Here is a 56,625-nt window from a genome sequence, read left to right as displayed (position 1 = left end):
CAGGGGTGAACTCCTTTGCGACGCGAGCGAAGTACGCGTCCAGCCGTGCACGTTCCGAGGTCTCCACACGACCTCCTTCTCAGGGATTCGGGCATGGTTTCTTGGGTCACTCACTCCACGGGGCGGTGGAGGGGCCGGAAGCGGAGGGTGTACGTGCAGCCCGTGTCCGGGAAGGTGGCGGAGAGAGGGAGGCCCGCCTTGAGGTACGCGCGGGCGGCGCGGTGTTCCTCTCGGTCCTCGGCCCATACGCGTAACTCCGTGGGGCAGTCGGGTTCACGCGGGGCCGGTTGCGCCCAGGGGGCTCGCGCGGGGTCCGGGTCTAGGTGGTCCGCGATGCGGAGTGCCTGGCTGCGGAGCCAACGGAGGGCCAGTACCGGGGAGATGGTCTGGAAGGTGCCGAGGATGTGGTGGGCGGTTTCGCCGGTGCCGTAGACCGGACCTTCGGCGTGGACTTCGGAGCAGTAGCTCATCCCGTGCCCTCGCACCACATCACCCAGGGGCGTTCGATGACTTCGGCGTAGCTGGTGTGGTCGGGGTGGGCGCGGAGGTGCGTGAAGGCCCAGGTCTGGGGTTCGGTGGGGTCGGTGCTGGGGGGTGACTTGGCGTCGCATTCGGTGTCGTCGGTGATGAGGGTGAGGCAGCGGAGGGAGTACGTGAGGGGTGGGGCGTCGGGGTCCTGGTCGGGGCGTAACGTCCATCGGACGAAGCGGAATACGCGGCGGGTCGTCTTGGTCACAGGTACTCACCCCGACTCCGCGCATTGAGCCGGGCATTCTCGGCGCGTAATCGCTGCTCGGGACTCGCCGACCGCACGTCCTCCGGGTCAACGGTCCATTCCTTGCCGCCAGTTACAGGGCGCAGCGACCACAGCCCGCACCACTCACCGCGAAACTCGCCGACCGTGTCCGTACCCACGTCATGGACCAGAGCCCCGACGGCAGGAATTTCCGCGGATTCGGCACATCCCGGCATCTCCGCCTGGTCCAGAGGTCTCTGGGCTTTCATGGCTGGCCTCTCGCTTCCGCCTGTTGATCTCTTCACCTCTAAGCAACCGCACGGGCACGCTCCGCGATAGCTTGGAGTCCGGACCAGGACTTGAAAGCCTTGAAAGTTCGCGCGGGGAGTCGGAGCGATGAGCAAGCGGGAACCGAACGCGGGGTTGGCTCGGCTGATCGGCGAGGCGGGTTGGACGCACGCTCAACTGGCACGGCAGACGAACGCCGTTGGCACGGAGACAGGCACCCCGCTCCGCTACGACGAATCCGCCGTGACGCATTGGCTGAACGGGACGGTTCCCCGGGAACCCGCGCGGCGGTGCATCCTTGAGGCACTGCGACGGAAGCTGAACCGGCACGTCACCCACGCGGAAGCAGGATTTCCACCGGCCAAGCGCGAAGACTCGGCCACCACGGGTGACACGGTGGAAGGGTTGATCGAGCTGGGCAGGCAGGACATGGATCCGTCACGGCGCGGCGTTCTCGGTGCCGGGTTGTTCTCCGTCGCGCTCACGATTCCCGGTTGGCCGGATGTGCTGGGGCGGCTGGAGGCGTTCAAGAGCGGCCGGGCGACCCGTATAGGGATGCACGAGGTCCAGATGGTCATCGACATGACCACCAAGGTGTCCGAGCTGGACGACCAGTTCGGCGGACGCCACGCCCGCCCCATGGCCGCCGCTTTCCTGGTCAACACCGTCGCCGACTACCTGCACGCGGACGCCCCCGACGACGTACGCAAGGCGATGATGGCGGCGGCCTCCGACCTCAGCTACCTCACCGGATACATGGCCGTGGACGAGGGGCTGCACGGGCTCGCCCAGCGCTACTACGTCAAGGCTCTTGAGCTCGCGGGAGCGTCCGAAGACCACCTCACGTACTGCACCACGCTGCGCGGCATGAGCGTCCAGGCCGTTGACCTCGGGCACGGCGCGAAGGCGATGAACCTCGCGGACGCTGCCGCTGCCGCGTCCCCGGCGGCGGGACCCCGAATGCGGGCGTTCCTCGCCGGTCAGCAAGCGCACGCGGCGGCTCTCCTGGGCAACCGCACAGGCGCCCTACGGCACATCCGCGAGGCGGAAGCAGCCATGGACCGTGCGGAGAGCCGCAGCAAGCCCTTCGGGTCGTACGACCCGTCTTCGCTCAACTATCACATCTCCCAAGTCCGTTATGAGCTGGGCGACTTGGCCGGGTCCGTGGAAGCCATGGAGCAATCGGACCAACTGCGCTTCGGGGTCTACCGACGTGCCCGGGTCCGCCACCGCGCGACGCTGGCTGAGCGGCAACTACAGCTCGGCCACCTTGAGGCAGCCTGCGAGACCTGGACATCCGCGCTGGACGAATGGCCCCTGGTGCAGTCCGGCCGCGCCGACGACCGTATGCGGACCATGGTCGGACTGATCCGCCCGCACACCAAGAACGCCCACGCCCGAGCCCTGTACGAACAGGCGAGGGCCGTACTCCCGGCATCCATGCACTGAGGACGGCCCCGCCGGTGAACCCTCAGAATGCCCCCATGACGAACTTTGAGGTAGCTCCGGAGATCGTGAGGTTCTACACACAGTCCATCAACGAGGCCGACCGGCTCACCGCCACAGCCGACGGCCGGCTGGAGATGGTACGTACCCAGGAACTGCTGCGCCGCTACCTCCCCCCGCCACCCGCACGCATCCTCGACGTCGGCGGCGGACCAGGGGCTCACGCCCGTTGGCTTGTCGATGAGGGCTACACCGTGCACCTGGTCGACCCGCTCGCCCGGCACATCGAGCAGGCCGAGCAGACCGGTGCCACCGTGGAACTCGGCGACGCCCGGGAACTCACTGCCGCGGACGCCTCGCACGACGTGGTGCTCATGCTGGGGCCGCTGTACCACCTGATCGAACGCGCCGACCGCGACCACGCGCTGGCCGAGGCGCTGCGGGTGCTCAAGCCCGGCGGCCTACTGGCGGCCGCGGGCATCAACCGGTACTCCAGTCTGTTCGAACACGCCGCCTTCGCACACCTCCACAAGGAGGGCATGCGGAAGAGCGTCGGCGGCATTCTCGCCTCGCAGTTCCATGACGGGAAGAAGGCGTTCACCGCTGCCTACTTCCACAGCGGCGAGCAGTTGCGCGACGAAGCGGTCACCGCCGGTTTCGAGGGCGTCGAGGTGTTCGGTGTCGAGGGCCCTGCCTGGTCGATGCTTGCCGCTGCCGAGCGCAGCACCGGCGAAAGCTTCCGCGACACATCGCTGTTCGAATCGGCACTCGCCGCTGCCCGCTTGGCGGAGCCGTATCCCGAGCTGCTCGCGGCAAGCTCCCACCTGCTGGCCATCGGACGCAGGCCGGACGCTCACGGCACCTGAAACGGGGCGTGGGGAATCTGCGCCGGGATGCGGCGGGAGTTGGAAACGCCCAGGGTCAAGCGTCAAGGCCCTTCACGTACTCCTCGAACGGCACCGCCCGCTCCAGGGCGATTCGCTTCCACTGCCGGTACGGTGCCGGGTCGCCCTCGTATGCCTCGCGGTTGATCTGTGTGCCGTCCGGGCGGAAGTTGAGATGGGCGATGCGGGATGCGTCGAACATCCACCAGTCCCTGCCGGAAAGCGGCAAGCCGTAGTCGTCCCCGGTCACGTCCAGGACGCGAATGTCCTCACCGGCCGCGATGTTGCCGGGGATTCCCCAGGCGAATTGATACCGCTGGTATTCGGTGAGCGGTCGGCGTACGACACGTACCCGGCCGATACTCCTGCCCGACGCGACATATCCGCGCACCCGTTCATGCCAGCGGGCATTGTGCTCGGCGGGCTTGTCCTCGCCCCTCAGGAAGCGGGCGACGTTCTCCTGCTCGCTCGGCATGGTGTACGTGGGCTGCGCCTCGAAGCGCCAAGCCTCCCGCTCGAAGGCGTCGAAGAACCTACGCCAGTCCTCACCAGCCAAGAGCACGAACAGCCTCCCTCAGAATGTGCTCGGGGATCTCCACCAGGCCCTCGCCGTCACGGGTGGCGAAGGCGTCGGAGACGTCTCCCTGGACGACGAATGAACCGCTCTTCGTCCGGTAGACGTTGGGGCAATCGTCGTCGTCGCCGTCGGGTCCACCGACCGTGCCGGTCAGGCGGGTCAGTTCCTCACGTGCCATCGTGCGCCCCCCTACGGGGTTGTTCCTCGCCGTTACCAGGACGTTAGGGGAGCCAGTGGCGGCTGGTCCATGGCACTTCGCCGATATGCGTGTTGTCGGGTAGATGATCAAGCTGGAGGCTGAGACGCCGGGGGTGACGTGCTCCACTTCCCCGACCGGACCCCCACGACGGACGCGCGGTACGAGGGGTGTCAGGGCGATGAGTGGTGGGCGCCGGTCTGGCCCCGGCAATGTCCCGCCGCAGGGCCCCTTGAAATGACGTAATAGCGGAAGGGGGCTTTCCCCTTGGGATGATTTGGGAATTCCCTTCACCAGTCCAGCACACATCTCCCGCACCGCCGTCATCGAATACGCCCAACCACCCCTTTCCTATCGCGAGTTCGTATGATGCCCGCCATGGCAAGTCACGGGGATCTGATAGCGGGGCGTTACCGCCTCACGGCACCGCTCGGGCGCGGCGGAATGGGTACGGTCTGGCGGGCGGGTGACGAACTGCTCGGCCGGGACGTCGCGTTGAAGGAGTTGCATTTCGACCAGGGGCTCTCGCCCGTCGAAGCCGCGAGCCGGCGCGAACGCACACTGCGCGAGGCCCGGTCGGTCGCGCAGGTGAAGCACCCCGGCGTCCTCGTCCTGCACGACGTCGTCGAGCACGACGAGCGGCCCTGGCTCGTGATGGAGCTGATCGACGGCAACTCGCTCGCCGACCGGATCGCGGCGGACGGCCCGGTCCCGCCCGCCGAGGCGGCCCGTATCGGCCTCGCGCTGCTCGCCGCGCTGCGCGCCGCGCACTCGGTGGGAGTGCTGCACCGTGACCTCAAACCCGCGAACGTCCTCATGGAGTCCGGCACCGGGCGCGTCGTACTCTCCGACTTCGGGATCGCCCAGGTCGACGGGCAGACGACGCTGACCGAGACGGGCGCGTTCGTCGGCTCCCCGGAATACACCGCCCCGGAGCGGATGTCGGGGAAGCGGACGGGACCGGAATCCGACCTGTGGTCGCTCGGGGTGCTGCTCTGCGCCGCCGTCGCGGGTGAGTCGCCGTTCCGTCGCGATTCGTTGGCGGGGGTGCTGCACGCCGTGGTCATGGACGACATCGAGGTGCCCGAAGCTGCGGGCCCGCTGCTTCCCGTCGTGAACGGTCTCCTCGAACGGGATCCCAGGCGACGGCTCGATACGGATGAGGCGGAGCGGGCACTGCGCGGCTTCCTCGCGGAGGCGCGGATGCCCACCGTGGCCCACACACCGGTGGCCTACCCGGCAGGACCCCACACACCGGTGACCCACGAGCCGACGCACCACACACCGGCGACCCACGCACCGGCGACCCACCAGTCCGACGCGCCGCCCCCTCCCGGCGACCCCATCGTGCTCGGCACCCCCGCCCCCGCGCCGACCCCCCGCCCCCGTATCCGCACGGCACTCCTCGCCGGCGCCCTGGTCGTCGTCCTCGCCGCGGGCGGCACCGGCGCGTGGGTTCTGACCAGGGACGATCCCGGTACGGAGGCGACAGGGCCCGGCGGTCCCGCGAACGAGGTGCGGGAGAAGCAGGAGTCCGAGGACGTGAGCAAGAAGCCCTCCAAGACACCCTCCGAGAGTCCCGACACCTCCAAGAGCCCCGACGCCTCGAAGGGTCCCGGTAAGAAGGCTTCCGCCACCCCCGGACCGAGCGGCGACGGCACCGGCAAACCCACTCCCCCGGACGCCCCCGCCGGCTACCGGACCGTCTCCGACCCGACCGGCTTCACGATGGCCGCGCCCACCGGCTTCATCCGCTCCGCCGAACCGCCCCGCGTCTTCTACAACTCCGCCGACAACGCCTTCCGTATCGGCGTCCACCCCCAGCCACTGGACCCGAACGGCCCCCTCGCGGTGATGCAGCAGGCGCACAGGAACGGCCCGTCGGACTACCCCGGCTACCGGAACGGCTCGGTCCGCGCGACCACGCACAACGGATTCCCGGCTGCTGTCTGGGAGTTCACCTGGGACGGCGGCGCCGGGGACGGCGGGCCACGCCACACCTACGACCTGAGCTGGGACCAAGGCGGCAAAATGTACGACCTGTGGGTCTCCTCGCCGGCCGGACAGGCGGCGGCGGGTAAACGCCACTTCATCGAGGCACACAGGTCCTTCACGCCGACCGGCTCCTGACGCGAGGACGAACTCACCGGTGCTGTTAACGTGCCTGCTCGTGACTGCCAACAGCGTTGATTCCGCCGATGAGTTGTACGCCCGCATCGAGGCCGCCACCGCGGGCACCCCGTACCGGATGTGCCGTACGGAGGACGGATTCGACGTGACCGTGGACGTCCACCTCCCACAGTGGCAGCAACTGCTGACCCGGCAGCGGATCACCCAGGTGCACACCTACCGCATCGCGCTGCGCCCGGAGGAGAAGACCTTCACGCTGACGGATGTCGTCCGCACCGTCGAGTACGAAGTGGGCCTGGGCGGAGTGCGGCTGGGCAAGACCGTGTCCGTCGGCCGCACCCTCTCCATCACGTCGAACCGGAGCCTGGACGGCTCCGAGCAGTACACCTTCTCGTCCGCCGAAGGCCATCGGCTGATCCGGGGCGTGACCGAGGAGTTGGGCTGGCAGGAGGCCAAGCCCGCCGCCCTGAAGATCGCCGCCGCCGTCGGCATCTGCGCCGGTGCCGCCGCGCTCGCCACCCTCATCACCCTCGCCGTCGTCAACTGGCTCTGACGCACCCTCTATTGGTCATCAGGCAGCCTCGATCTCCCTCAGCCAGTGGGCTGTTGGGCCGAGGGTGAGCAAACCGGAGCCCGCGCCCGCGAGTTCGTCCCGGGCCGGGGCCAGTCGGGCGTGGACACGGGGCAGGGTCGGTTCGTCGGCCAGTTCCAGGGCGACCGCCGCCTCCAGGCAGCACAGGGCCTCGTACATGAGGTCCGGGGGCGGCTCGGGGAGTGCCCGTAGCGCGTGCCGGGCCGCGGTGCGGTGGCCCGTGCGCAGGGACGCGAAGGGCTCGGCCCAGGGGAGGTACGGGCCCCAGTCCTCGGTGATGTCCACGTGCCGGGCGGCCTCCATGGCGTCCCGGGGGCGGTCGTTCAGGCGCAGGCTCAGCAGGGCGAGGGGCGCGATGCCCCGGGTCAGGCCGGGCATGCCGGTGCCTTCGAGGTGGGTGACGGCGGTGCGGTACGCGGCCTGCGCGCGGGCGATCTCGCCGGTCGCCGCCAGCCGCAGTGCCCCGTACCACCGCGTGAACACCGGGGCCAGCGGCAGTTCGTGGCGTTCGGCGAGGCGGTCCACGGCGGTGGCATGGGTGTCGGCCGCCGTGAAGTCGGCCAGGGCGCAACGGGCTTGGAGCCGGACGAGGTGGCCGAGTACCTCGTAGGTGACGAGGCCGTGGCGGGCGGACAGGGCGATCAGTTCCGCGCCGATGGCATCGCGGTGCGGTGCGCGGCCCGCCCCCGTACAGCTCTGCATGAACACGCCGTTGAGGGCGAACGCCAGCAGGGCCGGGGCGTCCAGGCGGCGGGCGATCCGTTCGGCCTCGCGCGCGGCGGTGGGTGCGCGCGGGGAGCGGGTGCCGCGTGACTCGACGGCGACCGTGGCGAGCAGGCGGCAGCGCGCCGGGGCGTAGGGGTCGCCGTCCGGGAGTGCGGTGAGGGTGCGTTCGGCCGCCGCGACGATCCGGCGGGCCAGTTCCGGGTCGTCGGCGCGGGTCCAGATCGCGGGGACGTCGTACGCGCCGATCACCCCGGCGGTCAGGACCGGGTCCCCGGACGCCTCGGCCGCTTCGACCGCCGCCATCCGGTGCCCGCGCGCCTCCTCCAGACCGCCGCCGCCGGTGACCGCGAGGTTCCGGAGCAGGCCGACCGTGGATTCGAGACGGGCACGGGCGCCGGCGGCGACCGTACGGTCGTAGGCCGCCGCCGCGCGTGTCCAGAGACGGGCCGCCGCCGACTCCGTGAGGTCGAGGCCGGGGTCGAAGCCGTAGCCGGGGGCCGGGCCGGAGTCGGGGTCCAGGCGCGGGTCCTGGGCGAGGATGTCCGCCTCCAGGCGGCGCAGGCCCGCGCCCGGCTCCACGCCCAGTTCGTCCACGAGCGTGCTCCGGGCGCGGCGCAGCACGGCGAGGGCGTCGCCCTGGCGGCTGGTCCGGTAGAGCGCGAGTGCCAGCAGCCGCCACGCGTCCTCGCGCCACGGGTGGTCGGCGAGATGGGCCTCCAGTTCGGGCACCGCCTGCGCCGCGCGCCCCAGGTCGAGCCGGGCGGCCGCCAGCCGCTCCACCGCCTGGAGCCGCAGCTCACCGAGGCGCGCCCGCTCGCCACGCGCCCAGTCCTCGTCCGCGAACTCGGCGTACGCGGGCCCGTGCCACAGGCCGAGCGCCTCCTCAAGCCGGTCGGTGCCGTCGGTGGTGACGGCGACGGAGGCGACGGCCGCTTCGAAGCGCCAGGCGTCCACGGCGTCCGGTGCGGCCCGCAGCGCGTACCCCGGTCCCTCGGTGACCAGCAGCCGGGCGGGGGTACGCGGCGGACGGCCCGGTTCCAGTACCCGGCGCAGTGCCGCGACGAAGGTCTGTACGGCGCCGACCGCACCGGCCGGCGGCTCGTCCCACAGGTCGTCGACCAGACGGGCGACCGGGACGACGCGGGTGCGGGCGACGATCAGGCGGGCCAGGACGGCGCGGTGCCGGGGGCCCTTCAGCGCGATGGGTACGCCGTGCTCGTCCCGGGCCGTGACCGGCCCGAGCACCTGGAAGGTGACGCGCTCCATGCCGCAACCGTACCGAGGTGTACGAGGTGTGCTGACCGGACGCTGATTCGCCCACGGGAAGCTCGATGTGTCCGGCCTTTCCGCGTGACCGAAGAGAGCAGCGAACCATGTCAGGACCCGTATCAGGACCCGCGTCACCGACTTCGACTCCGACTCCGACGACCCTCGCCGATTTCACGTACCACCGCGTCCCCGTCGCCGACGGTGTCTCCCTCAGCGCGGCCGTCGGCGGCTCCGGCAGCCCGATCGTGCTGCTGCACGGCTTCCCGCAGACGCATCTGATGTGGCGGCACGTCGCCGCCGACCTCGCGGCCGACCACACCGTCATCTGCCCCGACCTGCGCGGATACGGCGCGAGCGACAAGCCGGCCGACCCGGAAGGCACCGCATACGCCAAGCGCGCCATGGCCGCCGACGTCGTCGCGCTGGCCCGCGCGCTCGGGCACGAGCGGTTCGCCCTGGCCGGGCATGACCGGGGCGCCCTGGTCGCCGTACGCGCCGGACTCGACCACCCCGACACCGTCACGCACCTAGCCGCGCTCGACGTACTGCCGACCCTGGACATGTGGGACGTGCTGCACGGGACCTCGGCGGCGGTCGGCTTCCACCTGTATCTGATGGCCCAGCCGCCCGGTCTGCCCGAGCAGTTGATCGAGGCCGCGCCCGACGCGTTCTTCGGCCACTTCCTCGACGGCTGGACCCGGGACCCGGACGCCATCCCCGCCGACGTGCGTGCCGCGTACCTCCGGGCGTCGCGCGAGGCGGTGCCGTCCATCGTGGCGGACTACCGCGCGTCGGCGGGCATCGACGTCGACCACGACCGCGCCGACCGGGCCGCGGGCCGCCGCCTCACGATGCCGGTGACCGTCCTCCAGCAGGACTGGGGCGCGGCCCTGGGCTACGACGCCTCCGCCCTGTGGCGCGCCTGGGCACCGGCGCTGGAGCACCGGACGGTCACCTGCGGTCACTTCATGGCGGAGGAGTCCCCGGCCGAGGTCGTCAAGGCGCTCCGGACGCTCCTGACCAGGTGACTCCGGCTGTAGTCCGGCAGCACTCCCGCTGCAGTCCGGCAGCACTCCGGCCCTGGTAGCGCGTGCGTACAGCCGGAGTAGGGTCGAACTGAGGAGGCGAGGACATGGTCACCCTCATCCTGCTGTTCGGGCTCATCGTGCTGATGGCGGTGGGAGCGCTCCTGATCCATCTGCTGAACGATCAGCACGAGGAGCGGATAGCGGCCCACCACTACAGCGACCCCCTCCCGGGAGTGGGCCGCCAACACCGCAAACGCCACCACGCGACCACCTCTGCCGACCGGTCAGGCGGTTCGGACCGTTCCGACCTATCAGACCGTTCAGACCAATCAGGTAGCGACTGACGCCCCGTGTTCCGTGGCCAGTTGGGTGACGCGAGTCGCCATTTTCGTGTCCTTGGCCGTGAGGGCGCCCCCCGCGTCGTGGGTGTTCAGGGCGAAGGTGATCGTGCCGTACAGGATGGTGATGCGGGCGTGGTGGTCGGCCTTGTCCTCCGCGGTGGCCACATCGGCGTAGAACGCGGGGATCCGGCCACGTTCCGCGCGGTAGGTCGCGGTCAGCTCGCCGTCCTTGACGGTCCAGCCGGGCAGTCCGGCAAGGGCTTCGGCGAGCTGGGCATCGGTGAGCGGGGGTGTCGGCACGGGGCTTCCCTTCGACGGTCGGACGCCTTTGCTTGAGCGTAGGCCGAAGGCGCTGGTCAGGCCGCCGGTTTGGGCCGCCCGCCACGCCCCCTGCCTCCCCCCATCCCCCGCACCGGCAGCTCGGACGGGCCTGAGGGATCGGCGGCGTCGACGCGTCGGGCGGTCTCCGTACGCCCGTAGAACTCGGCGAGCGGAGCGGACGTGAGGCCGTGGGCCAGCACGCTGAGCAGCACGGTGCAGGCGACCACCGGAACCACCGTCTTCGCGGCCTCGGGCGCCAGTTCCTCGATCGCCAGCAGGCCGAAGATGATCGAAGCCAGTCCCCGCGGACCGAACCAGCCCACGAACAGGACGGTCCGCACGCCGAGGCGGCTTCCGATCAGCGACAACGCCACCGGCAGCATCCGGATCACGGTCAGGCTCAGTACCGCGTACACCCCCGCCTGCCAGGTGAGATGGTCGAACGCGGTCGGCACGATCACGGCGCCGAAGACCATCCACACCAGCGCGGAGAACAGCCCGGCCGTCTGCTCCACGAAGACCATCTCGGGTTGCGGGGTGCCGCGCATGGCGCCGAAGGCCAGACCGGCGACGAAGGCGGCGATGAAGCCGTTGCCGCCGATCGCGACGGCTGAGGTGTAGCTCAGCGAGGCCAGTGCCAGGACACCCGCCCCGACGAAGTCATCGGCCGCCCAGCCCCGGCGCAGCGCGGCCCGCAGCAGCCACCCGGACACCAGCCCGACAGCGCAGCCGTATCCCAGGCCGATGGCGAGATCCACGAGGGCGGCACCGGGGGCGCCGGAGTGGTCACCGCTCTCGCCCGCCACGACACCGGCCAGGGCGAGTACCACGAGCGGTGTGGCGATGCCGTCGTTGAGGCCGCTCTCCACGTTGATGAGCCGGCGGATCCTCGCGGGCACCGCCGGGTTCACCATCATCGAGGAGCCGAGCGCGGCGTCCGTCGGCGCGAGCGCGGCGCCCACGTACAGGGCGGCCCACCCGGAAACCCCGGGCAGCAGACCGAACGCCAGCAAGGTGCCGAGCCCCACGGCCAGCGGCAGTCCGATGCCGAGCAGCCGGGCGCAGAGTCCGAGGTCCGGCCGCAGCGTCCGGAAGGGCAACCGCGACGCGTCGGTGAAGAGCACCCAGGCGAGGGTGACCTCGGCGAGCGTCTTCACGGCCGCCGGCGAAGGGGCCAGGCTCAGGACACCGATTCCCTCGCCGAGGATCAGACCGAGCAGGACGAACGCGGCCGGCGCGGTGAGTTCGGCGCGCGCCAGCCGTCGCGAGGACAGACCCCACAGGAACAGCAGCAGCAGGATCAGCGAATAGGTTCCGTCCACCCAGGTCCTCCAGGTTCTCGGCCGTGCCCGCTCGGGAGGTTCCGCCGCTCCAATCTCCCGGCAGCGGCACGCCAGGGGGCGGTGGCGGGGGGTGACGGCACCGCCTTGCACACGGGTGGCGGCATACGCGGACGTCGTACGGGGTTCCGGGTGCGGCCGTTCGGCGGATCCCCCCGGGCCGGCCGGTGGGTGCCGTGCGACGGTGAGGCCCGGGTGCGCCCTCGTCCCATCACGGTGAGGAACGGGCACGCCCTCCGTCCCATCCCCGAGGACACCCCGAGGACACCCCCGAGGAGGCATCGCGTATGCCGTCAGGCGCTGCGGCGAGCACCGACGCGGTGCCGCGGGACCCGCTCACCCTGCTGCGGAGCCGCCGTTACCTCGTACTGCTCCTGCTGGCCGCGCTGCTCGGTGTCCCGGTGTCCGCCCTCGCCTTCGGTTTCCTCGCGCTCGTCGGCGAACTGGAACCCCTGCTCTCCGACGACCTGCCCCGGGCCCTCGGCTTCCACGGCACACCGGTGTGGTGGCCGCTGCCGCTGCTCGCCGTCGGCGCGGTGCTCGTCGCGCTGACGATCCGGTATCTCCCCGGGGAGGGGGGTCACGAGCCGGGCGGGGGGCTGTCGCACGGCCCGCCCGCCCCGGTCAGCTGGCTCCCCGGCATCGCGCTCGCGGCCCTGGCCACCCTGAGTTTCGGCGCGGTACTCGGTCCGGAGGCGCCGCTGCTCGCCCTCGGCTCCGGGGTCGCGGCCGGCGCCGTACGCCTGGTGAAGCGCGACCCACCGCAGCAGGTGTCATCGATGCTCGGCGCCGTGGGCAGCTTCGCGGCCGTCAGCTCGCTCTTCGGCTCACCGCTGCTCGGGGCGTTCCTGCTGATGGAGGCTGCCGGGCTGGCCGGGCCGATGCTGGGTCTGGTGTTGGTGCCCGGTCTGCTCGCGTCCGGCATCGGCTCGCTGATCTTCATCGGCCTCGGGTCCTGGACCGGGCTCGGCACGTACTCACTGACGCTGCACGACGTGCCGAAGGCGACGGTTCCGACCGCGGCGGAGTTCGGCTGGGCGCTCGTCATCGGGGTGGCCGCCGCGCTCGCCGGTGCGGGCATCCGGTGGCTCGCCCGCGCGCTGCTGCCGCACGTCCGGCGCCGCCGGCTGCCGGTCACCGTACTCCTGGGCCTGGTCGTCGCGGCGCTGGCGATCGGCTACGCGGAAGCCACCGGCCAGCAGACGTCCGACGTGCTGTACTCCGGCCAGACGGCGCTGGATCCCTTCCTCGCGCACAGCGCCGCGTACTCGGCGGGGGCGCTGTGCCTGCTGGTGCTCTGCAAGGGCCTCGCGTACGGGGTCTCGCTCGGCGGGTTCCGGGGCGGGCCCATCTTCCCCTCCATGTTCGTGGGCGCCGCCGGTGGCGTGCTCATGTCCCATCTGCCGGGGCTGTCGCTGGTCGGGGGGTTCGCGATGGGCATCGGCGCGATGAGTGCCGCGATGCTGGGGCTGCCGCTGACGTCCGTCCTGCTGGCGACGCTGCTGCTCGGGGCGCAGGGACTCACCGTGATGCCGCTGGTGATCGTGGCCGTCGTCGTCTCCTATGTGGCATCGGCGACGCTCACCAAGTCACCGGCGGCCCACGGTGTCAGTGGAGAATCTTCTCCTTCGCCCGCTGGAACTCCTCCTCCGTGAGGTCGCCCTTGGTCCTCAACTCGGAGAGCTGGGAGAGCTGTTCGGCGTGGTTCGGCGGGTTCTGCGTGGCGGAGTAGTCCCGCAGCGTGGCGTCGCGCGCCTTCAGCCACTCCTTCTGCTGCTCGACCTCCCGCCTGCCCATGTCGGCCCCGTGCACGACCACGTAGCAGAGGACGCCGATGAACGGCACGATCAGCATGAACAGGAGCCAGGCGCACTTCGTCCAGCCGTTCATGTCATGGGCCCTGAAGACATCGGCGACCGCCCGGAACAGGACCACCAGCCAGATGATCCAGAGGAAGATCCACATCACCGTCCAGAAGGCTCCCAGAACGGGATAGTCGTACGCGAGATTCAGGTAGCCGTGCATGTGTCCCAGCCCTTCTCTCGACCGGCCGTTCCTGACCGGCCCTTCCTGACCGGCGGCGGTCGCCACGGTTCGTCACGCGGGGCGCCCGCCATCACTCAGTCTCCGCCGCATCGCACACCTGTGCCACGGGAGACGTGCGTGGCCGCTGTGGCACGGGAGGCGATGCGCGTCAGGTACCGGCGATCCCGCGTCAGGTACCGGTACGAGATGCGGATCGCGGTCGGCGGCGGAAAATGGAGTAATGGCCAGAGGCGACAGCGACGCAGACCGTCACACCCCGCATCCGACGCCCCAGGAACGGGCCGCACGCGGCAGAGCGGCCCGCAAGAAGGCGCCGAGGTCCGGCCACGCCGACTTCACCCCCGCCGAGGGGCGGCCGGACCCGGTGGACATCATCGAGGCACAGTCGGCGACCCGCGTACAGGAACTGATCCCGATCCGCTACGGACGGATGTCGGAGTCACCGTTCCGCTTCTATCGGGGTGCCGCCGCGATCATGGCGAACGATCTGGCCTCGACCCCGAACTCCGGCATCAAGGTCCAACTCTGCGGGGACGCCCATCTGTTGAACTTCCGGCTGCTCGGCTCCCCGGAGCGCAGGCTGGTGTTCGACATCAACGACTTCGACGAGACCCTGCCGGGCCCCTGGGAGTGGGACGTCAAGCGTCTCGCCGCGAGCCTGGTGATCGCCGCGCGCGAGAACGGCTGGTCGCCCAAGAAGCGGGCCGCGATCGTCCGCGCCGCCGTGCGGGGGTACCGCGAACGGATGCGGGCGTTCGCCGAGATGGGCACGCTCGACGTCTGGTACGACCACGCCGACATGGAGCAGGTCCAGCGCGTCGCGGGCCCCCGGCTCAGTGCGCGCGGCCGGGGCGCGGTGAGCAAGGCGATGGCGAAGGCCCGTACCCGTGACAGCCTGAAGGCGTTCGACAAGCTCACCGAAGTCCGGGACGGGCAGCGCCGGTTCGCGCCGGACCCCCCGCTACTCGTACCGCTGGACGACATCCTCGGCGGCGCGGAGCGTGACCGCTTCATCCGGGAACTGCGCGGCCTTGTCGATCGGTACACGCACAGCCTCCCTTCGGACCGCAGGCATCTGGTCCATCAGTACGAGGTGGTCGACATCGCCCGCAAGGTCGTCGGCGTCGGCAGCGTGGGCACCCGGTGCTGGGTGCTGCTGCTCCTGGGCACGGACGACGAGGACCCGCTGATCCTCCAGGCCAAGGAGGCGGACCGGTCGGTGCTCGCGCAGTACGTCGGCGCCAGCCAGTACGACAACCAGGGCGAACGCGTGGTCTCGGGCCAGCGGCTGATGCAGGCGGTCGGTGATGTGTTCCTCGGCTGGGACCGGGTCATGGGACTCGATGACGTGCAACGCGACTTCTACGTACGGCAGTTGCACGACTGGAAGGGCATCGTGGACCCGACGATCATGGTGCCCCGGGGCATGCGGGCGTTCGCCGATCTGTGCGGCACGACCCTGGCACGGGCGCACGCGCGGTCAGGCGACCGGATCGCCATCGCCGCGTATCTCGGCGGCGGCAAGTCCTTCGACCGGGCCCTCGTGGAGTTCGCGGAGCGGTACGCCGACCAGAACGAACGGGACCACGCGGCGCTGCTTGAGGCGGCGCGGACGGGACGGGTGACGGCTGCGGCGGAGGGTGCGCCGACGGTCGGGACGGGCGCGCCGACGGTCGCGGCGGCCTGATCACGCGGCGGGCGGACGGGGTGCGTCGGCGGGTGACTCGGATGCGGGCGCGCCGCCCATCGTCCGGAGCATGCCGAGGCCGCCCGTCCGCAGGAACCGCCACACCAGGGCCGCCGCGAGCAGCAGGAACACGATGTTGAGCCAGGTCGTGTAGTTCCAGGTGACACCGCCCGTGGGGATACGGGCGTCGGCCTGGTCGGGGACGAGTCCGAGGCCGCCGAACACGATCTCGACCGCGTACCCCGCGACGGCCATCGACGTGAAGAACGTGACCAGGAGGAAGGCGGCCATCCGGGCGCCGTAGTACTTCCGGTAGATGTTCAGGATCGGCAGGATCAGCAGGTCGGCGTAGAGGAAGGCGATGACGCCTCCGAAGCTGATGCCGCCCTTCCAGAGGACCACGGCCAGCGGCACGTTCCCGATCGAGCAGACGAAGGTGGCGATCGCCACGAGTGGCCCGATGAGCGGGCCGATCAGTTTGGCGGCGAGCGGGTGGTCGGCGAGGAAGAACGTCCGCCAGAACTCGTCCGGCACCCACGCGGCGATGGCGCCCGCGATCAGCAGTCCCGCCACCAGGTCCCGCAGGATCGCCGCCCATTCCATGACGAAGATGTGCGACACGGAGGTCCAGCCCTCGCGCGAGACGAGCCGGTGCGTGAAACTGCCGCGCGCCCGTACGGACATGTCCATCGCGGCGTGCCCCTCCATCGAGCCGGCGAGACCGCGCCCGGCCTGCTCCCGGGCCCCGCGCAGCAGCCGTTCGGTGAGGAAGAGACGGAACAGGACGGCGAGTACGACGATCATGACGGGGCCGCCGACGAACTCCGCCGCCGTGAACTGCCAGCCCATCAACAGGGCGAGGATCACGCCGAGTTCGATGACGAGGTTGGTCGACGCGATCTCGAACGCCATCGCCGCCGTGAAGTTCGCGCCCTTGCGGAACAGGGAGCGGGCGAGGGCCACGGCGGCGTAGGAGCAGGACGAGGAGGCGGCGCCCAGGCCGGCGGCGAGGGCGAGCGTACGGGGGCGGTCGTCGCCGAGGAGCCGGACGACGGTCGATCTGCGGACGACGGCCTGGACGACGGCGGAGAGTGTGAAGCCGAGGATCAGGGCCCAGGTGACCTCCCAGGCCATCGACCCGGCGATGGCCAGCGCGTGCCCGATCGCTTCCAGCGGCTGTGCGGCCTCCATGGTCGTCCTGTGCCCTCCGTCGCCCCGCCGGCCGGGTGTCGGGACCGACTATCCCCCAGGGGGTATGCCAGACACAGCACGCGCAGCCGGACGGCCCCGCCGGTGTGTCGGCGTTCGGGTCGCTGTCGGTGTCGGCATCGGGGTCTGCTCACGTCGGAGCGGTTCGTTACGGGAGGACCGCCGGGGGGTTCAGGCGGGTGAAAGGCTGCTGGCGTTCGTACGGGAAGTACGGGTACGGGGCCGCCTTGGCGCTGGCCTCGTTCAGGCGGGTCAGTTGGTCGGGGGTCAGGGTCCAGCCGATCGCGCCGATGTTCTCGCGGAGTTGGGCCTCGTCCCGCGCGCCGATGATCACCGAGGACACCGTCGGGCGCCGGAGCAGCCAGTTGATGGCGATCTGCGGGACCGTCCGGCCGGTCTCCTCCGCGATCTCGTCCAGCACATCGACCACGCGGTACAGATGGTCGTCCGCGACGGGCGGCCCGTACTCCGCCGTACGGTGCAGCCGGCTACCGGCGGGCAGCGGCCGGCCCCGGCGTACCTTGCCGGTGAGGCGGCCCCATCCGAGCGGGCTCCAGACCAGCGCGCCGACCCCCTGGTCGAGGCCGAGCGGCATCAGCTCCCACTCGTAGTCACGGCCGACGAGGGAGTAGTACACCTGGTGCGCCACATACCGTGGATACCCGTGCCGGTCCGCCGCCGCCAGCGACTTCATCAGGTGCCAGCCCGAGAAGTTGGACACCCCGGTGTACCGGATCTTCCCCGCCCGTACGAGCTGGTCCAGCGTGGACAGCACCTCCTCCACCGGCGTCGCCGCGTCGAAGGCGTGCATCTGGAACAGGTCGATGTAGTCGGTTCCGAGGCGGCGCAGCGCGTCGTCCGTGGCGCGGATCAGGCGCGAGCGCGACGAACCGGCGTCGCCGGGCCCTTCGCCCATCGGCAGGCTCGTCTTGGTCGAGATGAGGATCTGGTCGCGGCGGCCCTTGATCGCCTCGCCGAGCACCTCTTCCGACGCGCCCGCCGAGTACACGTCCGCCGTGTCGAACATCGTGATGCCCGCTTCCAGGCAGATGTCCACCATGCGCCGCGCCTCGGCCGCGTCCGTACTGCCCCACGCCCCGAACAGCGGCCCCTGCCCGCCGAAGGTGCCCGCCCCGAAACTCAGCGCGGGCACCTTGAGCCCCGACGCCCCCAACTGCCGGTATTCCATGTGCTCCGTGTGCTCCGTGTGCTCCGTGTGCTCCATGGCCGCATCACCCCTCGCCTATTAACGGGAAACAGGTTCCCTTAAGATGGCTTCAACGTAGCAGAGGTCCGCGAACTAATGGAACAGGAGACCCGTTATGGAGGTCCCCATCGACTCGGACGGCTCGGTGCCCGGCACCCTGCGGCCGGGCGGACGTACGGCCCGCGTCCGCACCGCCGTCCTCCGCGCCGCCGGCGACACCCTGGCCGAACACGGCTTCGCCCAGCTCGACCTCGCCGACGTCGCGCGCCGTGCCGACGTCGGCAAGACGACGGTGTACCGCCGCTGGGGCACGGTGGCGGGGCTCGTCGCCGATCTGCTGACGGACATGGCCGAGCAGTCGCTGCCGCGTACGGAGACGGGGTCGCTGCTCGGTGATCTGGAGGCCAACGCCGAACTGGTGCGGCGCGCCCTGGCCGACCCCCGCCAAGGGGCACTGTTCAAGGCGGTCATCGCGGCGGCCACGACCGACCCCAGAACGGCCGCGTCACTGCACCGCTTCTACGAGGTACGGGTCGCGGAGTGGGCACCCTGCGTCCAACAGGCCGTCGCCCGGGGCGAGATCCCCGAGGGCACCGACCCCCACGAGGTCATTCGCGCCGTCTCGGCCCCCCTCTACTACCGCCTGCTGACGACGGCCGCCCCCCTTGACTCCGACACGGCCAGGCGGGCCGCGCGGGGAGCGGCCGAGGCGGCCCGTGCCGGGGTGTACGTGCCCTCAGTGCCCTCAGTGGACTCAGTGCCCTCAGTGGCGGCCTCAGCCGAAGAGTGACACCCCCGCTCCCCACACCGCGCAGGCCACCGCCCCCGCCGCCAGCGCCTCCGCCGGGAGTGAGCGGGTGTACTGCCAGGTGAGCGGTGTGCGGTTTGTCGGGGCGCCGGGGGTGCGGGTGTGGGTTCGGGTGGCGTCTTCGAAGACTGCTGAGAAGTTGTACAGGGCGTCCCAGAGGGAGTTGTCCAGGAGATAGAAGTCCACGTCCTCTCCTCCGTGGGTGCGGAGGGTCAGCGCCTGGCGCCAGGATTCCCGGTGCAGGCGGCGGACCGCCGTGCACTCCACCGTCACCTGGCGCCATACGCCGACCCGCACGATCTCCCCCGGCCGCAGCACCACCCTGATGAGGGAGAACCGCCAGGCGACGGATCCGCACGCCAGCAGTACCGCAGCCGCCAGCGGGCGTTCCCCGTCCGTGAGGTCGAGCGCCGAGGAGTCGAGGACCACGTAGACCGCCGCGCCGACCGCACCGCAGGCCAGGGCGCGCAGCACGCCGACGCGGAGCCAACGGGCCAGCTTGATTTCCCCCCGGCGGTTCGGCCGGTACCGCCGTACCCGTCTGACCAGCGGCGTAGCCGGCCCGTACCAGTCCGACAGGCCCGCCTCCCACAATCCGAGTGCCATGGCCCCGACCGTACGTCAGCCGGTCACCTTCGTACGGCGGACCGCCCACCAGGTCAGGGCGAGACAGAGGGCCGCCAGAATCAATGAACTGCCTGCCTCGATCAGGTGGAAGGTGCCAAGGCGCGAGCCCGGCTGGTACTCGATCAGGTTGCCGAGGATGTGGTGGTCGGTCAGGCAGTCACCCAGCGGGTCCGTGGCACCTCGACCCGGCGGCATCGGGCACCACTCGCCCAGCACCTGGGCCACGTCGTGATGCCCGCCCGACGCGTCGACGAAGGTCGTGGAGCCGCGGTTCATGATCAAGGCGTTGCTGCCCGGGGCCAGTTCGGCCGGCCCGGGAGTGTCCGCGCCGAATCCGCGCAGCACCGTCAGCGGGGTCATGAAGGTCGGGCGCAGGTTCTCCATGAGCAGGTTGCGCCCGATGAACAGGGCGAGTACCAGACCGAACGCCGTCGTCGTACGCCGGGTGAGCGCCCCGGCCGCCGCGCCCAGCGCGAACCACGCCACCGCCAGCGTGAGCGGCAGCCAGCCGGTGGCCTGGAAGTAGATGCCCTCGAACAGGCTGTCACCGGTCCCTACGTGGGCCTCCTGCGCGAGCGCGTTGCCCACCACGCAGCCGGTGCCGGTGAGTACGGCCGCCAGACCGCCGAGCACGGCCAGCTTCCCGAACAGCCAGCGCGTCGGACTGACGTCCTGGGACCAGGCCAGGGCGAGGGTGCGCTGCTCGTGCTCACGGGCGAGCAGCGGAGCGCCCCAGAACAACCCGAGGATCAGGGGGAGGAAGGTAAGCGCGGACAGCGCGTACCCGGCCTGCGCGAGCGGGCCGAAGTCACTCGTCAACTGGCCTTCCTGAAGCGACCCTTGGGCACAGATCGTGTTGCCGCACTGGTCGACCAGATCGCTGATCCGGTAGTACGTCACCAGCATCCAGCCGATGAGTACGACGGTCAGCGCGACGGCGGCCACGATCGTGCCCCGGTGCTGACGCCACGTCAGCCACACCAGGTCGGCGAACCGGGCGCCTCCGCGCGGTGCCTTGACCGGACCGGACGCCTCGGGCACGTCGGACGCCTTGGACGCCTTGGACGTGAGAATTCCGGTCATCACACCGCCTCCAGAGATACCGGGCTCTGTCCCGCCGGGTCCTGTCCCACCGAGTTCCGCCCCTTGAGATACGCGAGGATCAGCTCCTCCAGCGTCGCGGGCTCGGCCCGCCAGCCCGGCGCCACCGTCGCCACCGCCGATCCGGTACCGGATCCGGCACCGGTCCTCGTACGGACCAGAAACGTCGACTGCCGCTCGGAATGCGTGGCCCGTACGACCTCACCCCCGCCCGGCGGCAACTCCGCGCGCGGTCCGGTGAGCCGGGCGTGCGTGGCGAGCAGTTCGTCCACGTCGCCGTCGAGGACCGACCGCCCCTTCGCGAGCAGCAGCAAGTAGTCGCCCACACCGTCGAGTTCGGCGACCACATGTGTGGACAGGATCACCGTCATCCCCGAGTCGGCGACCTCGGCGAGCACCTCGCCCATCACCTCGTGCCGCGCGAGCGGGTCGAGATTGGCGAGGGGTTCGTCCAGCAGCAGCAGCGACGGGCGGGCGCCGAGGGCCACGGCTAGCGCGACCTGCGCCTGCTGACCGCCGGACAGCTTCCCGCACGGCCGGTCGAGCGGAACGTCGAACCGCTCCAGCCAGGCCACCGCCCGCGCCTGGTCCCAGACCCGGTTGAGATGGCGCCCGAAGTCGAGCATGCCCGCGACCGTGAACCCCCGGTAGAGCGGCTTGTCCTGCGCGAGGAGCACCACCCGTACGTCGTCACCCCGCAGTTGCCCGCCCCGCAGCCGCCCGGCCGGTACGCCCCCCACCGTGATCTCGCCCTCGGTCTGCGGCAGCAGCCCGACCGCGATGGCCATCAGGGTTGACTTTCCGGCGCCGTTGGCCCCGGCCAGGGCGATCACCCGCTGTTCCGGGAGCGAGAAGTCGCAGTCCTTCAGGGCCCAGGTCCCCCGGTACCGCTTGCCCAGGCCGTGCGCCTCGATCGCGCTCACGCGCTTGCCCCCCTGCCCCGCTCCGTCACCGATGACTCGGCGACCACCGACCCGAACAGCGCCTGGATGTCCTCCCCTTCGAGCCCGGCCTCACGGGCCTCGGCGAGCCAGTTCGTCAGCCGCAGCCGCAGCCGCGCCATGGCGTGCGGGTCGGCCGAGCCGAGCGAACCGGAGACGAAGGTGCCGGCGCCCTGCCGTGCCTCGACAAGACCGGAGAGTTCCAGCTCCCGGTACGCCTTGAGCACGGTGCTCGGGTTCACCACGCAGGAGGCCACGACCTCGCGCACGGTGGGCAGTTGGTCGCCCGCGCGCAGCAGCCCGAGCCGCATCCCCTCACGCACTTGGCGCACCAACTGCGCGTAGGCCGGTTCGGCACCGCCCTTGTCCACATGGAAGTCGATCACATCGGTTCCCCCCTCGACGGAGATCGGTCGGAGATCGGTCGGAGACTGGCCGGTCCCTCAGGTCCGTCCTCGATTGTTCTGGTTATGTAGAACACTAGTCAAGTGGGCCGAAGCAATCCGCGAAGAACGGCCAGGGAGACCCGCCGGTGTACCCAGCACCACCCCAGAACCCGGTGTGTGGGCCCCATGTGCCGCCGCCCCCGCGTCCGTAGCGTCATCGGTGGGATCGAAAGGCGGTCCGGGGAAGGGACGATGACCATGTTTGGACGCGCACAAAAGGCGAGTACGGGCAGGCACGGTGCGCGGGGCGCCCGCGGCGGCGAGGCGCTGCGGCTCGTCAAGGTCAGCAAGGTCTACGGGACCGCCGAGAACGCCGTCACCGCCCTCGACGGAGTCACCCTCAGCCTGCCCGCCGGCAGTTTCACCGCCGTGATGGGCCCGTCCGGGTCCGGCAAGTCGACGCTGCTCCAGTGCGCCGCCGGGCTCGACCGGCCGGACAGCGGTCTGGTCGTGGTGGACGGCGAGGAGATGACCGGCGGCAGCGAGGCCGCGCTGACCAAGTTCCGGCGGCGCCGGATCGGGTTCGTGTTCCAGCAGTACAACCTGCTGCCGACGCTGACCGTGGCGCAGAACACCACGCTCCCGCTGAAGCTCGCGGGCCGCCGTACGGACCGGAACCGGGCCCGCGAGATCCTGACGCAGGTCGGTCTCGGCGACCGGCTCGGCCATCTGCCCGACGAACTCTCCGGCGGCCAACGCCAGCGCGTCGCGATCGCCCGCGCGCTGATCACCGAGCCCAGCGTGATCTTCGCCGACGAACCCACCGGCGCCCTCGACCTGCGCAGCGCCCGCGAGGTCCTGGGGCTGCTCCAGGAGACGGTACGAGTGCACGGGCGGACCGTCGTCATGGTGACGCACGACCCGGTCGCCGCCTCCTACGCCGACTCCGTGGTGTTCCTCGCCGACGGACGGCTCGCGGGCGAGATGACCTCACCGTCCGTGGACGACGTCGCGGAACGCCTCGCCCACCTCGGCGACACCATCGACACCGACAACACCCAAGGGCCGTCGCCCTACGCGACCGCCACAGCCCACGGCACCCACCACAACCTGCGGACGGGGGCCTGATCAGCCATGTTCTCGCTCGCCCTGCGCTCCGTACGGCACCGCCCCGGCCGCTTCCTCGCGACCCTGCTCGCCGCGTTCCTCGGCGCGACCATCACCATGACCTTCAACTCGCTGCACGACACCGCCGCCGGCGCGGGCGTCGACGACACCAGCGCCGAGACCCTCGGTCTCACCGGCGGTGTGGTCGGCGGCTACGGCACCCTCCTGGTGTTCTTCGCCATCGCGTCGACCCTGACCGTCAATGTCCGCCAGCGCGCCGACGAGATCCATCTGCTGCGCTGCACCGGCGCCACACCCGCGCAGATCAAGCGGATGGTCGTCGGTGAGGCGGCCGTCGTCGCGCTCGTCGGGACGCTCCTCGCGATGGGGCCCGCGCTGCTCGGCGGGCGGGCGCTGGTGGCGATGTTCCACGACACCGGGCAGGTCGCGGACTCCGTCCACCATGTCTTCGGGCCGATCGCCCTGCTCTCCGGGTTCTGGATCACGCTGCTCGCCTCGGTCGGCGCCGCGTTCCTCGCGGTGCGCCGGGCGACCCGGGCACAGGCAGGGGGGCGGGCGCCGCGCGGCCGGCTGCGGACCTTCGGCGGGGTCGCCGCGCTGGTCGGCGGTCTGGGCTGCCTGAGCGCGACGTTCGCGATCGACGCGACGGAACCCGCGCTGATGGCGGCCCCCGCGTACGGGTCGATCCTGCTGTCGCTCGGCTTCGCGGCCCTGTCGCCCGCACTGCTGCGGGGCCTGCTCGGCCTGTTCGGGCGGCCCCTCACGGTGTTCGGCGGCGCGAGCGGCTATCTCGCGGTGCACAACATGCGCCGCCGCGCGGCCCAGTTGGCGGGCATCCTGATGCCCCTGATCGTGTTCACCGGCGTGGCGACGGCGACCCTGTGCATGCAGGCCGTCGAGAACGACGCCCTCAAGGCGTCCGGGCTCACCAAGGACGTCGAGGCCAAGAACCTCGAAACCCTCAACCTCGTCGCCGTCGGCATCATCGTCGTCTTCGCCTGCGTGATGCTGATCAACAGCCTGTACGCGGCCACCTCGTACCGCACCCGCGAGTTCGGCGGTCAGCGGCTCGCGGGCGCCACCCCCGGGCAGGTACTCGGAACGGTCGGCGCGGAAGGGCTCGTCCTCACCCTGACCGGGCTGTTCTTCGGGACGGTGGCCGGGCTCGCGGGGATCGTGCCGTTCGCGCTGGTCCGCACCGACGGCGACACCGTACTGCCGGACCAGTTGCCGGTGATCTGGCTCGGGATCTCGGCGATGGCCGCCGTGGCGACCCTGGTCACCAGCCTGGCGACGACCCGCCGCACCCTGCGGATCCCGGCGGTCATGGCGGTCACGGCACCGGTCTGAGCGGGCGCCGACCGCCCCGCTCAGAAATAATTCCAAGAAATCTGAGAAATGTGTACGGACGCTGTCGAGGACGGGTCACCGGCTCCGACGTCCCCTGTGAGAGTCGCCCAAGAACGCGGCTACGAACAGCGAACACCTAAGGAGTACGTCATGAAGTACCTGGTGATGGTCCTCGGCACACAGGCGGACTACGAGGCCATGCGCGGCAACGCGTCGGCGACCAGCCCGGTCTGGACCGAGAAGGACATGACGGCGATGATGGCCCACATGGGTGAGATCAACAACGACCTCGCCGAGTCCGGCGAACTGGTCGACGCCAACGGTCTCGCCGAGCCCGCCCACGTCCGGCACGTCAGCGCGGGCAAGGACGGCCGGCCCGTGATCACCGACGGCCCCTACGGCGAGACGAAGGAAGTACTCGCCGGATACTGGGTCCTGGACTGCGCGAGCCTGGACCGGGTCACGGAGATCGCCGCCCGGGTGGCCGCGTGCCCGCAGCCGGACGGTGTGCCGGAGCACCCCGTGGTCATCCAGCCCATCCTCGGCACCGGAGGAGATGTGTGACACCCGCTCAGGGGCGCCCGTCCCAGCACCGCCCGGCTCAGGGAAGCCACGGCCAGGGACGTCCGCCCACCGTCGAGGACCTGCTGCGCCTGCACGCGCCGCAGGTCCTCGGCGCGCTGGTGCGCCGGTACGGGCACTTCGACCTCGCCGAGGACTCCGTACAGGAGGCGCTGCTCGCCGCCGCCGGGCAGTGGCCCGAGTCCGGGGTGCCGGACAATCCGCGGGGCTGGCTGATCAAGGTCGCGTCGCGGCGGCTCACCGATCTGCTGCGCGCCGACGAGGCGCGGCGGCGCCGCGAGGAGACCGCCGCGCGGCTCGCGCCACGGGACGCGTTCACGGCTCCGCCGCCCGGCGAGGACCGCGCGCCCTCCGCCGACGACACACTCACGCTGCTCTTCCTCTGCTGCCATCCCGAACTGCCGCCCGCCGCGCAGATCGCGCTCACCTTGCGCGCCGTCGGCGGTCTGACCACCGCGGAGATCGCGCGCGCCCATCTGGTGCCGGAGGCGACGATGGCGCAGCGCGTCAGCCGCGCCAAGCAGAAGATCCGCGGCCTGCCGTTCCGGCAGCCGGGCCCCGGCGAACGCGACCAGCGCCTCGCCGCCGTGCTCCAGGTCCTCTACCTGATCTTCAACGAGGGCTACACGGCCACCTCCGGACGCCTGCTGCACCGCGCCGATCTCGCCGCCGAGGCGATCCGGCTGACCCGCGCGGTACGCGCCCTGCTGCCGTCCGACGGCGCGGTGACCGGACTGCTCGCGCTGATGCTCCTGACCGACGCCCGCCGGGCCGCCCGTACCGGACCGCACGGCGAACTCGTCCCGCTCGACGAGCAGGACCGCGACCTGTGGGACCGCACGGCCGTCGAGGAGGGCACCACGCTGGTCGAGGAGTCCCTCGGCCAACGCCCCGTCGGCGCCTACCAGTTGCAGGCCGCCATCGCCGCCCTGCACGACGAGGCGAAGACCCCCGACGCCACCGACTGGCCGCAGATCCTCGCCCTGTACGACCTGCTCGTCACCGTGGCGCCCGAGCCGATGGCCGAGCTGGGCCGCGCGGTCGCCGTCGCCATGGTGCACGGGCCCGAGGCCGGACTCGCCCAGGTCGCGGCCCTGGAGGACCGGTTGAGCGGCCACCACCGTCTCGACGCGGTACGGGCCCATCTCCTGGAACGGTCCGGCGACCTAGCCGGAGCCCGCGCCGCGTACCGGGCAGCGGCGGGGCGCACCCTGAGCGAGCCGGAGATCCAGTACCTGCGGATGCGCGCGGCCCGCCTTACCGATCGATGACATGACGGCCGGGGTACGGGTGCCGGAGGCCCGGCACGCCTAGCGTTCGGGTATGCGTGTACTGGTCACCGGCGGTGCCGGGTTCATCGGGTCATGGATCGTCGAGGCGCTGACGGCGCGCGGGCACGAACCGGTCGTATACGACGCCCTGCTCCCGGCGGCACACCCCGCACCACCCCCCGCACCGTCCGGCATCCGGTGGATCGTCGCCGACGTCCGCGACACCGACACGCTCGCGGAAGCCCTCACCGGGGTCGACGCCGTCTGCCACCAGGCCGCGATGGTCGGCCTCGGCACGGGCTTCGCGGACGCACCCGCCTACGTCGGCGCCAACGACCTCGGTACGGCGGTCCTCCTCACCGGGATGGCGAACGCCGGGGTACGCCGGCTCGTCCTCGCCGGTTCGATGGTGGTGTACGGCGAGGGCCGCTACTACTGCGGGCGCCACGGCACCGTACGGCCGGGCCCGCGCGCCGAACTCGACCTGGCGGCGGGCCACTTCGAGCCGACCTGCCCGCTGTGCGGCGAGGACCTGACGCCCGGCCTGGTGGACGAGGACGCCCCGGCCGACCCGCGCAATGTGTACGCCACCACCAAACTCGCCCAGGAACACCTCGCCGCGACCTGGGCCCGCGACACCGGCTCCACCGCGATCTCGCTCCGCTACCACAACGTCTACGGCCCCCGGATGCCCCGCGACACCCCCTACGCGGGCGTCGCCTCCTTCTTCCGCTCGGCCCTGGAACACGGCGAGCCCCCACGCGTCTTCGAGGACGGCGCCCAACGCCGCGACTTCATCGAGGTACGAGACGTCGCCACCGCCAACACGACAGCCCTACAACTCCCCCGCCCCAAGGGCACGTTCCGCCCGTACAACATCGGCACAGGCACCCCGAAAACGGTAGGAGACCTGGCCCAGTCTTTGTCCAAGGCAACGGGAGGCCCACTTCCCGTGGTGACGGGCGAGTACCGCCTGGGGGATGTCCGCCACATCACGGCGGATTCAACGAGAGCGCGGAAGGAAATGGGGTGGGAGGCGGAGGTGGGGTTCGAGGAGGGGGTACAGACCTTCGCCACCGCGAAGTTGAGGTAACCCGCCCCGTTGTGGGCAGGTGTCCCGCAGGGCGGGACGGGTGGGCACAACCCCACGTACCGCCCACCCGGAAGGTCACGCCGGCGCAGCCAACGGCAACAGCACCTCGAACCGACACCCGCCAACAACATTCCGCACAGAAGCCCGCCCCTGATGAGCCTCAACAATCCCCCGAACAATCGCGAGCCCAAGCCCCGCCCCAGCCGGAGGCGTCCTCGCTGAGGTCCCCCTCCACCCCGTATCGAACACCCGCCCCAAATCCGCCTCCGGAATCCCCCCGCACCCATCCGTCACCGACACCACGACCCCCTCCCCGTCCCGCCACGCGGCGACCGCCACGGTCCCATCGGCCGGCGTCCGCCGAATCGCGTTGACCAGGAGGTTCCCCAGCACCCGGCTCATCTCCTTCCCGTCGACGTCGACGGGCACCGCGTCGATCCGGTCACCGATGAGCCGTACCCCGTGCTCCCGGGCAAGCGCGTCCGCCCCGGCGATGGCGTCGCCGACGAGGTCGTACACGGACATCCGCGAGGGCGTGAGGGCGAGCGCGCCCGCGTGGATACGGGAGAGTTCGAAGAGGTCGCCGACCATGTCGTTGAGGCGTTCGACCTCGGTACGGATCTGGCGGAGGTAGCGGTCGGGGTCGGCGGCCATGCCGTCCTCCAACGCCTCGGACATGGCGCGCAGTCCGGCGAGCGGGGTGCGCAGGTCGTGCGAGATCCAGGCGACGAGTTCGCGCCGGGAGGTCTCCAGGGCGCGTTCGCGGTCGCGGGACGCGGCGAGTTTGCGGCTGGTCACTTCCAACTCGCATGCGAGTGCGGTGAGTTCGGCCGTGGCCGCGATGTCGGGGGCGGCGAAGCTGCCGCCGTCGCCGAAGGAGCGGGCGGCGAGGGTGAGGGCGCGGCTGCGGGCCACCACCCAGCGGCCGAGGAGCAGCGCCGTCGCGAGCGACACCACGGCGGCCATCGCGACGACCGTCGTCACCACGGTCAGGTCGTGCGGGGAAAGGAACATCGCCCAGGCCACCGCGAGCGTGCCCGCGAGCATCGCCGTCACGGCGACCGCGCTGACGACGGTCAGGGAGACCGTGAGGGAACGGTGGCGGAGCAGGAGCAGAGCCGCCGCGCCGAGCAGTCCGGCCGCCGCCGCGCCCAGGAAGGCGAACAGGGCCATCAGGAGTACGTCGTACACGGAACCCTTCCCCTCGGTCGGTGTCGAGTCAGTGGGTGTCGAATCAGCCGGTGTCGAGCCGGTACCCCACGCCCCACACCGTCCTGATCAACCGGGGTCGCGCCGGGTCGTCCTCGATCTTGCCGCGCAGCCTGCGGATGTGGACGGTGACCGTCGACAGGTCGCCGAAGTCCCAGCCCCACACGTCCCGCATGAGTTCCTCGCGCCCGAACGCCCGCCCGGGGTACCGCAGGAAGTGGGCGAGGAGGTCGAACTCCCGTACCGTCAGGGCGAGTCCGGTGCCGTTCTTGGTGACGGTACGGCCCGCCGGGTCGAGGGTGAGTCCGGCCGCGCCGATCGGTGCCCCGGGAGGGTGGGGGCCGGCGAGTGCGCGGCTGCGGCGGAGTACCGACTCGACGCGCAGGACGAGTTCGCGGGGGCTGAACGGCTTGGTGACGTAGTCGTCGGCGCCGACTTCCAGGCCGAGGATACGGTCGTCCTCGTCGCCCCGGGCGGTGAGCATGATGACGGGCACCGGGCCCTGCGCGCGCAGTCTGCGGCAGACCTCCAGACCGTCCATGCCCGGCAGCATCAGGTCGAGGACGACCAGGTCGGGGCGGTGCGCGGTGGCCTGCGCGAGGGCGTTCGGACCGTCGGGCGCGTGGTCCACGGTGTGACCGGCGCGGGTGAGATAGCCGGAGACGACCTCCGCGACGGTGGGGTCGTCGTCCACGACGAGGACGCGGGCCGGTACGGGTTGCTTCTCCATGCGGTGCTCCGTGCGCTGTGCCGTTCGCTGCTCCATGCGGTGCTCCATGCGCTGTTCCGTGCGCTGCTCCATGCGTTCAGCGTCGCACCGCGCCGGACGGGGCGGCGCCCCGGTGGCCGTGGCGGGGCCGGGTGTCCTTGTTTCGTAAGGTCGCCAAGCCCGCTATGCCCCTTTTGCTCTCGTAAGGTAAGGGGCGTGAACTTCCCCACGTACCAGGCCGTAGACCTCGTACTGCCGTGCCTGAACGAGGCCGCCGCGCTGCCCTGGGTGCTGGCCCGGCTTCCCGCCGGATGGCGCGCCGTCGTCGTCGACAACGGATCGACGGACGGCTCCGCCGAGGTCGCCCGCGCCCTCGGCGCGACCGTCGTACACGAACCCGTGCGCGGATTCGGCGCCGCCTGCCACGCGGGTCTGGAAGCGGCCGACGCCCCGCTCGTCTGCTTCTGCGACTGCGACGGCTCGCTCGACCCCCGGGAGGCCGTGCCCTTCGCCGAACGGGTCGCGGAAGGACACGCGGAACTCGTCCTCGGCCGGCGCCGCCCGCAACTCCGGGGCGCCTGGCCGCCGCACGCCCGCGCGGGCAACCTCGCGCTCGCCCGGATGCTCCGGCGCCGTACCGGCCTCGCCCTGCACGACCTCGGACCGCTGCGGGTCGCCCGGCGCGAGGCACTGACCGGACTCGCCCTCACCGACCGGCGCAGCGGCTATCCGCTGGAGATGGTGGTACGGGCCGCCGACGCGGGCTGGCGGATCGAGGAGTACGACGTGCCGTACCTGCCGCGCACCGGCCGCTCCAAGGTCACCGGCACCTGGCGCGGCACCTGGCACGCGGTCCGTGACATGCGCCGGGTCCTGACCGAACCGCCGCGCGCCGTGCCGTCCGGGACGGGGGCCACGTCCCGGTGACCACCCTGCTCGTACTGGCGAAAGAGCCCCTCCCCGGCCGCGTGAAGACCCGGCTGACCCCACCCTTCACACCCGCCGAGGCCGCCGCGCTGGCCGAGGCCGCGCTGCGCGACACGCTCGCCGTGGTGTGCGCGGCGCCCGCCGCCCGCCGGGTGCTGGTACTCGACGGGACGCCGGGCCCCTGGCTGCCCGCCGGGATCGAGGTCGTACCGCAGTGCGGCGGCGGCCTGGACGAACGGCTCGCCGCCGCCTTCGCCGGCTGTACGGGACCCACGCTGCTCGTCGGCATGGACACCCCGCAGATCACACCCACGCTGCTCGCCCCCGTGCTCGACCCGGCAGCCTGGCAGGGCACCGACGCATGGTTCGGCCCGGCCGAGGACGGGGGTTTCTGGGCCCTGGGCCTGGCGGTACCCGACCCGGCGCTGCTCCGTGGCGTCCCGATGTCGACTCCGGCCACGGGCGCCGCCCAGTACGCCCGGCTCACCGGCGCGGGCCTGCGCGTACGGGACCTGCCGCGGCTGCGGGACGTGGACACGGCCGCCGACGCCACGCGGGTCGCCGCGCTCTGTCCCGGCACGCACTTCGCGTCCACCCTGTCCCGCCTGTCCGGGACGACGGTCCGATGACGGCCGGGGGTGCCCGATGAGCACCGCTCAGGAGAGTCGCCCTCCCACCTGGTGCGGCGACCCGTACGCGGATGCCCTGCGGGCCGGGCACGGGCCGCTGTATCTGCGGCGGGGGGACGGGTGGCTGTTGCCGCTCGACGTGGAGCGGTGGTGTGCGGTGGCCGACGCGGCGGATCTGTCGGCGCTGCGGCACTGCGAGGGCGCCGTACTAGACATCGGGTGCGGGCCCGGTCGGCTGGTCGCGGCGCTGGCCGCGCGGGGGCACCGCGCGCTCGGGGTCGACGTCAGCGCGGAGGCCGTCGCGCACACGGTCCGCGTCGGCGGGCAGGCCCTGCGCCGCTCGGTGTTCGAGCCGCTGCCGGGCGAGGGCCGCTGGGACACCGCGCTGCTCATCGACGGCAACATCGGCATCGGCGGCGACCCGCCCGCGCTCCTCGAACGGGTCACCCAACTCCTCGTCCCCGGCGGCCTGTTGCTCGCGGAGACGGCACCGGTCGACATCGATGAGCGGGTGAGTGTACGGATCGATGACGGACTCGGCAGGGTCGCCCCCGACGGCACCTTCCCCTGGGCCCGGATCGGTACCCGCGCCCTGCTGCGGCACGCGCGCCGCACCGGTTGGCGCCCGATCGCTCAGTGGTCCGCCGGCGACCGCCCTTTCGTTGCCCTGCGCCGCCGTACCGACGCGCCCACGGCCGCGCCCAGCGCCGGTCCCGTACGGACAAGCAGCCACAGCGCCGACAGCGCGAACAGCGCGGCCGTGATCAGCAACCAGCGGCCCAGGAACACGTCCACCGGCAGCCCGGTCGCCGCCTCGTAGTGGTCGCGCGCGTGGCGGGTGATCAGCGGCCACCACACCAGCAGGAGCAGCACGGAGAGCATCGCGGGGACGCGGAGGTGGTTGACGACGCCCGGGACGGCCGGGGTCGCGGCGGCCGGCACCGCCCGCGTCAGCGCCCGGTCCGCGAGCCCGTACAGCGGTACGAGGACCAGGTCGTGCAGCAGTGCCGCGCCCACGAACCAGAGGGCGACGCCGAACCAGTTCCCGGCGAGCAGCCGTACCCCCGCATAGCCCGCGAGGGCGAACGAGGCGGCGAGGAACAGGAGTTGCCAGGGGGACTCGCCGTACCAGCGACGGTAGTGGCGGGCGAAGGCGCCGGCGGTCCCGGCGACGAGGCGCGCGCAGCGCGCACGCAGGGCGGCGGCCCGCTCCTTCATGGTGCCTTGTGGGCTCACAGCGTCTCGAACCTCATCCGTGTCACCCATTTCGTGTTCATGACGCCGGGGGCCGCCGGGACGATCACGCGGGCCGGGTAGCCGTGGTCGAGCGTCAGGTCGTACCCGTTCACGCGCAGCGCCAACAGGGAGCGTTCGTCGCGTACTTGATGTGCCGTCAGACCGGCGGCGCGGAAGGCACCGGCGCGTTGCAGGGACTCCACGAAGACGTCGGGCGCGGGGGTGTGCGCGTAGCCGACGAGGGCGGCGAGGTCTCTGAGGCGTACGCCGGTCCAGTGCTGGTTGTCCGTCGACCAGCCCTCGACGCAGGCGATCGGCAGTGCGGCGGTGTGCTGTGGCATGCCGAGGAGGTCGGCGCGGGTGAGGACCACGCGCCCGCCGGGACCGTCGACGGTCAGCCGCCAGTTGTCGCCGGTCTCGTCCGCGCCGACCCCCACCGACGCCGCCGTCTTGTTGACCTGGAAACCGCCGCCGGGCGCCTGCCGTGGCTCGGGGCCGCCGTGCGGGGCGAGCAGCGCGGTACGGCGCAGGGAGCCGCCGATACTTTGTCCCGCCGAGGTGACCAGTATCAGCAGGGAGCCCGCACCGACGACACCGAGCGCGCCGCGCCGCGAAAGGGTGGCCGGAAGCGGATCGGGTGAAACCAACTCCCTTTCGTTGGACCGCAGTTCACCGCTGCGCAGCACCCGGAAGGCCATCGGGGCGCGCAACGCGACATGGACGACGAATCCGGCCAGGAACACCCAGGCGCCGTAGAAGTGGAGGGGGTAGAAGGAGCCGGGGAAGAGGTAGTCGAGCTGGATGTTGAGCACGCCCGTCGCGAACTCGAAGAGGACTCCGCCGACGAGGAGCAGCAGCGAGATCCGCTCCAGGGCGTGGCCGACCGAACGGGCCGGGGGCAGCGCGAACAGCTTCGGCACGACCGACCACAGCTTCGCGAGCAGCACCGGGATCAGCACCAGCCCGAGCGTGACGTGCACGCCCTGCGTGAGCCGGTAGAGCCAGTACGGGTTGGTGGGCCACTCGAAGAGATAGAACCCGAGCAGGCCCTTGTCCGGGGTCTGGTCGTTGACCGGCGTCAGGTTCGGGTTGTACGCGGCGTACGACACGAGCCCCGTGACGGACACGACGGTGATCCCGACGAGCAGCACCACCCCGAGCAGCGAGGTGAACCAGGGCCCGCGGAGGGGGCTGCGCCAGAAGGCGGGGGAGGTGGGGGAACGGGGCGAGGAGAGGGCGGAGGAGAGGGGGGCGAGCAGGGCGGTTCCCCGGCGGGACCTTTCCGGACCCGAACGCCGGACGTCGTCGTCATCGACCATGCCCCGAAGGTAAGCGGCGAACACGGCCCGAACCGTGACACGACGCATGACGAAAGGCTGACGTCAGGTGCCGACGCATCAGGTGTCTCTTGAGCGACGGGCCAGGAGCTTGCCCAGTTCCCACGCGAGCAGGAGCGCGAGGGCGGCCAGCAGCGCCCAGCCGAACTGCCGCGCGTTGATCTGGGTCGTTCCGAGGATGCGGCGGAAGCCGTCCATCTGGGTCACCAGGACCGCGAGTACGAACTGGGCCAGTGCCACCCAGTTCATCTGCCTGCTGTCGAATGTGGACGTCGTCAGCACCGATTCCGTCTCGCTGCGGCATTCGAACGCGGCCACGATCAGACAGAGGGCGAAGGCGGTGAACGCGATCGACTGACCGGTCTCAATACTGTCGAAGTGGGCCTGACCGAGCTTGATCAGTCCGAGCAGGAGGGCGGTGATCGCCAGTCCGCCGATTCCGACCGTGACCAGTACGGGCCGGGTGAGGACGGACTCTCCTCGTGGACGCGGCCTGCGGCGCATGAGCCCGGGGCTCTCCCGGTCGAAGCCGAGCGCGAAGCCGAAGGAGGCGTTGACCACGAAGTGGATCCACAGCACCTGCGGCGGGGTGAAGGGCTCACCGGCGGCGATGTTGAAGACGGTGGCCCCGAGGAAGGTCAGGACAAAGGTGACGAGCAGGAGCAGTACGAAACGGATGTACTTGGTGAGGTTGTCGTAGATTCTGCGGCCCTGCTCCACGGCGTAGACGATGGTGGCGAAGCGGTCGTCGGAGAGGATCATGCGTCCGGCGTTCTTCGCCACGTCCGTGCCGCTGCCCATGGCGATACCGATGTCGGCGGCTTTGATGGCGGGCGCGTCGTTGACGCCGTCCCCGGTCATCGCCACGACCTCGCCCTTCTTCTTGAGGGTGTCGGCGAGCAGCACCTTGTGCTCCGGCGCGACGCGGCCCACCACACCGATGCCGTCGATGCGGGCGAGCTGCTCGTCCTCGGTCATGGCGGCGAAGTCGGCGCCGAGGATCGCCTCGCCGGGGATGCCGAGCCGCCGGGCGATCGCCGCGCCGGTGGTGACGTCGTCACCGGTCACCATGCGGACCCGGATGTGCCCCGCCTGGGCGGCGGCCACGGCTGCCTTGGCGTCCTCGCGGGGCGGATCGACCATGCCGACGAGGCTGGTCATCCGCAGCTCGGTGACGTACGCGAGCAGGTCGCCGTCAGGATCGAAGCCGGCCGGGTCCAGATCACGGGTGGCCGCGGCCATCACCCGGCGCCCCTCGCCGCCCATCCGCTGGGTCTGTGCCTCGGCGCGCGCGATCAGTTCGTCGTCCCACGGGATGGTCTCGCCCGCCGCGAGCGCGGTGGCGGCCCGCGCCACCACCGCCGGGACCGCGCCTTTGACGAAGCATCGGACGACCCGCTGCCCGGAGGCATCAACCGCTTGGTTGAAGGTGGCCATGAGCTTGTAGTCCGGGTCGAACGGCAGCGTGGCGAGCCGGGGGAGGCTCTCCCGGGTGGCGTCGACGTCCAGCCCGGCCTTGTGCGCGAGCACCAGCAGCGCGCCCTCGGTGGGATCGCCCACCACCTCGCCGTCCACCAGCTTCGCGTCGCTGGCCACCACGTACGGCAGGATCGCCTCCTCGATGCCCGCGGAGGACCCCGCGGCATGGTGGATCCTCCCGTCGAGCCCGTAGCCCGTGCCCGAGACGGTGTACTGGTCCGTGGGACTCACGACTTCGACGGCGGTCATCTGGTTCATGGTCAGGGTGCCGGTCTTGTCCGAGTTGATCGCCGAGGTGAACGCGAGGGTCTCGACGGACGGCAGTTCTTTGACGATGGCGTTCCGTTTTGCCAGGTTGAGGCTGCCGACGGACAGGATCGCCTGGGTCACGGTCGGCAGGGCTTCGGGGATGGCGGCGATGGCCAGCGAGACCGCGCTGACGAACAGGACGTCCCAAGCCTGGTCCCGTTGCCGTCCCAGGGCGAACATCACGATCATGGTCAGGGCCGCCGCCCCGGTGATCCACAGCGTCAGGGTGTCGAGCTCCTTGGTGAGCGGCGGTACTTCCCTCTCGGTGGCCGACAGCATCCCGGAGATCCTGCCGACCTCGGTTGCGGCACCGGTCGCGGTGACGACGAGCACGCCGCTGCCATGTGTGACCGGGGTGTTCATGAACGCCATGTTCGTCCGGTCGCCGGGCGCCGGACGGGCGCCCGACAACGTGCCGGCGTCCTTCGCGGCGGGAACGCTCTCGCCGGTGAGTGCCGACTCGTCGATCTGTAAGGCACTGGCCTCGATGATGCGTCCGTCCGCCGCCACCTGGTCACCGGCGGCAATGAGCACGATGTCGCCGACGACGAGCTGCTCGGCGGGGATCTCGGCCTCCGTGCCGTCCCTGCGTACCCGTGCCGTCGCCTTCATCATCGACTGCAGCGCGTTCATCGCGCTCTCGGCCTTGCCCTCCTGGTGCAGGCCCACGACGGCGTTCAGCAGGGTCAGGACGATCAGCAGGACTGCGGTGGTCCACTGCTGGATGAGCAGCGAGACGACCGCCGCGGCCACGAGGACGATCTGCATGTAACTGCGGTACTGCGCGAGGAATCGGTGCCAGGCCGGAGGCCGCTTCTCCTCGGGAAGTGAATTCGGGCCGTGCGCTTCCAGAAGTTGCGCGGCCCGTGCTGCGGAGAGACCGAACGCCGGATCTACGCCGAAAGCCGTTACGACCTCCTCGGGAGTGCGCGTGTACCAGCCGTCCTCCGAAGCCCGAGGCTGTTCTCCCACGGAATTCGAACGCACCGTCATCGCTCTGCCTCCGATCCGTGGCCGCGGATGCGTCCGGGCCGATCGCGCGCTGGTTCGACGGGTCTCAGCCGCGCTTCTTCCTGGCCGACGGATGCCGGTCGGCGTACGGATCGGCCGGTGCCCCGGCAGGGGCCTCCCGCTCCAGTTCCCGTTTGGTGACGAGCAGGTCCTTCCGTGCGGCCTTCCCCACGTCGGGGTACTGAGGGTCGATGTCCATCAGGGTGTGCACGAGGATCGCCGCCGAGCAGATCCGCTCGAACCACTTCCGGTCCGCCGGCACGACGTACCACGGCGCCCACTTCGTACTCGTGGCCGACAGCATCTCGGAGAACGCGTGCTGGTAGTCGTCCCACCGGCGCCGCTCCCGGACGTCGGCCGCGGAGAACTTCCAGTTCTTCTCCGGCCGGTCGATCCGCTTCAGGAAGCGGGTGCGCTGCTCCTCCTTGGACAGGTTCAGGAAGACCTTCACCACCTTGAACCCGTTGTCCGTGAGATAGCGCTCCCAGTGGTTGATCTCCCGGTAGCGCCGCTGCCAAATGTCCGGCCCGCGCGTGCTGTCCGGCAGCTTCTGCCGGACCAGGTTCTCGGGGTGCACTCGTACGACGAGGACCTCCTCGTAGTGCGAGCGGTTGAAGATGACGATCTCGCCGCGCGTGGGCAGGCGCTTGGCGTAGCGCCACAGGTAGTCGTGGTCGAGTTCCTCGGCGGAGGGCACCTTGAAGCTGCTGACCCGTACGCCCTGGGGATTGACGCCGCTCATCACATGGCGGATCGTCCCGTCCTTGCCACCGGCGTCGAGTGCCTGGAGACAGAGCAGGACGCCGTACGTGTCCTGGGCGGCCAGCCGCTCCTGGTACTCGGCAAGCAGAGACACCCCGGTCCGCAGCAGATCGACCCCCTCCCGCTTCTTCAGACCCGCCTTGTAGCGAGGATCGAAGTCCCGGTCAAGGCGCACCTTCGACCCCGGTTTCACGCGCAGGGGCGCGATGAAATCCGCGATGCGTTCGGCTCTCTCGTCCGACAGCACGATCAGTCCTTCCCTGGTCCGGGGTGAGCGCGGAGCGTCTCGGGGGCCGCTCCGCGGTCGACAGCCCGACCGGGAGCGGTGCGGCAGGCGGCACGGAGCACCCTCCGGGACCGGCGTTCGACCAGGACCGGGACGTCGGAAGTCTGTTCTTCGACCGTCATGGCCGCACGTGTCCCATCTCCCACGACCTCCAGACCGCAGAACCACACAACACATCCCGCCACAGCCGTGACAGGATTCCTCGCGCTCATTGTCTGTTCGCCCGGACAAGATCGCCCCCTGAGGCCGGGGGCAGGAACGCCGCCCTCGGCGAGGGTGAACCCAAGGCGTAGACCGAACGCCGACCAGTCGCCCGCCGGTGCGGAATCTGACCGTTCCGTGACGTGGGGGCGGGGAAGCGGTCGAATCGGGTGCTGCGCGCCTAGCGTTCCCCTGTGACTTCTGATTTGGGTGCGACCACACAGCACGGCACCGGCACCCGCGTACGTGAGGACGGGACCCGGTGGGATCTCGTCGCGGTCGGTGCCGCCGTGGTGCTTGTCGTCGGCGCCATCGTCGTGGGCGTCGCCATCGAGCGTGACCACGGCACCCTCTTCGTCGCCTGGCCGCCCCTCTTCGCGCGGTGGGATCCGCATGTCGGTCCCGGCACCCCCGCCGCCCTCGCCGTCGCCGCCGCCACCGTCGCGTACGGTCCCGGGCTGGCGGCACGGCTGCCGTGGCGGGCGCTGCTCGGGCTGGCCTGGGCGACGGCAATGGCGTGGACGTGGTCGCTGGCCCTGGTCGACGGCTGGCAGCGGGGCGTCGCGGGCCGACTCGCCAAGCACGACGAGTACCTGCCCACCATCGACCGCTTCCACGACATCGGCGCCACCCTCCGCGACTTCACGCACCACATCCTCAGCGGCTCGCCCGACCACTGGCCCACCCATGTCGCCGGACATCCGCCCGCCGCGATCCTCACCTTCGTCGGCCTGGACCGCGTCGGCCTCGGGGGCGGCGGCTGGGCGGCGGCCTGGGTGATCACGACCGGTACGTCGGCGGTCCTCGCGGTCCTCGTCACGGTACGGGCCCTCGCCGGCGAGGCGACCGCCCGCCGCGCCGCCCCCTTCCTGGCCCTCGCACCCCTCGCCGTATGGGTCGGCGTCTCCGCCGACGGGTGCTTCACGGGCGTCGCGGCCTGGTCCGTGGCCCTCCTCACGCTCGCCGCGACCCGCCGGGTACGGGCACCCTGGGCGGCGGCGTTCGGAGCGGGTCTCCTGTTCGGGCTCTCCGCGTACCTCTCGTACGGGCTGATCCTGTTCGTGGTGATCCTGGCGGCGGTCCTGGCGCTGACCCGTACGCTGCGGCCCGTGCCCTGGCTGCTCCTCGGGACGGCCCTGGTCACCGTCGCCTTCACCCTCGCCGGCTTCGACTGGTGGGAGGCGTACCGCCTCCTCGTCGACCGCTACCACGAGGGCGTCGGCGGCATCCGGCCCCAGTCCTACTGGATCTGGGCGAACCTGGCCTGCCAGGTGTTCGCGGTCGGCCTCGCGACGGTCGCCGGGCTGCGGCGGGCGGGCGCCCGGACCCCGCCGACGGTGGCACGGCTCCGACGGGGCCGGGACCGGACCCCGGACCGGCTGATCGGGCTCCTCGCCGTCGTCGCCGTGGCGCTGCTCGCGGCCGACGTGTCCGGGATGAGCAAGGCCGAGACCGAGCGGATCTGGCTGCCGTTCACCGTGTGGCTGCTCGCCGCCACCGCGCTGCTGCCCGCGCGGACACGGCGCGGGTGGCTCGCGGCGCAGGCGGTCCTGGCCCTGCTGGTGAACCATCTGCTGCTCACCGGTTGGTAGCCCCCGTAGCCCCGGTAGCCCCGGTAGCCCCGGTCCTGGCCGACCCCCGTCGACGGTCCCCTCACAGGAACGTCCCCTCACAGGAACGTCGCGCTCGCCGACACCGCCCCGTCCACATTCCGTACCGCGAACACCGTCGTGTCGTCCGCGAGGTGCCCGTTGCAGTGTTCGAGGGTCGCGTCGCGGACCAGCCGGACCAGGTGTTCGGGCAGGGCGGCGTCCGGGTCGGTCCGTACCGCCTCGGCCACCGTCGCGTTGAGCGGGAAGAACATGCCGTGCGTGTCCCGGGCCTCGGTCACCCCGTCGGTGACCAGGAGCAACGTCTCGTCGTCGGCGAGCGTCACCCGCTGCACCAGCGGCGGCCGGTCCGTGAGATCGCCGAGGCCCAGCGGCAGCCCGTCCCCGGGCGGCAGTTCCCGTACACCGCCGCGCCCGACGATCAGCGGTGGCTGATGCCCGAAGTTGACGACCTGGACATGCCCGGCGTCACCGTCCGGCGGCGGGAAACCGATGAGGACGGCCGTCGCGAACCGGTCCCCGTCGTCGCGGCCCACCTGCACCCGGTAGAAACGGTGGCGCCGCATCCCTATCTCCAGGCGTTCCGCGACCAGCTTCAGATCCTCGGTGTGATAGCCGGACTCGCGGAACGAGCTGAGCAGCATCGCCGCCGCGTCCACCGCGCCGAGCCCCTTGCCCTGGACGTCACCGAGCAGCACCCGGGTCCCGAACCGGCTCGGCTGGATGTCGTAGAAGTCGCCGCCGACCCTCGCCACGCTGTCGGCCGCGAGATAGACGGCCGCGTGATCGAGGCCGCCCCAGCGGGGTGGCAGCGGGCGAAGGACCGTGCGCCGGGTGGTCTCGGCGATGTCCCGCATGTGCAGCCACCGCCCCTCGCCCCGCACCCGGATCCAGCACGCGCCGACCGCGAGGACCCCGCCCACGGCGACCAGGATGAAGTCGGGCAGGCCGGTCTGGAACTGGTCGGGCCACGCCTGGTCGACACTCGCGTACGTCGCGATGGACAGCACGGAGAACGCGGCCGTCGTCCACACCCCGCAGAGCGCGGCGGCTATGCCCGGGACGACGACGATCCAGGAGATGACGCGGAACTCGCGCGACGTGTTCACGTCGATGACGGCGATCACCATCAGCAGCAGCAGCGGGGGCAGCCACGCCACGCTCCGGGCGCCGATCCGCAGCATGCTCTGCCGGGGCGGGGCGTCCACGTCCTGTCCCAGCGTGTCGAGCTGCGGTGCGGGTGAGGAACCCATGGGACCGGCCGTCAGCGCGCTGTCGCGGTCCGGAGGAACACGACTGTCTTCATGACGTTTGCTCCTTCGCTCCGGGCTCCCACCGGTGATCGCGTCCAGCGAAGCACGCGGGGGTGGCCCACGCATCTCTCATTCCTGCACTGACCGTACTCCCATGTCCCCACCTGGGGCGCCGCCGGATTCACTGGAGATTTTCCCGGGATTTTTCCCGGCCGCCCCACTTGCCCGGCGGGTCCCCCGGGTGTGCTCTGGAACGGGGCCCTCACGACAGGGCCTCACGACAGGGCCCTCACGGCATCGGGGACCAGGAGAGAGGAGCGCCGTCATGGCTCATGCGGCACCCGCGATCGAACCCTCACGTCGGCCGGGGCGCGCCCGGTCCATCGACTTCCGTTCCCCCGGTGTCTGGCTGCCCGCCGTGCTGGCCGTCGTCTACGGCCTGTGGGCGGCCGAGATCCGCCGCAACAGTATCGGCCACGGCATCACCGGCTGGGACGTCCTGTTCGGCGTCGTCACCGGCGTCATCGTGGGCGTCCTCTGCTTCGCGCTGCACCGGGTGAGTCACCGGCTGCCCCGGGAGTTGCGGGCCGCCGCCTGGGCCGCCTTCGCCGGGATCACGTTCGGCTATCTCTACAGCCTCACCGACGCTTCGATCCTGCGGTCCGTGGGGATGGCGCTCGCGGTCGCGGTGTGGGTCGGCCTTGCGACGTTCTACCGCTTCTATACGACGGAGAAGTGACCGTCCGGCAGTGACCGTGATCTCCGTTCCCGGTGCGCAAGTCAAAAGAAGGAAAAGAAATCCGACCATGGCCCGATGAGTTTCCGGCCGTCCCGAGGTCTCCTATCCAGACAAGGCCGAACAGGCATACGACGGCACGGGAACGAAGAGCGGGGATGGGGCGGACATGAGCAGCGGCACAGGAGACCCGGGCGGCGTCACGGAGCGGTCGGCGGGGCATTCGTCCGGGCCGGCCATCGAGACGGCCGGCCTGGTGAAGACGTTCGGGGACAACCGCGCGGTCGACGGTGTCGACCTCACCGTCCCGGCCGGCACGGTCTACGGCGTACTGGGGCCCAACGGCGCCGGAAAGACCACCACCGTCAAGATGCTCGCGACCCTGCTGCGCCCCGACGGCGGCGAGGCGCGGGTCTTCGGGCACGATGTGGTCCGCGAGGCCGACGCGGTCCGCAGCAGGGTCAGCCTGACCGGGCAGTACGCGTCCGTGGACGAGGACCTGACCGGCGTCGAGAACCTGGTGCTGCTCGCCCGGCTGACGGGCCACGCCAAGAAGGCGGCGTACGGGCGGGCGGAGCAGTTGCTCACCGCGTTCGGCCTGGCCGAGGCGGCCGGGCGGCAGGTGAAGAACTACTCGGGCGGCATGCGGCGCCGTATCGACATCGCCGCGTCCATCCTCAACACCCCTGACCTGCTCTTTCTGGACGAGCCCACGACGGGCCTCGACCCGCGCAGCCGTAACCAGGTCTGGGACATCGTGCGCGCGGTCGTCTCGCAGGGCACCACCGTGCTGCTGACCACGCAGTACCTGGACGAGGCCGATCAGTTGGCGTCCCGTATCGCCGTGATCGACAAGGGCCGGGTGATCGCCGAGGGCACCAAGGGCGAGCTGAAGGCGTCGGTCGGCGCGGGTGCGGTGCATGTACGGCTGCGGGACGCGGACCGGCGGCCCGAGGCGCAGGAACTGCTGCGGCTCACGCTCGACACCCAGGTCACGTTGGAGCCGGACCCGGTGGCGCTGACGGCCCGGGTCGGCCAGGGCTCGGAGAACGGCCGGGGCGCGGCGGAGCGGGCGTCGCGCGCGCTCGCGGAGCTGGCCCGCGCCGGGATCACCGTGGACAACTTCTCGCTGGGGCAGCCCAGCCTGGACGAGGTGTTCCTCGCCCTCACCGACCGCCCGGCCACGGAGCCCGGCACCGAGACCGACGGGACCGGGACCGACGCCGCGACCGGTACCGACTCCCGTACCGGCACCGAGAAAGAGGCAGCAGCATGAGCACCGCGACCACCACCGAGGCCCAGGATCTGGCGCCGGTCAGCACGGAGACGCTCGCTGAACTGCTCATCGCACGGGAGCGCCCGCCGCGTCCGGGCCCGGTGTCGGCCTCGCTGACCTTCGGCTGGCGGGCGATCCTGAAGATCAAGCACGTACCGGAACAGTTGTTCGACGTGACGGCGTTCCCGATCATGATGGTGCTGATGTACACGTACCTGTTCGGGGGCGCGCTCGCCGGGTCGCCGAGCGAGTACATCCAGTACTTGCTGCCGGGCATCCTGGTGATGTCCGTCGTCATGATCACGATGTATACGGGTGTCTCGGTCAACACCGACATCGACAAAGGCGTCTTCGACCGGTTCCGTACGCTGCCGATCTGGCGGCCCGCCGTGATGGTCGGCTATCTGCTCGGCGACGGCCTCCGCTACACCATCGCTTCGATCGTGATGATCGGCGTCGGCCTGATCATGGGCTTCCGCCCGGCCGGCGGCTTCGTCGGGGTCGTCGCCGGGGTCGCGCTTTTGCTGGTGTTCGCCTTCGCCTTCTCGTGGGTGTGGACGATGTTCGGGCTGCTGCTGCGTACCGAGAAGTCGGTGATGGGGGTCAGCATGATGGTGATCTTCCCGCTCACGTTCCTGAGCGACATCTTCGTCAAGCCGGAGACGATGCCGGGCTGGCTCCAGGCGTTCGTCAACAACAACCCCGTGACGCATGTCGCCTCCGGCGTGCGCGGTCTGATGGACGGCTCGGGCGCGGGTTCGTCGGTCGCGTGGACGCTGGGGTGGGCGGCGGTTCTGATCGCGGTGTTCGGCCCGGTGACGATGCGGCTCTACAACCGCAAGTAACCACGGGAGCCCGGCGGTAGATCCCCCGAGGGGGGTGTTCCGCAGGGCCGTATGCAGGCGCCCCGGTCGCGTTCCACGCGGCCGGGGCTTTGCGTGAGAACTGTGTCCCGAAGTGTGTCTCCCAGCGGATTCCGGCGCGTGCCACCGCACGTGTCCCTCCGCGCGCCCGGTGCCGTGTCCGCGCGCGTGCGGAACGTCGTGTCGGCGTGGCTGATCGTCGCCGCGTGCGCGCTTGTGCCGCTGGGCACGCTGTCGGCCTGGACGACGTACGAGATCGGCGACACCGACGCGTACGTCGCGACGATGGCCCCGCTCGCCGGTGACCCCGCCGTGCGGGACGCCATCGCCGACGCCGTGACCGACGGGATCATGCAGGAGGTCCGGGTCGGTCCGCTCCAGGACCGGGTACGGGGATTCGTCCGCGAGGCGGTCGGGTCCTTCACCGGAACCGAGGCGTTCCGCGTCGCGTGGAGCGCCGCGAACCGGGCTGCCCACGATGCCGTGATGCGGGCCCTCCGCTCCGGCAGCAGTCGCGAGGTCAGCATCGATCTGGCGCCGATCACCGAGCAGCTCAAGCAGCAGCTCGTGGAAGACGGCGCGTCGTTCGCCGGCCGGATTCCGGTCGAGCACACCGAGGTGACCGTGCTTCAGGCCCGTGACCCCGAGAATCTACGGAAAGGGTTCCATATGTTCCAGATCGCGGGTCTCTGGCTGCCCGTCGCGTCCGTCCTGCTCGCCGTCGGCGGGATCCTCGTAGCGCTACGGCGGCGGCATGCCGTGGCGATGACGGCACTGGGCATGGCGCTCAGCGCCGGTCTGCTGGCCGTGGCCATCGTGGTCGGCCGGGGCCTCACCCTCGACGACCTCCCACCCGACGTGTCCCGCGACGCCGCCGGGGCCGTGTACGACGCCTTGACCGACTCCTTGCGAACCGCCGCGTGGATCATCATCGGCCTGGGGGTGACGGTGGCGGCGGCCACCTGGCTCACGACCTTCCTCCTCCGCCGCCGAGCAGCCGCGTCCCCCCAAGACCCCCCAGACCCGGAACCCACCCAACAGACCCCCCGCCCCCAGGTCCGAGCCTGAACCGGAACTCCCACCCACAGGCCGGTTAGCGCAACCCTCTCGCCCTCTCCCCCCGTCCTTGAGAGAGAATCCGGTGAGGGAGAGGGTGATCTTGGGGAGTGCCACGGATGTGTGGGTCGGGGAGTCGGGTGAGACCGCCGGCAGGGAACGGCGGCGGCGAGGTGGGCCCGGGGCCTGGTTCGCCGGGGTACTGCTCCTGGGCGTCAGCGTCGTCGTCGGGTGCCGGGTCGCCGATGTCGATGGCGTCACCCCCGTACCGCAAGCCCTCGCGTTCCTGCCCTGGCTTCTCGCGCCGACCGGACTCGCGCTGCTCCTCGCCCTGCTCACCCGCTGGCGTACCGGACTCGTCTGGGGTGTCGCCGTGCTCGCCGTCGTCGCCTGGTACATGGAGCCCTACGGCAAGACCACGGAACCGAAGGGTGCCCCGCTCGCCGAGCTGCGGGTGCTCACCGCCAACGTGCTGCTCGGGCAGGCATCCGACGCCCTCGTCACCGCCGTGCGCAGGGAACGCCCCGACCTCGTCTTCGTACCGGAGTGCGAACAGCGCTGCACCGAGGCGCTGAAGGGCCTCGCGGACGACTACCCGTACCGCAGCGCCGTCGAGAAGTACGGTTCCGACGGGTCCGTCATCCTCGGCCGCACCCCGTTCACCGCTACCCGAGGCGTGCCCGGCACGCTCGGGATGCCCGGCGCCGTCACCGAGGTGAAGGGGCAACGGATCCGGCTCCAGCTCGCCCATCCGATGCCGCCGCTGCCGGACCAGCTCGGCGTCTGGCGCCACGAACTCGGCGCGCTCCGCGACTTCGCCGCCGCCGAACCCGACGTACCGACCATCGTCGCCGGTGACTTCAACGCCACCCAGGACCACGCCGCGTTCCGCCGCATCCTCGACACGGGCCTACGCGACAGCGCCCGCCTCACCGGGTCCCCCCGCACCCCGACCTGGCCGTCCCGCACCGCGGGAATCTTCGGCGCCCAGATCGACCACGTCCTCGTTTCCTCCCATTTCACCGCTCACAAGACCCGTTTCCTCGACCTCGACGGCACGGACCATCGGGCCGTCCTCACCGAGCTGACCCTCCACCGATGACGGTGCGGGCCGCCCGGCGAGAGGGGCGGCCCGCACCGGTGGGGGGTGGGGCAGGGGACGCGGGGAGTGTCAGGGAAGACCCCCGCCCCTGAGCAGTTCAGTCGCGGATCAGTTGCGGATCAGTCGTAGCTCAGTTGTGGATCAGCCGGTCTTGGCCAGGGTGTCCGTCTTGTTCACCTGTGCCAGGGCCTTCGCGAGACCGTTCGCCCAGAGCTGGTTGACGCGGGAGCGCTCCGCGGCGTTCGGGTACGCGTTCGTGCAGGACGTGCCGGGGCCGCCGCCGGACATCAGCTCGCTGCACGGACCGGTGTAGTGGTCCGGCAGACCGAGGACGTGCCCGGTCTCGTGGGCGGTCACGCGGGTGGAGTTGTACTGCTGGTTCTGCCGGTAGTCGAGGAAGATGTAGCCACGGCCGTGCCCGTCGGTCGACGCGTACGAACCGCGCGAGTCGTTGCCCTCGTAGTACTGGAAGTTGAAGTTCGAGCCCTCCTGGAGGCGGACGTTGGACACGGAGCTGTTCCAGATCGAGGTGGAGCTGGATATCTGCGAGCGGAACGACGGCGCGTTCGCCGTGCTGTAGACGACGGTGACGGCCGCGGCGCCCGGGTTGGCGGCGCGCTGCTCGGCGACCGACTTCACGACCGCGTCGAAGAACGCCTGGGTGGCCGCCTTGTCCTGGGCCGAACCCTCGTACCGCGCGATCGAGGCGGCCGAACTCGCCGGGGCCGTGTCGGTGGCGGTGGGAGCGGCGGACGCCGGAACCGCGGCGCCGAGCGCGCCGGCGAGACCGAGACCGAGCGCCGCGGACAGGAAGCGTGTGGGGGGCTTCATGATGGGGGGCTCCTACTGGTTCATGGTGGGGGTAGAACGTTCGGTAAAGGGAGTGTCAGGGAACAGACGCCGCGCCGGATGATGGCAAGTGGGGATAGCCCTGGGCTATCACCCGTCAACTCGTGCCGTTCCATGGGGATTTGGGCATCTGGTGCCGGTGCCATGAGCGGTTCTACGCTCATCTGCCATGGACCTAGAGGTGCGGCATCTTCGCGCACTGTGCGCCATCGCCGACAGCGGCAGTCTGCACAAGGCGGCCCGTGAACTCGGCGTCGCCCAGCCCACGTTGAGCACTCAGTTACGACGTATCGAACACGCCCTGGGCGGCGAGCTGTTCACCCGAGGGCAGGGCGGCTGCCGGCCCACACCGCTCGGCAGCGCGCTGCTCGGCCGGGCCCGGCCGCTGATCGCCGAGATGCGGGACCTGGTCACCGAGACCCGGGCCGCCGCCGCCCGCGCCGCCGACGGCACCCATCTGCTCATCGGGTCGACGGCGAGCCGCGCCATCCCGGGCTGGCTGCGCAGGCTACGGGTACGCCGCCCCCGCACCGAACCGTCGCTCCAGATGAACGTCTCCGCGAACGCGCTCCTCGGGATGGTCGCCGCCGGACAGATCGACGTGGCGTTCGTGCACGAGGTCGAGGGCTGCCCGCTGCGGTTCCCCGCCGGGGTCTGCCGCCGGGTGCTGATGGACCGCGAACCGCAGTTCGTGTCCCTGTCCGCCGACCATCCGGCGACGGCCCGCCCCGCGGTGTCCCTGGCCGACCTCGCGGGCGACCGGTGGATGGTCGACCCGACGGTGGACGGCGAGTGGGACGCGGTGTGCCGGGTGCTGCGCGCGGCGGGCATCAGCCCCCGGGTGCTGCGCGGCGACTACCTCACCGCGTACTCGCTGGTCGCGACGGGCGAGGCCGTCACGGTCTGCCAGCCCACGGCCCGGCCACGCCCCGACACGGCGGTCCGCCCGCTGGCCGGCGACCCGCTCGGCGTCCGCCTGCTCCTCGCGGCCCGTACGGAGGCGGAGCTGGACGAGGTGTTCGGGGATCTGGAGGAGGCGTACTGGGAGGTCGCGCGGGAGGCTCCCGAGTACCGGGAGTGGCTGAACGGGGCTGTGCGGTTCGATGAGTTGGGGGCACTGACTCGCGATCCGGCGTGAGGCTTCGGAAGCCCCGGAAGTCCCGGAAGGGCAAGGGACGCCCTCCCTGGACCGGAGGGCGTCCCTTGGTTCACACGCACATATGTACGCACATATATGCGGACATATGTACCGTCACACGCCGATGTCGCAGCCGTCCGTGCGCCAGACCGACACGACCGACGGGCGGACGATACCGCCGGGGCCGTCCGGCCAGGTGCTGGCGGGCTTCTCGACCGACGCGCCGTCGATCTCGCCCGGGTGCTGCACGGCGACCAGGACACGGCGGTCCTGGATGATCGGGCCGCAGGTCTCCGCGCCGTTCGGCATGGTGAGGAACTGCTTCAGCTCACCGCGCCGTTCGCCCCGGGTGGCCACGCCGAACAGCCCGTCGTGGGTGCCGAGCGCGTTGCCGTCCGTCGAGATCCACAGGTTGCCGTGCGGGTCGAAGGCGACATTGTCCGGGCAGGAGATCGGCGAGACCTGGTCCTTCGGGAAGCCCGCGAAGTAGGTCGCCGGGTCGTTCGGGTCGCCGCAGACCAGGAACAGGTTCCAGGCGAAGCCGGTCGACTCGGGACGGTTGCGGTTCTCCGTCAGCTCCAGGATCTGCCCGTGCTTGTTGAGGTTGCGCGGGTTCGCCTCGTCCGCCGGGGCCTTGCCGGCCTTGCCGCGGTCGCTGTTGTTCGTCAGCGCGATGTACACCTTGCCGGACTGCGGCGACGGCTCGATGTCCTCGGGGCGGTCCATCTTGGTGGCGCCCACCAGGTCGGCGGCCTGCCGCGTGAAGACGTAGACCTCCTCGGCGGTCATGCCCGTGACGTGCGACTCGGCGTGCCCGCGCGGGCCCGCCGTGGCGAGCGGTATCCAGACACCGCTGCCGTCGAACTCGCCGTCGGCGGGCAGCTTGCCGGTGCCGTCGATCTGCTCGGAGGGCGAGTCACCCGTGAGCTTGGCGACGTACAGGGTGCCCTCGTCCAGGAGCGTCAGGTTGTGCGCGTACGCGGCACGGCTGTTGCCGCGCATCCGGCGCTTGGACGAGACGAACTTGTAGAAGTAGTCGAAGCGCTCGTCGTCGCCCATGTAGACGACGGGACGGCCGTCGTCGGTGAGGCGGGGCTGCGCGGCCTCGTGCTTGAAGCGGCCCAGCGCGGTCCGCTTGCGCGGGGTCGACTCCGGGTCGTACGGGTCGAGTTCGACGACCCAGCCGTGGCGGTGGACCTCGTTGGGCTCCTTGGTGACGTCGAAGCGCTCGTCGAACCGCTCCCACTTCCGCTCGGACGCGCCGGCCGTCACGCCGTACCGCTTGAGGCGGGCGAGCGCGACCGGGTCGGTGACCTTCTCGACGTTCGCGAAGTACTGGTTGAAGTTCTCCTCGCCGTGCAGCGTCGTGCCCCAGGGGGTCTCGCCGCCGGCGCAGTTGTTGAGGGTGCCGAGCACGGTGGTGCCGCGCGGGTCAGCCTTCGTACGGAGCAGGGCGCTGCCCGCGGCCGGGCCGGTCAGCTCGAACTCGCTGGTCACGGTGAGGCGGCGGTTGAGGTGGTGGCGCGGCACCGCGGTCAGCTTGCCGCTGCGGCGGTCCTCCTCGACGACCACGACGGACAGACCGTGCGCGGCCCAGGCGATCTCGACCTGCTCGCGGGTCGGGTTCGCGGCGTCGTAGCCGCGGAACATCAGGATCTCGTCGGTGTACTCGTGGTTGGCCACGAGCACCTGACGGCCGCGCTCGCCGGGCAGCGGGAGCAGGCTCAGGAAGTCGTTGTTGTAACCGAACTGGCCCGCCTGCGCCTTGGCCGTCTGCTTCTCCGGGTCGAAGGCCGGGGCGCCGCGCAGAATGGGGTCACCCCAGCGGATGACGACGTTCTGCTCGTGGCCCTCCGAGATGGTGACGGCGTCGTTCTTGTTGGGCTCGACCGGCGTGAAGCGAAGGCCGCGCGCCGCCTTTCCGCGTCCGTGCTTCAGCGAGTCGGCCGGGGCGGGGGCGGCGGGGGCGCCCGGGGCCGCGGCGGCGGTCTGGCTGCCGGTTCCGATGAGCGCGCCACCCGCCGTCGCGGTCACGGTGACGACGGCGGCGGCCCGCATCATGGAACGGCGGCTCAGGGCACCGGCGATGACATCGCCGACGTACTCGTTGGCGCTCTTGTTCGGCACCTCGTGGAAGCAGGCGTCACCGCAGCGGAACCGGCAGGTCATGGCGGACCGGCTGCCTTGGTGCGAGCTGATCAGCGGCAGCGTTTTGCGCATCTCTTTTCCTCCCCTTTACTTGAGTTCGGCGCGACCGTACGAGGGTGGGGCCGCAGGGGGAGGGCTGTGAGATGAACTGAGGGTGAACCCGTGGCGGACGGGGTGGGGAGATGATGCCGAGGGGTTCGCCGGGAGGTTCGGCGGGGGGGTTTGTTGACCCTCCCCAAGATCGCGTAGGGGGGCGGCTAACCTTACGTGTCCGTCCTGGCCAGGGATTGACGGAATCAACTCACGCGAAGGGTCGCGCACATGGGCATTCTGAGTCGACTGCGGGATGTGTTGGGGCGGTCGCGTAAGCGGGAGCCTGTGCAGGAGGCTGACCCTGGTGAGGTGTCGGTGTCGGTGCCGGCACCGACATCCGCCGGCGACAGCGTTGCCCCTGCGGGGGGCGGTTCCGTGCCGGCGCAGCCCTCGGTGGTGGAGGAGTTGGTGTCGGCGGCGTTCGACAACGTGTCTGTACCTAGGCCGTCGCAGCCGGCGGATGACACTGTGGGTGAGTCGGTTGCCCCTGCTTCGGAGGACCCGGAACCTGCGGTTGTGCCCGCCCGTCCCGCCGAGCGGGACAATCGCCCACAACGGGAATCGGAGGCTGAGGTTGCGCCCGTCGCCGAGCCCGAGCCCGAACCCGTTGCCGTCGTGGAGCCCGAGCCGGTCGCGGTGGCCGAGGCTGAGCCCGTCGTGGAGCCCGAGCCTGTCGCGGTAGCCGAGGCTGAGCCCGAGCCCGTCGCCGTCGTTGAGGCTGAGCCCGTCGTGGAGCCCGAGCCGGTCGCGGTAGTCGAGCCCGAGCCCATTGCCGTCGTTGAGGCCGAGCCCGTCGTCGTGGCGGAGCCTGAGCCTGAGCCCGTCGTCGTCGCCGAGCCTGACCCCGAACCCGAACCCGTCGTCGCTGTCCCCTCCGCCCCCTCTGTTCCCGCTGTCGTCGTTGGGGCTGGGCTGGCTGGGGGGTATGACGCTGCTGGTGATGTGTTGGTCGCGCGGGGGCTCGGTGGGGCTCGGGTGCGGATCATGCTTGTGTTGGATCGGTCCGGGTCGATGCGGCCGTATTACAAGGACGGGTCCGCGCAGAGTCTCGGGGAGCAGGTGCTGGCGCTCGCCGCGCACACCGACCCCACCGCCACCGTGCCCGTCGTGTTCTTCTCGACCGACATCGACGGCACCGGCGAGCTGACCCTCGACAGCTACGAGGACCGCGTCGACGAGCTGCACGCGTCCCTCGGACACATGGGCCGTACCGGCTACCACCGCGCCGTGGAGGAGGTCGTCGCCCAGTACGAGAAGGCGGGTAGCGAGGAGCCCGTCCTCGTCGTGTTCCAGACCGATGGGCCGCCGGACGTCAAGGGCGCCGCCACCCAGGCCCTCGCGGACGCGACCTCGCACCCGATCTTCTTCCAGTTCGTCGCGTTCGGTGAGCACGAGGCCAAGGGCTTCGACTATCTCCGTAAGCTCAAGGCGGAGAACGCCGCCTTCTTCCACGCGGGCCCGACCCCCCGCGAGCTGACCGACGCCGAGCTGTACGAGGGCCTGCTCGGGGCCTTCCCGGAGTGGCTCGCGGCACGCGAAAGCTGACCTCGTACGGCCACTCGTACACCTGGTCCCACGGGGCGTCCCGGGCGGAAATTGCCGCGCGGGGCGCCCCGCCCTGTCGGATACGCTGTGAGGATTCCGTCCGCGCGAGAGACGCGACGACACGTAGCGACTTGGGAGCAGCCCGCGATGGCTCGACACCTCATCACCAGCGCCCTTCCGTATATCAACGGGATCAAGCACCTGGGCAACATGGTGGGGTCCATGCTTCCGGCGGACGTGTACTCGCGGTACCTGCGCCAGCGCGGTCACGACGTCCTCTACATCTGCGCCACCGACGAGCACGGCACGCCCGCCGAGCTGGCCGCGAAGGAACACGGTCTGCCGGTGGACACGTTCTGCGCGCAGGCGCACGACGCGCAGAAGGCGGTGTACGACGGCTTCGAGCTGGCCTTCGACTACTTCGGCCGCAGCTCGTCCCCGGAGAACCGGGACATCACCCAGCACTTCGCCCGCCGCCTCAATGAGAACGGGTTCATCGAGGAGCGGTCGATCCGCCAGGTGTACTCGCCGGCCGACGAGCGGTTCCTGCCGGACCGCTATGTCGAGGGCACGTGTCCGCACTGCGGGTACGACAAGGCGCGGGGCGACCAGTGCGAGAACTGCACGCGGGTGCTGGACCCGACGGATCTGATCAACCCGCGCAGCGCGATCTCCGGTTCCACGGATCTGGAGGTCCGCGAGACCAAGCATCTGTTCCTGCTCCAGTCGAAGCTTCAGGGCGAGGTCGAGGCGTGGATCGACGAGGTCGGCGGCGAGTGGCCGCAGCTCGCGTCGTCGATCGCCCGCAAGTGGCTGACCGAGGGCCTGCACGACCGTGCGATCACGCGTGACCTGGACTGGGGCGTGCCGGTCCCGGCGGACACCTGGCCGGAGCTGGCGGCCGAGGGCAAGGTCTTCTATGTGTGGTTCGACGCCCCGATCGAGTACATCGGCGCGACGAAGGAGTGGGCCGACGCGGCGCCCGCGGGCGAGGTCCGTGACTGGAAGTCGTGGTGGTACGAGGCCGACGACACCGTCCGGTACACCGAGTTCATGGCCAAGGACAACGTCCCGTTCCACACGGTGATGTTCCCGGCGACCGAGCTGGGTGTGCGGGAGCCGTGGAAGAAGGTCGACTACGTCAAGGCGTTCAACTGGCTGACGTACTACGGCGGTAAGTTCTCCACCTCGCAGAAGCGGGGCGTGTTCACGGACGCGGCGCTCGCCCTGCTGCCCGCGGACTACTGGCGGTACTTCCTGATCGCCAACGCTCCCGAGTCCGACGACTCGTCGTTCACCTGGGAGCACTTCGCGGCCACGGTGAACAAGGACCTGGCGGACACCCTCGGCAACTTCGTCAACCGTGTCCTGTCCTTCTCGAAGAAGCGGTTCGGCGAGGAGGTACCGGCGGGCGCGGAGCCGGGCGAGCCGGAGGCGAAGCTGGGCGTGGAGATCTCCCGCCTCCTCGCCGAGTACGAGGAGCACATGGAGGCCCTTCAGTTCCGCAAGGCGGCGGCGGCCCTGCGGGCGCTGTGGTCGGCGGGCAACTCCTATCTGGAGGAGAAGGCCCCCTGGCTGGAGATCAAGACCAACCCGGACGGCGCGGCCCTGACCCTCCGCACGGCGATGAACCTGATCCACCTCTACGCGATCGTCTCGGAGCCGTTCATCCCCGCCTCGGCGAGGGCGATGCGGAACGCGTTCGCGCTGCCCGACGACACGGCGACCTGGGCGACCCCGGCCGAGGCCACCACCCTGACCACCCTCCCCCCGGGCACCCCGTTCACGGTCCCCCCGGTCCTCTTCGCCAAGATCACGGAAGAGGACCTGGAGACGTATCGGGAGCGGTTCGGCGCGGAGGCGTAGACCGGGGCCGGGGGTACGTCAGCCGTACGGATGCCAGGACGTGGTCCGTACGGTGAAGCCCAGCGGTTCCGGCAGCGTGATGTCCTGGCCGAAGATGCCCTTGCCGGTCTCGATGTAGTGGCGTCCGTCGAGTTCCAGTACGTGCCAGGTCGCGTCGTTCGGATCGACGATCAGGTACACGGGGATGCCGACGCCCGCGTAGCGCTCGCGCTTGTCCTCCAAGTCACGCTTGATCGCGGTACGGGTGGTCGACACGGTCTCCACCACGGCGAGCACGATCTGCGCGGGCCAGTCGGCGCCCGCCTCGTCACCCGGCCGGTCCTCGGCCCGAATGACGACGGCATCGGCACGCGGCCGGTAGTCATCGGCCACCAGCAGCCCCCGCTCGGACCACGCCTCGAAAGGCTCCGGGGTATGCCGCACAAAACTCCGCCCGGGAAGGTCGTGGAGGTGCCCGGGGTTGGGCCGCACGACCAGTTCCCCGTCGAGCAGTTCGACGTGCAGACCATCCGGCACATCCAGCTCACGCCACATCTCGACCAGCGCGTTCATCTTCGTCATACCGTCGACGCATCCAGTCCTTCAGGGGCTCGGTGACCCCGGAGCCTAGGCACGGCAAAGGGCCCGGGATCTTCTGATCCCGGGCCCTTCATTCGTGTGGGTTACTTCGGCTGGGGTTTCACGACCGAGATGTTGAGTTCTCGGAGGCGGGACTCGTCCAGTTCTGTCGGGGCGCCCATCATCAGGTCCTGGGCGTTGCCGTTCAGGGGGAAGGCGATTGTTTCGCGGATGTTGGGCTCGTCGGCGAGGAGCATGACGATGCGGTCCACGCCGGGGGCGATACCGCCGTGCGGCGGGGCGCCGAAGCGGAAGGCGCGGAGCATGCCTGCGAACTCGGCCTCGACGGTCTCCCGGTCGTAGCCCGCGATCTCGAACGCCTTGAGCATGATGTCCGGCTCGTGGTTCCGGATGGCGCCCGACGACAGCTCCGTGCCGTTGCACACGATGTCGTACTGCCAGGCCAGAATGTCGAGCGGGTCCTTCTCCTCCAGGTCGGCCATGCCGCCCTGGGGCATCGAGAACGGGTTGTGCGAGAAGTCGATCTTCCCGGTCTCCTCGTCCCGCTCATACATCGGGAAGTCCACGATCCAGCAGAACCGGAAGACGCCCTCGTCGAAGTGCCCGGCGCGCTTCGCGGCCTCGACCCGCACCGCGCCCATGATCTTCGAGACCTCGTCGTACTCACCGGCACCGAAGAACACCGCGTGACCGGGGGCGAGAGACAGCCGCTTCGTCAGTTCCGCGACGTTCTCCTCGGTGAGGAACTTCGCGATCGGGCCCGACAGGGAGCCGTCCTCGGCCACCCGGACCCAGGCCAGACCCTTGGCGCCCTGCTCCACCGCGTAGTCCCCGAGCTGGTCGAAGAACTTGCGGGGCCGCGCCGACACGTCCGGCACCGGCAGCGCGCGGACGTGCTTGCCCGCGAACGCCTTGAACTCCGAACCCTCGAACACATCGGTGATGTCGACCAGTTCGAGCCGGGCCCGCAGATCCGGCTTGTCCGAGCCGTACTTCGCCATCGCCTCACGGAACGGGATCCGCGGGAACGGCGAGGTGACATGCCGGCCGCCGCCGAACTCCTCGAAGAGTTCCGTCATCAGCCGCTCGATCGGCCGGAACACGTCCTCCTGCTCGACGAAGGACATCTCCACATCGAGCTGGTAGAACTCGCCGGGCGAGCGGTCGGCGCGGGCGTCCTCGTCGCGGAAGCACGGCGCGATCTGGAAGTACCGGTCGAAGCCCGAGATCATCAGCAGCTGCTTGAACTGCTGCGGGGCCTGCGGAAGCGCGTAGAACTTGCCCGGGTTGAGGCGCGAGGGCACCACGAAGTCACGGGCGCCCTCCGGCGAGGTCGCCGTGAGGATCGGGGTCGCCATCTCGTTGAACCCGAGCGCGGTCATCTTGTGCCGGATCGCCGAGATGACGGCGGTACGCAGCATGATGTTGCGGTGCATGCGCTCGCGGCGCAGGTCGAGGAAGCGGTACTCCAGGCGCCGCTCCTCGTTGACCCCGTCCTCGGCGTTGATCGTGAACGGGATCTGCTGGGCCGCGCCCAGGACCTCGACCTCGGCGGCCTCGATCTCGATCTCGCCGGTGGGCAGCTCCGGGTTGACGTTCTCCGCGCCGCGCGAGACGACCTTGCCGTCGACGCGGACGACCGTCTCCTTGGTCAGCTTGTCGAGGGCCTCGGCCGCCGCCGTGCCGGGGCGGGCGACGAGCTGGGTGATGCCGTAGTGGTCGCGGAGATCGATGAAGAGGATGCCGCCCAGGTCTCGGCGATTGTGCAGCCAGCCGCTCAGCCGGACGTCGGTGCCGACGTCAGTGGCGCGCAGCTCTCCGCAGGTATGGGACCTGTACCGATGCATCGTCGTTTCATCCAGTCTTCGCGGGTCGGTGGGCCAGACCCACCAAGGTTACCGTCCGCCCCAAGATCCCTTTCCGGCAATTACCCGCGCTCAGATGTCGCCGCCACCGTCCTCCGGTTCGGGTGTCTCCGGCTCGGCGGTCTCCGCCTCCGTCGAGTCCGGCTGCTCGGTGGACCGCTCGTACTGTTCGAACCAGATGCTCTTGCCCTGGCCGCGCGGATCGACGCCCCACGCGTCCGCGAGGAGTTCCATCAGGACCAGGCCGCGCCCCGACGAGGCGAGTTCGCCCGGCTCCCGCTTGTGGGGCAGGTCGTCGCTGCCGTCCGCGACCTCGACCCGGAGGGTGCGGCGGCCGGGTTCGCCGGCGACCTCGGCGACCATCAGGGCGTCGCCGTCGGTGTGGACGAGGACGTTCGTCGCCATCTCCGAGACCATCAGGACCGCCGAGTCCACCTGGTCCGGGTCCGACCAGTCGTGCAGCAGCTCCCGGAGCTGCTGCCGGACCGAGGCGATCCGGTGCGGCTCGGCCTGGGCGACCGTGAAGAACGTACGGCGGGCGGGCGTGGCCGATGCCGGACGGCCGCTGCGGCGCAGCAGCAGGACCGCGATGTCGTCCTCGCGGCGGTCGGCCAGCGGGCCCGTGGTGTGGTGGGACGACGGTCCGTGCACGGCCTGGACCAGCGAGTCCGCCAGTTCCTCCAGGTTGTCGCCGCGGTGCGCCTCCAGCGTCGTACGGATCCGGGACCAGCCGGTGTCCAGATCGTGCCCGCCCGTCTCGATCAGACCGTCCGTGCAGATCAGCATCGTCTCGCCGCGCTCCAGGACGATCCGGGTCGTCGGATAGTCCGCGTCCGGGTCGATGCCCAGCGGCAGCCCGCCCGCCGTGGGCCGCATCAGTACGGTGCCGTCGTCCATCCGTATCGCGGGATCGGGGTGTCCGGCGCGGGCGATCTCCAGGACGCCGGTGCGCGGGTCCGCCTCCACGTACAGGCAGGTCGCGAAGCGCGGTTCGGTCGGGGACTCGCCGCGCTGCGCACGGCCGGCCGATTCGTACGGGATGGAGTCCGTGACCCCGGTCAGGAAGCGGCTCGCGCGGGACAGGACCGCGTCCGGCCTGTGCCCCTCGGAGGCGTACGCGCGCAGGGCGATCCGGAGCTGGCCCATCAGCCCGGCGGCCCGCACGTCGTGCCCCTGGACATCGCCGATGACCAGCGCGATCCGGCCGGACGGCAACGGGATCATGTCGTACCAGTCACCGC

At 70.8% G+C, this 56,625-nt stretch carries 52 protein-coding genes (2 of these 52 running past the window's edge); 26 read left to right on the top strand and 26 right to left on the bottom strand.

All coding sequences use genetic code 11. The features are described from left to right. The 3 genes in view from ACFVT5_RS28310 to ACFVT5_RS28300 are tightly spaced (at most 43 nt apart) and all read right to left on the bottom strand, a layout consistent with a single transcriptional unit that may run on beyond the window. Positions 1-67: the beginning of an adenosylhomocysteinase gene (locus tag ACFVT5_RS28310; RefSeq protein ID WP_389893789.1), read on the bottom strand. The gene continues 1,058 nt to the left of window position 1, outside the view; only the first 67 of its 1,125 coding nucleotides appear in the window; it begins with the start codon at positions 65-67; its stop codon lies off the left edge, out of view. A 43-nt stretch (positions 68-110) separates the two neighbouring features. Beyond that, positions 111-470: a hypothetical protein gene (locus tag ACFVT5_RS28305; protein ID WP_389893787.1), complete on the bottom strand. Its 360-nt coding sequence runs from the start codon at positions 468-470 to the stop codon at positions 111-113. Next, positions 467-736: a hypothetical protein gene (locus tag ACFVT5_RS28300; RefSeq protein ID WP_389893785.1), complete on the bottom strand. Its 270-nt coding sequence runs from the start codon at positions 734-736 to the stop codon at positions 467-469. Before ACFVT5_RS28300 ends, ACFVT5_RS28305 begins: the two co-directional genes overlap by 4 nt. 396 nt (positions 737-1,132) lie before the next feature. Between ACFVT5_RS28300 and ACFVT5_RS28295 the strand changes: the two genes are divergently transcribed. Together ACFVT5_RS28295 and ACFVT5_RS28290 are read left to right on the top strand one after the other, a co-directional pair. Then, the gene (locus ACFVT5_RS28295; RefSeq protein WP_389893783.1) at positions 1,133-2,473 is read left to right on the top strand and encodes a tetratricopeptide repeat protein; all 1,341 of its coding nucleotides are present in this window, start codon (positions 1,133-1,135) and stop codon (positions 2,471-2,473) included. A 35-nt stretch (positions 2,474-2,508) separates the two neighbouring features. Beyond that, on the top strand, positions 2,509-3,336 hold the full coding sequence (locus ACFVT5_RS28290) for a class I SAM-dependent methyltransferase (protein ID WP_389893781.1): 828 nt from the start codon (positions 2,509-2,511) through the stop codon (positions 3,334-3,336). Between the two features lie 55 nt (positions 3,337-3,391). Here the strand turns inward: ACFVT5_RS28290 and ACFVT5_RS28285 are convergent, their stop codons facing one another. Together ACFVT5_RS28285 and ACFVT5_RS28280 are read right to left on the bottom strand one after the other, a co-directional pair. Then, positions 3,392-3,916: a DUF6879 family protein gene (locus ACFVT5_RS28285; RefSeq protein WP_389893779.1), complete on the bottom strand. Its 525-nt coding sequence runs from the start codon at positions 3,914-3,916 to the stop codon at positions 3,392-3,394. Then, positions 3,900-4,109: a hypothetical protein gene (locus ACFVT5_RS28280; protein ID WP_389893777.1), complete on the bottom strand. Its 210-nt coding sequence runs from the start codon at positions 4,107-4,109 to the stop codon at positions 3,900-3,902. Before ACFVT5_RS28280 ends, ACFVT5_RS28285 begins: the two co-directional genes overlap by 17 nt. Positions 4,110-4,505: 396 nt before the next feature. On the opposite strand from ACFVT5_RS28280, the gene ACFVT5_RS28275 reads away from it, so the two are divergent. Together ACFVT5_RS28275 and ACFVT5_RS28270 are read left to right on the top strand one after the other, a co-directional pair. Continuing rightward, positions 4,506-6,257: a protein kinase gene (locus tag ACFVT5_RS28275; RefSeq protein WP_389893775.1), complete on the top strand. Its 1,752-nt coding sequence runs from the start codon at positions 4,506-4,508 to the stop codon at positions 6,255-6,257. Between the two features lie 40 nt (positions 6,258-6,297). Next, positions 6,298-6,810: a hypothetical protein gene (locus tag ACFVT5_RS28270; RefSeq protein ID WP_389893773.1), complete on the top strand. Its 513-nt coding sequence runs from the start codon at positions 6,298-6,300 to the stop codon at positions 6,808-6,810. A gap of 18 nt (positions 6,811-6,828) precedes the next feature. Here ACFVT5_RS28270 and ACFVT5_RS28265 read toward each other — a convergent pair whose 3' ends face one another. After that, positions 6,829-8,841: a BTAD domain-containing putative transcriptional regulator gene (locus tag ACFVT5_RS28265; RefSeq protein WP_389893771.1), complete on the bottom strand. Its 2,013-nt coding sequence runs from the start codon at positions 8,839-8,841 to the stop codon at positions 6,829-6,831. A gap of 107 nt (positions 8,842-8,948) precedes the next feature. On the opposite strand from ACFVT5_RS28265, the gene ACFVT5_RS28260 reads away from it, so the two are divergent. After that, positions 8,949-9,872 (top strand): alpha/beta fold hydrolase, encoded by a 924-nt coding sequence (locus tag ACFVT5_RS28260; protein ID WP_389893769.1) that lies wholly within the window; start codon positions 8,949-8,951, stop codon positions 9,870-9,872. Positions 9,873-9,976: 104 nt separating this feature from the next. Further along, complete coding sequence (locus ACFVT5_RS28255) at positions 9,977-10,216, top strand: hypothetical protein (protein ID WP_389893767.1); 240 nt, start codon at positions 9,977-9,979, stop codon at positions 10,214-10,216. Here the strand turns inward: ACFVT5_RS28255 and ACFVT5_RS28250 are convergent. Then, positions 10,202-10,513 (bottom strand): 4a-hydroxytetrahydrobiopterin dehydratase, encoded by a 312-nt coding sequence (locus tag ACFVT5_RS28250; protein ID WP_389893765.1) that lies wholly within the window; start codon positions 10,511-10,513, stop codon positions 10,202-10,204. The genes ACFVT5_RS28255 and ACFVT5_RS28250 overlap by 15 nt on opposite strands. Positions 10,514-10,569: 56 nt before the next feature. After that, the gene (locus tag ACFVT5_RS28245; RefSeq protein ID WP_389893763.1) at positions 10,570-11,856 is read right to left on the bottom strand and encodes a cation:proton antiporter; all 1,287 of its coding nucleotides are present in this window, start codon (positions 11,854-11,856) and stop codon (positions 10,570-10,572) included. 305 nt (positions 11,857-12,161) lie between these two features. Between ACFVT5_RS28245 and ACFVT5_RS28240 the strand changes: the two genes are divergently transcribed. Then, positions 12,162-13,529: a chloride channel protein gene (locus ACFVT5_RS28240; RefSeq protein WP_389893761.1), complete on the top strand. Its 1,368-nt coding sequence runs from the start codon at positions 12,162-12,164 to the stop codon at positions 13,527-13,529. On the opposite strand, the gene ACFVT5_RS28235 is transcribed toward ACFVT5_RS28240, so the two are convergent. After that, entirely contained in the window at positions 13,483-13,899 is a 417-nt protein-coding gene (locus tag ACFVT5_RS28235; RefSeq protein WP_389893759.1) for an SHOCT domain-containing protein, read from the bottom strand. The two genes, ACFVT5_RS28240 and ACFVT5_RS28235, sit on opposite strands and share 47 nt — an antisense overlap. Positions 13,900-14,140: 241 nt before the next feature. Here ACFVT5_RS28235 and ACFVT5_RS28230 point away from each other — a divergent pair, with 241 nt between their 5' ends. Further along, complete coding sequence (locus ACFVT5_RS28230; RefSeq protein ID WP_389893757.1) at positions 14,141-15,607, top strand: DUF2252 domain-containing protein; 1,467 nt, start codon at positions 14,141-14,143, stop codon at positions 15,605-15,607. On the opposite strand, the gene ACFVT5_RS28225 is transcribed toward ACFVT5_RS28230, so the two are convergent. Together ACFVT5_RS28225 and ACFVT5_RS28220 are read right to left on the bottom strand one after the other, a co-directional pair. After that, the gene (locus tag ACFVT5_RS28225) at positions 15,608-16,780 is read right to left on the bottom strand and encodes a permease (protein ID WP_389893909.1); all 1,173 of its coding nucleotides are present in this window, start codon (positions 16,778-16,780) and stop codon (positions 15,608-15,610) included. Positions 16,781-16,964: 184 nt separating this feature from the next. Beyond that, on the bottom strand, positions 16,965-18,005 hold the full coding sequence (locus ACFVT5_RS28220) for an aldo/keto reductase (RefSeq protein WP_389893907.1): 1,041 nt from the start codon (positions 18,003-18,005) through the stop codon (positions 16,965-16,967). A 133-nt stretch (positions 18,006-18,138) separates the two neighbouring features. Here ACFVT5_RS28220 and ACFVT5_RS28215 point away from each other — a divergent pair, with 133 nt between their 5' ends. Beyond that, positions 18,139-18,813 carry a TetR/AcrR family transcriptional regulator gene (locus tag ACFVT5_RS28215; RefSeq protein WP_389893755.1) on the top strand — a complete coding sequence of 225 codons (675 nt, stop codon included), beginning with the start codon at positions 18,139-18,141 and terminating at the stop codon, positions 18,811-18,813. On the opposite strand, the gene ACFVT5_RS28210 is transcribed toward ACFVT5_RS28215, so the two are convergent. The 4 genes from ACFVT5_RS28210 to ACFVT5_RS28195 are packed head-to-tail and all read right to left on the bottom strand — an operon-like array spanning position 18,799 to position 21,886. Continuing rightward, a complete protein-coding gene (locus tag ACFVT5_RS28210; protein ID WP_389893753.1) occupies positions 18,799-19,437 on the bottom strand; it encodes a hypothetical protein in 639 nt (212 codons plus the stop codon). The genes ACFVT5_RS28215 and ACFVT5_RS28210 overlap by 15 nt on opposite strands. A gap of 15 nt (positions 19,438-19,452) precedes the next feature. Continuing rightward, a complete protein-coding gene (locus tag ACFVT5_RS28205) occupies positions 19,453-20,541 on the bottom strand; it encodes an ABC transporter permease subunit (RefSeq protein ID WP_389893752.1) in 1,089 nt (362 codons plus the stop codon). Next, positions 20,541-21,482, bottom strand: coding sequence for an ABC transporter ATP-binding protein (locus ACFVT5_RS28200; RefSeq protein ID WP_389893750.1), 942 nt, complete (start codon positions 21,480-21,482; stop codon positions 20,541-20,543). The genes ACFVT5_RS28205 and ACFVT5_RS28200 overlap by 1 nt, the downstream gene beginning before the upstream one ends. Continuing rightward, the gene (locus ACFVT5_RS28195) at positions 21,479-21,886 is read right to left on the bottom strand and encodes a GntR family transcriptional regulator (protein WP_389893748.1); all 408 of its coding nucleotides are present in this window, start codon (positions 21,884-21,886) and stop codon (positions 21,479-21,481) included. The genes ACFVT5_RS28200 and ACFVT5_RS28195 overlap by 4 nt, the downstream gene beginning before the upstream one ends. A gap of 252 nt (positions 21,887-22,138) precedes the next feature. On the opposite strand from ACFVT5_RS28195, the gene ACFVT5_RS28190 reads away from it, so the two are divergent. The 5 genes from ACFVT5_RS28190 (at position 22,139) to ACFVT5_RS28170 (ending at position 27,310) form a co-directional block, all read left to right on the top strand. After that, complete coding sequence (locus tag ACFVT5_RS28190; RefSeq protein ID WP_389893746.1) at positions 22,139-23,014, top strand: ABC transporter ATP-binding protein; 876 nt, start codon at positions 22,139-22,141, stop codon at positions 23,012-23,014. Between the two features lie 6 nt (positions 23,015-23,020). Further along, complete coding sequence (locus tag ACFVT5_RS28185) at positions 23,021-24,364, top strand: FtsX-like permease family protein (RefSeq protein WP_389893744.1); 1,344 nt, start codon at positions 23,021-23,023, stop codon at positions 24,362-24,364. A 150-nt stretch (positions 24,365-24,514) separates the two neighbouring features. Further along, entirely contained in the window at positions 24,515-24,928 is a 414-nt protein-coding gene (locus tag ACFVT5_RS28180; protein WP_389893742.1) for a YciI family protein, read from the top strand. Between the two features lie 80 nt (positions 24,929-25,008). Beyond that, positions 25,009-26,217 carry an RNA polymerase sigma factor gene (locus ACFVT5_RS28175; RefSeq protein WP_389893905.1) on the top strand — a complete coding sequence of 403 codons (1,209 nt, stop codon included), beginning with the start codon at positions 25,009-25,011 and terminating at the stop codon, positions 26,215-26,217. 52 nt (positions 26,218-26,269) lie between these two features. Beyond that, positions 26,270-27,310: an NAD-dependent epimerase/dehydratase family protein gene (locus ACFVT5_RS28170; protein WP_389893740.1), complete on the top strand. Its 1,041-nt coding sequence runs from the start codon at positions 26,270-26,272 to the stop codon at positions 27,308-27,310. A gap of 75 nt (positions 27,311-27,385) precedes the next feature. Here ACFVT5_RS28170 and ACFVT5_RS28165 read toward each other — a convergent pair whose 3' ends face one another. After that, positions 27,386-28,501, bottom strand: a complete 1,116-nt coding sequence (locus ACFVT5_RS28165; protein ID WP_389893738.1) for a sensor histidine kinase — start codon at positions 28,499-28,501, stop codon at positions 27,386-27,388. A 43-nt stretch (positions 28,502-28,544) separates the two neighbouring features. Next, positions 28,545-29,285 carry a response regulator transcription factor gene (locus ACFVT5_RS28160; RefSeq protein WP_389893903.1) on the bottom strand — a complete coding sequence of 247 codons (741 nt, stop codon included), beginning with the start codon at positions 29,283-29,285 and terminating at the stop codon, positions 28,545-28,547. A 159-nt stretch (positions 29,286-29,444) separates the two neighbouring features. Between ACFVT5_RS28160 and ACFVT5_RS28155 the strand changes: the two genes are divergently transcribed. The 3 genes from ACFVT5_RS28155 to ACFVT5_RS28145 are packed head-to-tail and all read left to right on the top strand — an operon-like array spanning position 29,445 to position 31,604. Next, complete coding sequence (locus ACFVT5_RS28155) at positions 29,445-30,155, top strand: glycosyltransferase family 2 protein (RefSeq protein WP_389893736.1); 711 nt, start codon at positions 29,445-29,447, stop codon at positions 30,153-30,155. Continuing rightward, entirely contained in the window at positions 30,152-30,784 is a 633-nt protein-coding gene (locus tag ACFVT5_RS28150) for a DUF2064 domain-containing protein (RefSeq protein ID WP_389893734.1), read from the top strand. Before ACFVT5_RS28155 ends, ACFVT5_RS28150 begins: the two co-directional genes overlap by 4 nt. A gap of 16 nt (positions 30,785-30,800) precedes the next feature. Continuing rightward, a complete protein-coding gene (locus ACFVT5_RS28145; RefSeq protein ID WP_389893732.1) occupies positions 30,801-31,604 on the top strand; it encodes a class I SAM-dependent methyltransferase in 804 nt (267 codons plus the stop codon). A gap of 412 nt (positions 31,605-32,016) precedes the next feature. Here the strand turns inward: ACFVT5_RS28145 and ACFVT5_RS28140 are convergent, their stop codons facing one another. The 3 genes from ACFVT5_RS28140 to ACFVT5_RS28130 form a co-directional block, all read right to left on the bottom strand. Further along, complete coding sequence (locus ACFVT5_RS28140) at positions 32,017-33,339, bottom strand: molybdopterin-dependent oxidoreductase (protein ID WP_389893730.1); 1,323 nt, start codon at positions 33,337-33,339, stop codon at positions 32,017-32,019. Positions 33,340-33,417: 78 nt separating this feature from the next. Then, positions 33,418-36,138, bottom strand: a complete 2,721-nt coding sequence (locus ACFVT5_RS28135; RefSeq protein WP_389893728.1) for a cation-translocating P-type ATPase — start codon at positions 36,136-36,138, stop codon at positions 33,418-33,420. A gap of 64 nt (positions 36,139-36,202) precedes the next feature. Beyond that, positions 36,203-37,162: a polyphosphate kinase 2 family protein gene (locus tag ACFVT5_RS28130; RefSeq protein ID WP_389893901.1), complete on the bottom strand. Its 960-nt coding sequence runs from the start codon at positions 37,160-37,162 to the stop codon at positions 36,203-36,205. A gap of 449 nt (positions 37,163-37,611) precedes the next feature. Between ACFVT5_RS28130 and ACFVT5_RS28125 the strand changes: the two genes are divergently transcribed. Further along, entirely contained in the window at positions 37,612-38,997 is a 1,386-nt protein-coding gene (locus tag ACFVT5_RS28125; RefSeq protein ID WP_389893899.1) for a hypothetical protein, read from the top strand. 77 nt (positions 38,998-39,074) lie between these two features. Here the strand turns inward: ACFVT5_RS28125 and ACFVT5_RS28120 are convergent, their stop codons facing one another. After that, on the bottom strand, positions 39,075-40,268 hold the full coding sequence (locus ACFVT5_RS28120; protein WP_389893726.1) for a PP2C family protein-serine/threonine phosphatase: 1,194 nt from the start codon (positions 40,266-40,268) through the stop codon (positions 39,075-39,077). A gap of 325 nt (positions 40,269-40,593) precedes the next feature. Between ACFVT5_RS28120 and ACFVT5_RS28115 the strand changes: the two genes are divergently transcribed. From ACFVT5_RS28115 to ACFVT5_RS28095, 5 genes are all read left to right on the top strand, one after another. Next, positions 40,594-41,007 carry a hypothetical protein gene (locus tag ACFVT5_RS28115; protein WP_389893724.1) on the top strand — a complete coding sequence of 138 codons (414 nt, stop codon included), beginning with the start codon at positions 40,594-40,596 and terminating at the stop codon, positions 41,005-41,007. 166 nt (positions 41,008-41,173) lie between these two features. Further along, the gene (locus tag ACFVT5_RS28110) at positions 41,174-42,280 is read left to right on the top strand and encodes an ATP-binding cassette domain-containing protein (protein WP_389893722.1); all 1,107 of its coding nucleotides are present in this window, start codon (positions 41,174-41,176) and stop codon (positions 42,278-42,280) included. Beyond that, the gene (locus tag ACFVT5_RS28105) at positions 42,277-43,125 is read left to right on the top strand and encodes an ABC transporter permease (protein ID WP_389893720.1); all 849 of its coding nucleotides are present in this window, start codon (positions 42,277-42,279) and stop codon (positions 43,123-43,125) included. The genes ACFVT5_RS28110 and ACFVT5_RS28105 overlap by 4 nt, the downstream gene beginning before the upstream one ends. 138 nt (positions 43,126-43,263) lie before the next feature. Beyond that, positions 43,264-44,211 (top strand): hypothetical protein, encoded by a 948-nt coding sequence (locus ACFVT5_RS28100; RefSeq protein ID WP_389893718.1) that lies wholly within the window; start codon positions 43,264-43,266, stop codon positions 44,209-44,211. Between the two features lie 91 nt (positions 44,212-44,302). Beyond that, positions 44,303-45,301, top strand: a complete 999-nt coding sequence (locus ACFVT5_RS28095; RefSeq protein ID WP_389893716.1) for an endonuclease/exonuclease/phosphatase family protein — start codon at positions 44,303-44,305, stop codon at positions 45,299-45,301. Positions 45,302-45,442: 141 nt separating this feature from the next. Here the strand turns inward: ACFVT5_RS28095 and snpA are convergent, their stop codons facing one another. Further along, positions 45,443-46,132 (bottom strand): snapalysin, encoded by a 690-nt coding sequence (snpA, locus tag ACFVT5_RS28090; RefSeq protein WP_389893714.1) that lies wholly within the window; start codon positions 46,130-46,132, stop codon positions 45,443-45,445. Between the two features lie 187 nt (positions 46,133-46,319). Here snpA and ACFVT5_RS28085 point away from each other — a divergent pair, with 187 nt between their 5' ends. Next, positions 46,320-47,288, top strand: coding sequence for a LysR family transcriptional regulator (locus ACFVT5_RS28085; protein WP_389893712.1), 969 nt, complete (start codon positions 46,320-46,322; stop codon positions 47,286-47,288). Between the two features lie 114 nt (positions 47,289-47,402). On the opposite strand, the gene ACFVT5_RS28080 is transcribed toward ACFVT5_RS28085, so the two are convergent. Next, entirely contained in the window at positions 47,403-49,508 is a 2,106-nt protein-coding gene (locus ACFVT5_RS28080) for a PhoX family protein (RefSeq protein WP_389893710.1), read from the bottom strand. A 1,005-nt stretch (positions 49,509-50,513) separates the two neighbouring features. On the opposite strand from ACFVT5_RS28080, the gene ACFVT5_RS28075 reads away from it, so the two are divergent. Then, the gene (locus tag ACFVT5_RS28075; protein ID WP_389893708.1) at positions 50,514-51,074 is read left to right on the top strand and encodes a VWA domain-containing protein; all 561 of its coding nucleotides are present in this window, start codon (positions 50,514-50,516) and stop codon (positions 51,072-51,074) included. A gap of 147 nt (positions 51,075-51,221) precedes the next feature. Then, complete coding sequence (gene metG, locus ACFVT5_RS28070) at positions 51,222-52,940, top strand: methionine--tRNA ligase (protein ID WP_389893706.1); 1,719 nt, start codon at positions 51,222-51,224, stop codon at positions 52,938-52,940. A gap of 18 nt (positions 52,941-52,958) precedes the next feature. On the opposite strand, the gene ACFVT5_RS28065 is transcribed toward metG, so the two are convergent. From ACFVT5_RS28065 to ACFVT5_RS28055, 3 genes are all read right to left on the bottom strand, one after another. Continuing rightward, positions 52,959-53,501, bottom strand: coding sequence for a Uma2 family endonuclease (locus ACFVT5_RS28065; protein ID WP_389893704.1), 543 nt, complete (start codon positions 53,499-53,501; stop codon positions 52,959-52,961). Between the two features lie 101 nt (positions 53,502-53,602). Beyond that, positions 53,603-55,366 (bottom strand): aspartate--tRNA ligase, encoded by a 1,764-nt coding sequence (aspS, locus tag ACFVT5_RS28060; protein WP_389893702.1) that lies wholly within the window; start codon positions 55,364-55,366, stop codon positions 53,603-53,605. 90 nt (positions 55,367-55,456) lie between these two features. Further along, on the bottom strand, positions 55,457-56,625 hold the 3' portion of the coding sequence (locus ACFVT5_RS28055; RefSeq protein WP_389893700.1) for a SpoIIE family protein phosphatase. The gene runs 1,036 nt beyond the window's last position; only the last 1,169 of its 2,205 coding nucleotides appear in the window; its start codon lies beyond the right edge, outside the window; the stop codon is at positions 55,457-55,459.

It is taken from the genome of Streptomyces sp. NPDC058001, from assembly GCF_042886315.1.
Lineage (GTDB): Bacteria > Actinomycetota > Actinomycetes > Streptomycetales > Streptomycetaceae > Streptomyces.
The sequence above is the reverse complement of the archived record's forward strand: the minus strand, read 5'-3'. Positions and strand labels throughout refer to the sequence as shown.

Bases quoted from the DNA above. Each gene is read 5' to 3' on its own strand.
- ACFVT5_RS28220 (WP_389893907.1), bottom strand. From the start codon at position 18,005: ATGGAATACCGGCAGTTGGGGGCGTCGGGGCTCAAGGTGCCCGCGCTG.
- snpA (WP_389893714.1), bottom strand. From the start codon at position 46,132: ATGAAGCCCCCCACACGCTTCCTGTCCGCGGCGCTCGGTCTCGGTCTC.
- metG (WP_389893706.1), top strand. From the start codon at position 51,222: ATGGCTCGACACCTCATCACCAGCGCCCTTCCGTATATCAACGGGATC.
- ACFVT5_RS28235 (WP_389893759.1), bottom strand. From the start codon at position 13,899: ATGCACGGCTACCTGAATCTCGCGTACGACTATCCCGTTCTGGGAGCC.
- ACFVT5_RS28215 (WP_389893755.1), top strand. From the start codon at position 18,139: ATGGAGGTCCCCATCGACTCGGACGGCTCGGTGCCCGGCACCCTGCGG.
- ACFVT5_RS28110 (WP_389893722.1), top strand. From the start codon at position 41,174: ATGAGCAGCGGCACAGGAGACCCGGGCGGCGTCACGGAGCGGTCGGCG.
- ACFVT5_RS28185 (WP_389893744.1), top strand. From the start codon at position 23,021: ATGTTCTCGCTCGCCCTGCGCTCCGTACGGCACCGCCCCGGCCGCTTC.
- ACFVT5_RS28120 (WP_389893726.1), bottom strand. From the start codon at position 40,268: ATGGGTTCCTCACCCGCACCGCAGCTCGACACGCTGGGACAGGACGTG.
- aspS (WP_389893702.1), bottom strand. From the start codon at position 55,366: ATGCATCGGTACAGGTCCCATACCTGCGGAGAGCTGCGCGCCACTGAC.
- ACFVT5_RS28260 (WP_389893769.1), top strand. From the start codon at position 8,949: ATGTCAGGACCCGTATCAGGACCCGCGTCACCGACTTCGACTCCGACT.
- ACFVT5_RS28275 (WP_389893775.1), top strand. From the start codon at position 4,506: ATGGCAAGTCACGGGGATCTGATAGCGGGGCGTTACCGCCTCACGGCA.
- ACFVT5_RS28255 (WP_389893767.1), top strand. From the start codon at position 9,977: ATGGTCACCCTCATCCTGCTGTTCGGGCTCATCGTGCTGATGGCGGTG.
- ACFVT5_RS28105 (WP_389893720.1), top strand. From the start codon at position 42,277: ATGAGCACCGCGACCACCACCGAGGCCCAGGATCTGGCGCCGGTCAGC.
- ACFVT5_RS28180 (WP_389893742.1), top strand. From the start codon at position 24,515: ATGAAGTACCTGGTGATGGTCCTCGGCACACAGGCGGACTACGAGGCC.
- ACFVT5_RS28140 (WP_389893730.1), bottom strand. From the start codon at position 33,339: ATGGTCGATGACGACGACGTCCGGCGTTCGGGTCCGGAAAGGTCCCGC.
- ACFVT5_RS28205 (WP_389893752.1), bottom strand. From the start codon at position 20,541: ATGACCGGAATTCTCACGTCCAAGGCGTCCAAGGCGTCCGACGTGCCC.
- ACFVT5_RS28160 (WP_389893903.1), bottom strand. From the start codon at position 29,285: ATGGAGCAGCGAACGGCACAGCGCACGGAGCACCGCATGGAGAAGCAA.
- ACFVT5_RS28290 (WP_389893781.1), top strand. From the start codon at position 2,509: ATGACGAACTTTGAGGTAGCTCCGGAGATCGTGAGGTTCTACACACAG.
- ACFVT5_RS28145 (WP_389893732.1), top strand. From the start codon at position 30,801: ATGAGCACCGCTCAGGAGAGTCGCCCTCCCACCTGGTGCGGCGACCCG.
- ACFVT5_RS28240 (WP_389893761.1), top strand. From the start codon at position 12,162: ATGCCGTCAGGCGCTGCGGCGAGCACCGACGCGGTGCCGCGGGACCCG.
- ACFVT5_RS28170 (WP_389893740.1), top strand. From the start codon at position 26,270: ATGCGTGTACTGGTCACCGGCGGTGCCGGGTTCATCGGGTCATGGATC.
- ACFVT5_RS28295 (WP_389893783.1), top strand. From the start codon at position 1,133: ATGAGCAAGCGGGAACCGAACGCGGGGTTGGCTCGGCTGATCGGCGAG.
- ACFVT5_RS28085 (WP_389893712.1), top strand. From the start codon at position 46,320: ATGGACCTAGAGGTGCGGCATCTTCGCGCACTGTGCGCCATCGCCGAC.
- ACFVT5_RS28265 (WP_389893771.1), bottom strand. From the start codon at position 8,841: ATGGAGCGCGTCACCTTCCAGGTGCTCGGGCCGGTCACGGCCCGGGAC.
- ACFVT5_RS28305 (WP_389893787.1), bottom strand. From the start codon at position 470: ATGAGCTACTGCTCCGAAGTCCACGCCGAAGGTCCGGTCTACGGCACC.
- ACFVT5_RS28210 (WP_389893753.1), bottom strand. From the start codon at position 19,437: ATGGCACTCGGATTGTGGGAGGCGGGCCTGTCGGACTGGTACGGGCCG.
- ACFVT5_RS28080 (WP_389893710.1), bottom strand. From the start codon at position 49,508: ATGCGCAAAACGCTGCCGCTGATCAGCTCGCACCAAGGCAGCCGGTCC.
- ACFVT5_RS28190 (WP_389893746.1), top strand. From the start codon at position 22,139: ATGACCATGTTTGGACGCGCACAAAAGGCGAGTACGGGCAGGCACGGT.
- ACFVT5_RS28230 (WP_389893757.1), top strand. From the start codon at position 14,141: ATGGCCAGAGGCGACAGCGACGCAGACCGTCACACCCCGCATCCGACG.
- ACFVT5_RS28065 (WP_389893704.1), bottom strand. From the start codon at position 53,501: ATGACGAAGATGAACGCGCTGGTCGAGATGTGGCGTGAGCTGGATGTG.
- ACFVT5_RS28135 (WP_389893728.1), bottom strand. From the start codon at position 36,138: ATGACGGTGCGTTCGAATTCCGTGGGAGAACAGCCTCGGGCTTCGGAG.
- ACFVT5_RS28280 (WP_389893777.1), bottom strand. From the start codon at position 4,109: ATGGCACGTGAGGAACTGACCCGCCTGACCGGCACGGTCGGTGGACCC.
- ACFVT5_RS28075 (WP_389893708.1), top strand. From the start codon at position 50,514: ATGCTTGTGTTGGATCGGTCCGGGTCGATGCGGCCGTATTACAAGGAC.
- ACFVT5_RS28115 (WP_389893724.1), top strand. From the start codon at position 40,594: ATGGCTCATGCGGCACCCGCGATCGAACCCTCACGTCGGCCGGGGCGC.